This is a genomic window from Streptomyces sp. NPDC046909 (assembly GCF_040644695.1).
Taxonomy (GTDB): Bacteria; Actinomycetota; Actinomycetes; order Streptomycetales; family Streptomycetaceae; genus Streptomyces.
In genome coordinates, this window is sequence record NZ_JBEYXC010000003.1 from 395,173 (window position 1) to 450,342 (window position 55,170).

At 70.9% G+C, this 55,170-nt stretch carries 55 protein-coding genes (2 of these 55 cut by a window edge); 21 read left to right on the plus strand and 34 right to left on the minus strand.

Translation table 11 applies throughout. From position 1 onward, the window contains the following. Window positions 1–1,288 carry the 3' portion of a DEAD/DEAH box helicase gene (locus ABZ928_RS10555; RefSeq protein WP_361516785.1) on the plus strand. The gene continues 320 nt to the left of window position 1, outside the view, so 1,288 of the gene's 1,608 nt are visible here — the last part of the coding sequence; the start codon falls outside the window, past its left edge; its stop codon occupies window positions 1,286–1,288. A gap of 65 nt (window positions 1,289–1,353) precedes the next feature. Here the strand turns inward: ABZ928_RS10555 and ABZ928_RS10560 are convergent, their stop codons facing one another. Continuing rightward, a complete protein-coding gene (locus tag ABZ928_RS10560) occupies window positions 1,354–2,085 on the minus strand; it encodes a DUF4232 domain-containing protein (RefSeq protein ID WP_361516787.1) in 732 nt (243 codons plus the stop codon). A 213-nt stretch (window positions 2,086–2,298) separates the two neighbouring features. Between ABZ928_RS10560 and ABZ928_RS10565 the strand changes: the two genes are divergently transcribed. Beyond that, window positions 2,299–3,561 (plus strand): helix-turn-helix transcriptional regulator, encoded by a 1,263-nt coding sequence (locus ABZ928_RS10565; RefSeq protein WP_361516789.1) that lies wholly within the window; start codon window positions 2,299–2,301, stop codon window positions 3,559–3,561. Window positions 3,562–3,683: 122 nt separating this feature from the next. On the opposite strand, the gene ABZ928_RS10570 is transcribed toward ABZ928_RS10565, so the two are convergent. Both ABZ928_RS10570 and ABZ928_RS10575 read right to left on the minus strand, forming a co-directional pair. Then, window positions 3,684–5,012 carry a phosphatase PAP2 family protein gene (locus ABZ928_RS10570; RefSeq protein WP_361516791.1) on the minus strand — a complete coding sequence of 443 codons (1,329 nt, stop codon included), beginning with the start codon at window positions 5,010–5,012 and terminating at the stop codon, window positions 3,684–3,686. Between the two features lie 226 nt (window positions 5,013–5,238). After that, window positions 5,239–5,973: an SDR family NAD(P)-dependent oxidoreductase gene (locus tag ABZ928_RS10575; RefSeq protein WP_361516793.1), complete on the minus strand. Its 735-nt coding sequence runs from the start codon at window positions 5,971–5,973 to the stop codon at window positions 5,239–5,241. Window positions 5,974–6,164: 191 nt separating this feature from the next. On the opposite strand from ABZ928_RS10575, the gene ABZ928_RS10580 reads away from it, so the two are divergent. Both ABZ928_RS10580 and ABZ928_RS10585 read left to right on the plus strand, forming a co-directional pair. Continuing rightward, window positions 6,165–6,824, plus strand: coding sequence for a helix-turn-helix domain-containing protein (locus ABZ928_RS10580; RefSeq protein WP_361516795.1), 660 nt, complete (start codon window positions 6,165–6,167; stop codon window positions 6,822–6,824). 160 nt (window positions 6,825–6,984) lie between these two features. Then, window positions 6,985–8,964, plus strand: a complete 1,980-nt coding sequence (locus ABZ928_RS10585) for a BTAD domain-containing putative transcriptional regulator (protein WP_361516797.1) — start codon at window positions 6,985–6,987, stop codon at window positions 8,962–8,964. Between the two features lie 94 nt (window positions 8,965–9,058). On the opposite strand, the gene ABZ928_RS10590 is transcribed toward ABZ928_RS10585, so the two are convergent. The 4 genes from ABZ928_RS10590 to ABZ928_RS10605 all read right to left on the minus strand — a co-directional run bounded on the left by ABZ928_RS10590 (window position 9,059) and on the right by ABZ928_RS10605 (window position 13,501). Further along, entirely contained in the window at window positions 9,059–10,453 is a 1,395-nt protein-coding gene (locus ABZ928_RS10590) for an MFS transporter (RefSeq protein ID WP_361516799.1), read from the minus strand. A 236-nt stretch (window positions 10,454–10,689) separates the two neighbouring features. Next, on the minus strand, window positions 10,690–11,295 hold the full coding sequence (locus tag ABZ928_RS10595; RefSeq protein ID WP_361516801.1) for a TetR family transcriptional regulator: 606 nt from the start codon (window positions 11,293–11,295) through the stop codon (window positions 10,690–10,692). A 48-nt stretch (window positions 11,296–11,343) separates the two neighbouring features. Further along, on the minus strand, window positions 11,344–12,414 hold the full coding sequence (locus ABZ928_RS10600; protein WP_361516803.1) for a helix-turn-helix domain-containing protein: 1,071 nt from the start codon (window positions 12,412–12,414) through the stop codon (window positions 11,344–11,346). 151 nt (window positions 12,415–12,565) lie between these two features. Continuing rightward, window positions 12,566–13,501, minus strand: a complete 936-nt coding sequence (locus tag ABZ928_RS10605) for a ScbA/BarX family gamma-butyrolactone biosynthesis protein (RefSeq protein WP_361516805.1) — start codon at window positions 13,499–13,501, stop codon at window positions 12,566–12,568. Window positions 13,502–13,738: 237 nt separating this feature from the next. Between ABZ928_RS10605 and ABZ928_RS10610 the strand changes: the two genes are divergently transcribed. From ABZ928_RS10610 to ABZ928_RS10630, 5 genes are all read left to right on the plus strand, one after another. Beyond that, window positions 13,739–14,401 carry a ScbR family autoregulator-binding transcription factor gene (locus tag ABZ928_RS10610; RefSeq protein WP_361516807.1) on the plus strand — a complete coding sequence of 221 codons (663 nt, stop codon included), beginning with the start codon at window positions 13,739–13,741 and terminating at the stop codon, window positions 14,399–14,401. A gap of 188 nt (window positions 14,402–14,589) precedes the next feature. Then, complete coding sequence (locus ABZ928_RS10615) at window positions 14,590–15,288, plus strand: HAD family phosphatase (protein WP_361516809.1); 699 nt, start codon at window positions 14,590–14,592, stop codon at window positions 15,286–15,288. 2 nt (window positions 15,289–15,290) lie between these two features. Then, window positions 15,291–16,049 (plus strand): glucose 1-dehydrogenase, encoded by a 759-nt coding sequence (locus tag ABZ928_RS10620; RefSeq protein WP_361516811.1) that lies wholly within the window; start codon window positions 15,291–15,293, stop codon window positions 16,047–16,049. 85 nt (window positions 16,050–16,134) lie between these two features. Further along, window positions 16,135–16,740: a TetR/AcrR family transcriptional regulator gene (locus tag ABZ928_RS10625; RefSeq protein WP_361516813.1), complete on the plus strand. Its 606-nt coding sequence runs from the start codon at window positions 16,135–16,137 to the stop codon at window positions 16,738–16,740. A gap of 146 nt (window positions 16,741–16,886) precedes the next feature. Continuing rightward, window positions 16,887–18,074, plus strand: coding sequence for a transposase (locus tag ABZ928_RS10630; RefSeq protein ID WP_361516815.1), 1,188 nt, complete (start codon window positions 16,887–16,889; stop codon window positions 18,072–18,074). Between the two features lie 81 nt (window positions 18,075–18,155). Here ABZ928_RS10630 and ABZ928_RS10635 read toward each other — a convergent pair whose 3' ends face one another. The 12 genes from ABZ928_RS10635 to ABZ928_RS10690 all read right to left on the minus strand — a co-directional run bounded on the left by ABZ928_RS10635 (window position 18,156) and on the right by ABZ928_RS10690 (window position 27,238). Continuing rightward, a complete protein-coding gene (locus tag ABZ928_RS10635) occupies window positions 18,156–18,479 on the minus strand; it encodes a helix-turn-helix domain-containing protein (protein WP_361516817.1) in 324 nt (107 codons plus the stop codon). Beyond that, window positions 18,454–19,185 (minus strand): HAD-IB family hydrolase, encoded by a 732-nt coding sequence (locus tag ABZ928_RS10640; RefSeq protein WP_361516819.1) that lies wholly within the window; start codon window positions 19,183–19,185, stop codon window positions 18,454–18,456. The genes ABZ928_RS10635 and ABZ928_RS10640 overlap by 26 nt, the downstream gene beginning before the upstream one ends. A gap of 80 nt (window positions 19,186–19,265) precedes the next feature. Next, window positions 19,266–19,514, minus strand: coding sequence for an acyl carrier protein (locus ABZ928_RS10645; protein WP_361516821.1), 249 nt, complete (start codon window positions 19,512–19,514; stop codon window positions 19,266–19,268). A gap of 68 nt (window positions 19,515–19,582) precedes the next feature. Further along, on the minus strand, window positions 19,583–20,602 hold the full coding sequence (locus ABZ928_RS10650) for a beta-ketoacyl-ACP synthase III (protein ID WP_361516823.1): 1,020 nt from the start codon (window positions 20,600–20,602) through the stop codon (window positions 19,583–19,585). Window positions 20,603–20,633: 31 nt separating this feature from the next. Further along, complete coding sequence (locus ABZ928_RS10655; RefSeq protein ID WP_361516824.1) at window positions 20,634–21,647, minus strand: AvrD family protein; 1,014 nt, start codon at window positions 21,645–21,647, stop codon at window positions 20,634–20,636. Window positions 21,648–21,777: 130 nt separating this feature from the next. Beyond that, window positions 21,778–22,176 (minus strand): nuclear transport factor 2 family protein, encoded by a 399-nt coding sequence (locus ABZ928_RS10660; RefSeq protein ID WP_361516826.1) that lies wholly within the window; start codon window positions 22,174–22,176, stop codon window positions 21,778–21,780. 106 nt (window positions 22,177–22,282) lie between these two features. Continuing rightward, the gene (locus ABZ928_RS10665; RefSeq protein ID WP_361516828.1) at window positions 22,283–22,696 is read right to left on the minus strand and encodes a nuclear transport factor 2 family protein; all 414 of its coding nucleotides are present in this window, start codon (window positions 22,694–22,696) and stop codon (window positions 22,283–22,285) included. 65 nt (window positions 22,697–22,761) lie between these two features. Beyond that, window positions 22,762–23,361 carry a flavodoxin family protein gene (locus ABZ928_RS10670; RefSeq protein WP_361516830.1) on the minus strand — a complete coding sequence of 200 codons (600 nt, stop codon included), beginning with the start codon at window positions 23,359–23,361 and terminating at the stop codon, window positions 22,762–22,764. 38 nt (window positions 23,362–23,399) lie between these two features. Then, entirely contained in the window at window positions 23,400–24,830 is a 1,431-nt protein-coding gene (locus ABZ928_RS10675) for an FAD-dependent monooxygenase (RefSeq protein ID WP_361516832.1), read from the minus strand. A 57-nt stretch (window positions 24,831–24,887) separates the two neighbouring features. Then, complete coding sequence (locus ABZ928_RS10680; RefSeq protein ID WP_361516834.1) at window positions 24,888–25,823, minus strand: DMT family transporter; 936 nt, start codon at window positions 25,821–25,823, stop codon at window positions 24,888–24,890. Between the two features lie 45 nt (window positions 25,824–25,868). Continuing rightward, the gene (locus tag ABZ928_RS10685; protein ID WP_361516830.1) at window positions 25,869–26,468 is read right to left on the minus strand and encodes a flavodoxin family protein; all 600 of its coding nucleotides are present in this window, start codon (window positions 26,466–26,468) and stop codon (window positions 25,869–25,871) included. A gap of 56 nt (window positions 26,469–26,524) precedes the next feature. Next, window positions 26,525–27,238 carry an ATP-binding protein gene (locus ABZ928_RS10690; RefSeq protein WP_361516836.1) on the minus strand — a complete coding sequence of 238 codons (714 nt, stop codon included), beginning with the start codon at window positions 27,236–27,238 and terminating at the stop codon, window positions 26,525–26,527. A gap of 136 nt (window positions 27,239–27,374) precedes the next feature. Here ABZ928_RS10690 and ABZ928_RS10695 point away from each other — a divergent pair, with 136 nt between their 5' ends. Next, entirely contained in the window at window positions 27,375–27,953 is a 579-nt protein-coding gene (locus ABZ928_RS10695; RefSeq protein WP_361516838.1) for a TetR/AcrR family transcriptional regulator, read from the plus strand. Between the two features lie 230 nt (window positions 27,954–28,183). On the opposite strand, the gene ABZ928_RS10700 is transcribed toward ABZ928_RS10695, so the two are convergent. From ABZ928_RS10700 to ABZ928_RS10725, 6 genes are all read right to left on the minus strand, one after another. Then, the gene (locus ABZ928_RS10700) at window positions 28,184–28,981 is read right to left on the minus strand and encodes an SGNH/GDSL hydrolase family protein (protein WP_361516840.1); all 798 of its coding nucleotides are present in this window, start codon (window positions 28,979–28,981) and stop codon (window positions 28,184–28,186) included. 166 nt (window positions 28,982–29,147) lie between these two features. Then, entirely contained in the window at window positions 29,148–29,420 is a 273-nt protein-coding gene (locus ABZ928_RS10705) for an SCO5918 family protein (RefSeq protein ID WP_361516842.1), read from the minus strand. A 101-nt stretch (window positions 29,421–29,521) separates the two neighbouring features. Further along, window positions 29,522–29,725 (minus strand): cold-shock protein, encoded by a 204-nt coding sequence (locus ABZ928_RS10710; RefSeq protein WP_361516844.1) that lies wholly within the window; start codon window positions 29,723–29,725, stop codon window positions 29,522–29,524. Between the two features lie 226 nt (window positions 29,726–29,951). Next, the gene (locus tag ABZ928_RS10715) at window positions 29,952–30,317 is read right to left on the minus strand and encodes a MerR family transcriptional regulator (RefSeq protein ID WP_361517630.1); all 366 of its coding nucleotides are present in this window, start codon (window positions 30,315–30,317) and stop codon (window positions 29,952–29,954) included. A 192-nt stretch (window positions 30,318–30,509) separates the two neighbouring features. Further along, window positions 30,510–31,133: a phosphoribosylanthranilate isomerase gene (locus tag ABZ928_RS10720; protein ID WP_361516846.1), complete on the minus strand. Its 624-nt coding sequence runs from the start codon at window positions 31,131–31,133 to the stop codon at window positions 30,510–30,512. 128 nt (window positions 31,134–31,261) lie between these two features. After that, on the minus strand, window positions 31,262–32,839 hold the full coding sequence (locus ABZ928_RS10725; RefSeq protein ID WP_361516848.1) for a CBM35 domain-containing protein: 1,578 nt from the start codon (window positions 32,837–32,839) through the stop codon (window positions 31,262–31,264). A gap of 207 nt (window positions 32,840–33,046) precedes the next feature. On the opposite strand from ABZ928_RS10725, the gene ABZ928_RS10730 reads away from it, so the two are divergent. From ABZ928_RS10730 to ABZ928_RS10755, 6 genes are all read left to right on the plus strand, one after another. Next, window positions 33,047–33,724 (plus strand): ankyrin repeat domain-containing protein, encoded by a 678-nt coding sequence (locus ABZ928_RS10730; protein WP_361516850.1) that lies wholly within the window; start codon window positions 33,047–33,049, stop codon window positions 33,722–33,724. A gap of 277 nt (window positions 33,725–34,001) precedes the next feature. Beyond that, window positions 34,002–34,862, plus strand: a complete 861-nt coding sequence (locus ABZ928_RS10735) for an ABC transporter permease (RefSeq protein ID WP_361516852.1) — start codon at window positions 34,002–34,004, stop codon at window positions 34,860–34,862. A 68-nt stretch (window positions 34,863–34,930) separates the two neighbouring features. Next, entirely contained in the window at window positions 34,931–35,983 is a 1,053-nt protein-coding gene (locus tag ABZ928_RS10740; RefSeq protein ID WP_361516854.1) for an ABC transporter substrate-binding protein, read from the plus strand. Beyond that, window positions 35,970–36,755, plus strand: coding sequence for an ABC transporter ATP-binding protein (locus ABZ928_RS10745; RefSeq protein WP_361516856.1), 786 nt, complete (start codon window positions 35,970–35,972; stop codon window positions 36,753–36,755). The genes ABZ928_RS10740 and ABZ928_RS10745 overlap by 14 nt, the downstream gene beginning before the upstream one ends. Window positions 36,756–36,782: 27 nt before the next feature. Then, window positions 36,783–37,646 (plus strand): TauD/TfdA family dioxygenase, encoded by an 864-nt coding sequence (locus ABZ928_RS10750; RefSeq protein ID WP_361516858.1) that lies wholly within the window; start codon window positions 36,783–36,785, stop codon window positions 37,644–37,646. Window positions 37,647–37,674: 28 nt separating this feature from the next. Further along, the gene (locus ABZ928_RS10755; protein WP_361516860.1) at window positions 37,675–38,007 is read left to right on the plus strand and encodes an antibiotic biosynthesis monooxygenase; all 333 of its coding nucleotides are present in this window, start codon (window positions 37,675–37,677) and stop codon (window positions 38,005–38,007) included. Between the two features lie 61 nt (window positions 38,008–38,068). On the opposite strand, the gene ABZ928_RS10760 is transcribed toward ABZ928_RS10755, so the two are convergent. The 3 genes from ABZ928_RS10760 to ABZ928_RS10770 form a co-directional block, all read right to left on the minus strand. Then, complete coding sequence (locus ABZ928_RS10760; RefSeq protein ID WP_361516862.1) at window positions 38,069–38,698, minus strand: Uma2 family endonuclease; 630 nt, start codon at window positions 38,696–38,698, stop codon at window positions 38,069–38,071. A 124-nt stretch (window positions 38,699–38,822) separates the two neighbouring features. Next, window positions 38,823–39,941 (minus strand): substrate-binding domain-containing protein, encoded by a 1,119-nt coding sequence (locus tag ABZ928_RS10765; RefSeq protein WP_361516864.1) that lies wholly within the window; start codon window positions 39,939–39,941, stop codon window positions 38,823–38,825. Window positions 39,942–40,154: 213 nt separating this feature from the next. Further along, window positions 40,155–41,900 carry a lysyl oxidase family protein gene (locus ABZ928_RS10770; RefSeq protein WP_361516866.1) on the minus strand — a complete coding sequence of 582 codons (1,746 nt, stop codon included), beginning with the start codon at window positions 41,898–41,900 and terminating at the stop codon, window positions 40,155–40,157. Between the two features lie 268 nt (window positions 41,901–42,168). Here ABZ928_RS10770 and ABZ928_RS10775 point away from each other — a divergent pair, with 268 nt between their 5' ends. Further along, the gene (locus tag ABZ928_RS10775) at window positions 42,169–42,549 is read left to right on the plus strand and encodes a luciferase family protein (RefSeq protein WP_361516868.1); all 381 of its coding nucleotides are present in this window, start codon (window positions 42,169–42,171) and stop codon (window positions 42,547–42,549) included. 119 nt (window positions 42,550–42,668) lie between these two features. Further along, on the plus strand, window positions 42,669–43,655 hold the full coding sequence (locus tag ABZ928_RS10780; RefSeq protein ID WP_361516870.1) for a serine hydrolase: 987 nt from the start codon (window positions 42,669–42,671) through the stop codon (window positions 43,653–43,655). Here ABZ928_RS10780 and ABZ928_RS10785 read toward each other — a convergent pair. Beyond that, window positions 43,552–44,628 carry an NAD-dependent epimerase/dehydratase family protein gene (locus ABZ928_RS10785; protein ID WP_361516872.1) on the minus strand — a complete coding sequence of 359 codons (1,077 nt, stop codon included), beginning with the start codon at window positions 44,626–44,628 and terminating at the stop codon, window positions 43,552–43,554. The two genes, ABZ928_RS10780 and ABZ928_RS10785, sit on opposite strands and share 104 nt — an antisense overlap. 95 nt (window positions 44,629–44,723) lie before the next feature. Further along, entirely contained in the window at window positions 44,724–45,662 is a 939-nt protein-coding gene (locus ABZ928_RS10790) for a superoxide dismutase (RefSeq protein ID WP_361516874.1), read from the minus strand. Window positions 45,663–45,795: 133 nt separating this feature from the next. Here ABZ928_RS10790 and ABZ928_RS10795 point away from each other — a divergent pair, with 133 nt between their 5' ends. Next, entirely contained in the window at window positions 45,796–46,161 is a 366-nt protein-coding gene (locus ABZ928_RS10795; protein WP_361516876.1) for a DUF6479 family protein, read from the plus strand. A gap of 290 nt (window positions 46,162–46,451) precedes the next feature. On the opposite strand, the gene ABZ928_RS10800 is transcribed toward ABZ928_RS10795, so the two are convergent. Continuing rightward, complete coding sequence (locus ABZ928_RS10800; RefSeq protein ID WP_361516878.1) at window positions 46,452–48,728, minus strand: LuxR C-terminal-related transcriptional regulator; 2,277 nt, start codon at window positions 48,726–48,728, stop codon at window positions 46,452–46,454. A 57-nt stretch (window positions 48,729–48,785) separates the two neighbouring features. Beyond that, complete coding sequence (locus tag ABZ928_RS10805) at window positions 48,786–49,184, minus strand: hypothetical protein (RefSeq protein ID WP_361517632.1); 399 nt, start codon at window positions 49,182–49,184, stop codon at window positions 48,786–48,788. A gap of 208 nt (window positions 49,185–49,392) precedes the next feature. On the opposite strand from ABZ928_RS10805, the gene ABZ928_RS10810 reads away from it, so the two are divergent. Further along, window positions 49,393–49,890 (plus strand): hypothetical protein, encoded by a 498-nt coding sequence (locus tag ABZ928_RS10810; protein WP_361516880.1) that lies wholly within the window; start codon window positions 49,393–49,395, stop codon window positions 49,888–49,890. 23 nt (window positions 49,891–49,913) lie between these two features. Here the strand turns inward: ABZ928_RS10810 and ABZ928_RS10815 are convergent, their stop codons facing one another. Then, window positions 49,914–50,603, minus strand: coding sequence for a DUF6445 family protein (locus ABZ928_RS10815; protein WP_361516882.1), 690 nt, complete (start codon window positions 50,601–50,603; stop codon window positions 49,914–49,916). Window positions 50,604–51,037: 434 nt separating this feature from the next. On the opposite strand from ABZ928_RS10815, the gene ABZ928_RS10820 reads away from it, so the two are divergent. After that, window positions 51,038–54,580: an AAA family ATPase gene (locus tag ABZ928_RS10820; RefSeq protein WP_361516884.1), complete on the plus strand. Its 3,543-nt coding sequence runs from the start codon at window positions 51,038–51,040 to the stop codon at window positions 54,578–54,580. Between the two features lie 12 nt (window positions 54,581–54,592). Here ABZ928_RS10820 and ABZ928_RS10825 read toward each other — a convergent pair whose 3' ends face one another. Next, window positions 54,593–55,170 carry the 3' portion of a carboxypeptidase regulatory-like domain-containing protein gene (locus ABZ928_RS10825; protein ID WP_361516886.1) on the minus strand. 199 nt of this gene lie beyond the right edge of the window, so 578 of the gene's 777 nt are visible here — the last part of the coding sequence; the start codon falls outside the window, past its right edge; its stop codon occupies window positions 54,593–54,595.

Sequence of the window (55,170 nt, forward strand, 5' to 3'; positions counted from 1 at the left end):
GAACTCGCTCGCCGGACGTGACGTGCTCGGCCGCGGGCGTACGGGGTCGGGCAAGACGCTCGCCTTCGGGCTCGCCCTGCTGGCGCGTACGGCGGGACAGCGGGCCGAGCCCCGGCAGCCGCTGGCCCTCGTCCTCGTACCGACCCGGGAGCTGGCCCAGCAGGTCACCGACGCCCTCACCCCGTACGCCAAGGCACTGCGCCTGCGGCTGGCCACGGTGGTCGGCGGGCTGTCGATCGGCAAGCAGGCCGGTGCCCTGCGCGGCGGGGCCGAGGTCGTCGTGGCGACGCCCGGGCGGCTGAAGGACCTCATCGACCGCGGCGACTGCCGGCTGGACCAGGTCGCGATCACCGTCCTGGACGAGGCCGACCAGATGGCCGACATGGGCTTCATGCCGCAGGTCACCGCGCTGCTCGACCAGGTGCGCCCCGGCGGTCAGCGGCTGCTGTTCTCGGCCACCCTGGACCGCAACATCGACAAGCTGGTCCGCAACTACCTCGACGACCCGGTCGTCCACTCCGTCGACCCGTCCGCCGGTGCCGTGACCACGATGGACCACCACGTGCTGCACGTGGAGGACGACGACAAGCACGCCACCACGACCGAGATCGCCGCCCGCGACGGCCGGGTGATCATGTTCATCGACAGCAAGCACGGCGCGGACCGGCTCGCCAAGAAGCTGCTCGCCGTCGGCGTGCGCGCGGCCGCCCTGCACGGCGGCAAGTCGCAGTCCCAGCGCAACCGGGCCCTGGCCCAGTTCAAGGACGGCCACGTCACGGCCCTGGTCGCCACCAACGTCGCCGCCCGCGGCATCCACGTCGACGACCTCGACCTCGTCGTCAACGTCGACCCGCCCGTCGACCACAAGGACTACCTCCACCGCGGCGGCCGCACCGCCCGCGCCGGCGAGTCCGGCACCGTCGTCACCCTGGTCCTCCCCCACCAGCGCCGCGACATGACCCGCCTGATGTCCGAGGCCGGCATCACCCCGACGACCACCAAGGTCCGCTCGGGCGGCGACGACCTCACCCGCATCACCGGCGCGCAGGCCCCGTCGGGCGTACCCGTCGTCCTCGCCCCGCCGGTGACCGAGACCCGCCCCCAGTCCACGGGCTCCGGATCCGGGTCCGCCCGGCGCGGCCGCCGTGGCCGTCCGGGGCAGGGACAGGGGCAGAACCGGGGCCAGGGTGGTCAGAGCCGAGGGCAGGGGCAGAGCCGGGGTCAGGGCCAGGGGCAGAGCCGCCGCCGCGCGGCCGCCAGCGGCAATGGCAACGGCAACGGCCGCTGAGCGGCACCCACGAACGACGGAAGAGGCCCGGGTCGGACGACCCGGGCCTCTTCTCTGTGTCCGTCTCACCACTCCAGGGCATCCGCCATCGTCGACTGCCAGTACGAGACCTGGATCGAGTCGTCGACGTACACGCCCTTCGCCGGGAGGGACGGCTTGGCGGCGCGGGTCGCGTCCGTGTTGAAGTAGACCTCCAGGGACTTGACCGTGTGGCCGTTGGAGCCGCTGCCGTCCGCCATGGAGAGCAGGACGCTCGCGTAGCCCGACTCGCCGGGGGCCAGGGTGACCACCGCCTGCGGCTGGGAGTCCTCGAAGACCGGCGGGACGGACTGGGCCTCGCCGAAGCGGACGGCCGGGTAGTAGGCGAGGTCGCAGTTCTTCGAGCCGGTGTTGGTGACGGTGAGGAGCATGTGGTTCAGGGGGCGGGAGACCTCCGTGGCGGTCGTGCGGGTGGCGCTGACCGTGCAGGGGGTGAGGGAGGAGTCGGAGTCCGCGTCCGAGTCCGACGCCGAGTCCTTCGAACCCTTGCCCGAGGAACCCGACGTACCCGAGGAACCCGAGGAACCCGACGTCCCCGTGGAACCGCCCGTGGAGCCCGACGTGCCGCTGCCTCCGGACGTCCCGCTCGCCTTCGACGACGGCGTGGCGGACGTGTCGGGCGACTGCGTGCCCGAGGCGACCGCGGACGCTCCCTCGTCCTTGACGCCCTGCCCGTCGTTACACGCCGTCAGGGTCAGTGTGGCGGCGGTGAGCGCGGCGGCGACGAGCATGCGGCGGCGGAAGGTGCGAGTGGACATGTGAATCCCCCTGGAATGTACGGGTGTTGGCCGGGCCGCCGGTCCGGGTGCCGGAGGCGGCGTGCTTGGATGACCGAAGCTTGTGCGGTGATCCGTCCCGGCCGCCACGGTTGCCGGGGTTTCCGGGACACTGGAATGCCCGGAACGGCTCTGACCTGGGGGAATGACCTCCCCCTGGAACGCCGGTCCGGGACGCGAAGAGAGGGAGGAACGGTGGCGGGGGACGAGTTCTCGGAGCTGCTGGGGCAGTTGAAGGAGCGGTCCGGGCTCAGCTACGGGGTGCTCGGGAAGCGGCTGCACACGAGTACGTCCACGCTCCACCGGTACGTCAACGGGGACGCCGTACCGACGGACTACGCGCCCGTGGAGCGCTTCGCGCGCCTCTGCAAGGCGAGTCCGGAGGAACTGGTCGAGCTGCACCGCCGGTGGGTCCTCGCGGACGCCCGGCGGGGGCAGAAGGCGGCGGCCCCCATCACGGCCGACGACGAGTCCGAGGCCACACCCGAGATCGAGCCGCAGCCCGAACCCTCACCCGAGGCCACGCCCGCACCCGCACCCGAGGCCCCCCGCCCGCGCCGTCGTACCGTCGTGCTCGCCGGAGTCGCCGTCGCCGCCGCGCTCGTGTCGGCGGCGCTCGTGGCGAATCTCGTGCCGGGGAAGGGGACGGACGACGCGGGCGGTCAGCGAACCGTCGGGGCCGGGGCCCCGTCCGTCGGCGCGAGCCCGGGTGTCTCGAAGTCGGCCGCCTCGAAGAGCGCCTCGCCCTCCGGCTCACCGAGCGGCAGTCCTACGTCGTCCCCGTCCGCGTCCCGTAGTCGTACCGCCGGGACGGGCAAGGGTGGGAGCGCGGTCGCGGACGGGGCGACCGCGCCCGCCGTCGATGTGAATCCGTACAAGTGGGCGGACCCGTGCGGTCCGCACATCCTCATCGACCGGGAACCGGAGCAGGTGCCTCCGCCGCCGAACGAGCCGGACGCGCGGGGGTGGAACGCCGCGCTCGGCGGGGTCACCGGCGGGGAGCAGATGGTGGCGCTGACCGTGCAGGGCACCGGGAAGGCCACGGTCGTCCTTGAGGACCTGCATGTGCGGATCGTGGAGAAGAGCGCGCCGCTCACCTGGAACGACTACCGGATGCACGACGGGTGCGGCGGCGGCGTGGACACGACGGCCTTCGACGTGAACCTGGACGACGGACGGCCCCTGGTCTCCCCCAGGTCCGGTCAGCGCGGCTTCCCGTACAAGGTCACCGAGTCGGATCCCGAGGTGTTCTACATCTTCGCGGACGTCCGGTCGTACAACGTGAGCTGGTACCTGGAGCTGGAGTGGTCCAGCGGCGACCGGCACGGCATCCTGCGCCTCGACGACCACGGCAACCCGTTCCGGACCAGCGGGAACGTGGGACGGCCCGCGTACATCCACCCCAACGGGTCCTCGGCGTGGGAGCGGAACGAGTACGAGCCCGAGGTTCCCGGCTAAGCGCTCCGCTGGATGTGCGGCGACGTGTCGGCGTTCGTCTGCGGCGCCGTCGTGGCTGGTCGCGCAGTTCCCCGCGCCCCTTAGCGGCGCTGCCGTACCGCAGCCGACTTCACCGGGTCCGCTTAGACCGGCTGGGGTTGCCGCTCCGGCTGCGGTGCCGGGGCCGTCGTCGTCTCCCAGCGCGCGGTCGTCCGTATGTAGGCGTAGATCACGGAGACCATCGCCAGGACGAGCAGCGGGCCGTAGACCCAGGGGTGGCGGGCCATCTCCAGCGGCATCCAGCGGTACGACAGCAGCAGCGCGGTGAAGACCGTCGTGCCGTAGGCGACCAGCCGGAGGCCCGAGCGGTCCCAGGCGCGGTCGTACGTGCGCAGCGCCGCCTCGATGGTGAGGGTGAAGACGACGCCGGCGAGGAGGTCGGCGCCGTAGTGGTAGCCGAAGCCGAGGGTCGCGGCGAGGGTGGCGAGCAGCCAGAACGCGCCGGCCCAGCGCAGCGGGCGCGGGCCCTTGCGGGAGTGGATGAAGATCGCGACGGCCCATGCGGTGTGCAGGCTGGGCATGCAGTTGCGCGGGGTGATGCCGTCGAACGGCATGGAGTGCGGGGCGGTGACCGGCGGCACGGTGTGCGGCCAGAGGTCGGCCGCCGCCCACTGCCCGGTGTAGTGGGTCTCGGCCCAGATCGCGACGCCCGACCAGTGCTCGGTGCCGGTGCCGTAGGCGAAGATCGGGCCGACGACGGGGAAGATCATGTAGATGCCGGGGCCGAGGAGGCCGATCACCAGGAAGGTGCGCACCAGGTGGTGGCGCGGGAAGCGGCGGTCGGCCGCGACGTTGCGCAGCTGGTAGAGCGCCACGAGGACGGCGGCGACGGCGAGGTTGCCGTAGACGAAGTCGAGGAAGTTGAAGCCGACCTTGCCGGAGGCCTCGACGGCCCGGCCCACCAGCCACGACGGGTCGCCCAGGGCGCGGTCGGCGGTGGCCACGTACTGGTCGAGCACCGTCGGGCGGGTCTTGGCGGTGAGGAGCAGCCAGGTGTCCCCGGTCTTGCGGCCCGCCACCAGCAGCAGGCCGAAGCCGGCGCCCTTCAGCAGGAGGGCGCGTTCGGCGCCGGTGCGGCGGGTGAGGGCAAGCACCGCGCAGCCGAGGATCACCCACAGCGCGCCGTTGCCGAAGGGGTGCCCCTCGGTCACCTCGATGCCGGCCGCCCAGCGGACGAGCGCGAAGGCCACGTCGATGCCTATGGCGGCGGCGAGGGCGAAAAGCCTCTGCCGCCATGTGAGCACGACCATGGTCAATGCCAGGGCGGCGTACAGCATTCCGCCCGATTTGGGCGGGAATATCAGCTCTCGCAGCTGGCAGGTGAGCGGCCCCTGGACACCGTAATGGCGCGCGGAGATCTCCAGGACGACCAGGAACCCGAGGAGGACCAGGCCCGCCGCGGCCCACAGCATCACCTGTGGCCGTCTTTCCTCTATTCGTATTCGCGAAAACGCCCGCGCTGATATAGATCGCAATTATTCGCCCGATTTATTGGGTTTTAGTTGGGATTTCTGGCTATCGCGCTTGATGGGGGGAGTTCACCGCGAGTTCGAACATGTTAGCGGAGTGACGCACAGGTTTCGCCTATGGTTCAGACGGGATCCGCACGGGAGTGGTTGCCTCGCCGGCCAGGTTCGCTCAGGCCGTCTGCTCGACCCGGTCACGCCTGGTGTACATGTCCCAGTAGTGGTCCGCGAGGACATCGGGATCGACGACCTCCACCTCCAGACCACCGGGCAGTTCCAGCTTCCCGGCGGGCACGCCGTCGCCCGGTACGCCGAGGGCCTCGGCCCCCTCGCTGCGGGCGATCATCCTGCCGATGGTGAGGGTGCCCGCGTAGACGCCGGTGCCGTCCAGCTCAGCGTGCAGGGTGTGGACGTAGTTGCGGGCGCCCGCCATCGCCGGGCCGGGGCCGCTCATCTGCGGGTAGGGGTGGGCCGCCGAGGCGCCGTTGGTCAGCAGCAGGGCGCCGTCGCCGCGCTCGGTCAGCTCGGGCAGCACGGTACGGAACACCTCGACCGGGGTCAGCAGGAGCAGCCGGGTCAGCTTCTCCAGGGTGGCCGCGTCCAGCCGGGTCGCCGGGGTGAAGGCCACATCGGTCCCGATCGGGCCGTACTCCACGACGTCGATCCGGCCGAAGCGGGCGCGGATGGCGCCGATCAGGGCGGGGACCTGGGCGGGGTCGGACAGGTCGGCGGGGAAGGCGGCGGCCTCCACGCCCCGCTCCGCCAGCTCGCCGACGAGCTTCTCCAGGCGGTCGGTGCGGCGGGCGACCAGGGCGACCCGGAAGCCCTCGCGGCCGAAGCGGTGGGCGAGGGAGACGCCGAGGCCGGTACCGGCGCCGAGGACTGCGATGACTTTGGATTCGGACATGGGGGTTCCTGTCGAGAGATCGGACATGGGGGTTCCTGTCGGGAGAGGGGAGTTATCTTGACCCTTGGGTCAACTTCCTGTCCGACCGTAACACGTAAGTTGACCCTGGGGTCAAGATGTAGCGCTCGAAGGGTGCGACCATGGGGAGCCGGTCGGAGAGCCGGGAGGAAAGGGAAAGGGAGGAACGCCGGATGCGGGCCGACGCACAGCGCAACGCGGAGAAGCTGCGGGCAGCCGCCGCCGAGTTGTTCCGCGAACGCGGCCTCCAGGCGCCCCTGAAGGAGATCGCCCGCCGGGCCGGGGTGAGCCACGGCACGCTTTACAACCTCTTCGGCAGCCGCGAGGCACTCATCGACGAGGTGGTCACCGACATCGCGGCGGCCAACCTCCGCGACACCGCCGAGCGGGCCCTTGCGTACGAGGACCCGTGGGACGGCTTCGCGTACTACGTCGAGCGGCTCTGCGAACTCCAGGCCACCGACCCGGCGATCGGTGACGTGGTCTCCGGCCGCTACCCCAACGCCACCCGCCTGATGACCGTCTGCGAGCACTCCTTCGGCTACACCGTGCGCGTCATCGAGCGCGCCCGGCAGGACGGCTCCCTGCGCCCCGACTTCACCCCCGAGGACCTCCTGCTCGTCCTCGGCACCAACGCCCTGCTCGCCCGCGCCGCCGCCGGCCTCGCTCCCGACGTCTGGCGCCGGGGCGTCGCCTTCGCCCTGGACGGACTGCGCACGGCCGCCGCCCGTCCACTGCCCGCCGGTCCGCTGACACCGGAGCAGATGTACGAGGTGATGGGCAACCTCAACGCCGGAGCGGCACGCGGCGGGACCGACCCGACGGCACCCTGACGCCAACGGGCGGCGGCCGGAGGACGCCAACGGGCGGCGGCCGGAGGACAGTTCACGGCGCCCTCCAGGAGTCCGGTCGATTGTGACCATTTGATGACCGTCGAAAACGCTTTCGCCTTCATCGCATAGCCTGCATCCGCGTCAGGAGGAGGCCCGCCCGTTGGACACACGTCATGCACACGCGATGCGGTTCGGCGTGCTCGGCCCTGTCGAGGTACTCGATGGCAACGTTGCCGTCGACCTGGGACCCCGGCAGCGCCGGCTGCTGCTCGTACGGCTGCTCATCGAGGACGGGCGCCCCGTCTCGCAGGACACGCTGCTGCGCGACCTGTGGCCGACGGACCGGCCGACGGGCGCCGCGTCCTCGGTGCGCGCGCATGTCAGCCGACTGCGCGCGGTCCTCGATCCGGTACGGCAGGGCCGCTCCACGGTGCTGGTCAGCGAACCGGCCGGATACGCCCTGAAGGTGCCGGCCGAGGCCCGGGACACCGCCCTGTTCGAGGAGTCGGTGGGCCGGGCCAGGGAGGCGCTGCGCGTGCGCCAGCTCCCGGTCGCCCGGCGGGAGATCGACGCGGCGCTCGGGCTGTGGCGCGGCGCGCCCCTCGCCGAGGCCGGTGAGCACGCCTTCGCCGACCGCGAGCGGGCCCGGCTGCACGGCGCCCTCCAGGACGCCAAGGAACTCCGCGCCACGATCCTCGTCCAGCAGGGCGAGACGGAACAGGCCGTCGCCGTCGCCGAGAGCCTCGTACTGGAGGATCCGCACCGGGAGACGTCCTGGGCGCTGCTGATGCGGGCGCTGTACGCGGCGGGGCGGCCGGTCGAGGCGCTGCGGCAGTACGAGCGGTTCCGCGACATGCTCGCCACGGAGCTGGGCCTGGACCCCAGCCCGCAGCTGCGGGATCTGCACACCGCGATCCTCCGGCACGACGTGGTCGTCCTGGGCACCCCTTCGTCCGGTACGACGCTCTCGGCCGGCCCCGACTTCACGTCCGCCCACGTCCCGCCCGGGCAGGGGCCGTTCGTGGGCCGGGGCGAGGAGACCGCGCAGCTCGCCGCGCTATTGGCGGCCGCGGCCGGCGGGCGGCCCCGGTGGGCCGTGGTCCACGGGGAGCAGGGGTCGGGCAAGACCCGGCTGCTCGACGAGCTGTCGGCGCGGGCGGCGGCGGCCGGGTTCACGGTCGCCCGGACCCGGGCCGGGCAGGCACTCAGCGGGAACCGTGGCATCTCCCAGACCTGTCCGACGGTCCAGCTCCTGGACGCGCTGCGGCAGGACGGGCAGGACTCGGCCGAGGACGAGGTCGCGCAGAAGGACCCGCTCGGCACCGTCGTCCGCGAGCTCACCCAGGCGCCCACCCTGTGTGTCATCGACGACCTCGACCAGGCGCCCCAGGGTTTCCACCGCCTCCTGAGACGGCTCTCGCAGGTGGTCCGCGAGGCCCCGGTCGTCTTCGTCTGCACCCTGCGCAACCCCGACGCCCCGGTGTCCAGCAAGCTGCTCGCGGAACTGGCCCCGCTCGGCGCGACCTGGCTGACGCTGAACCCTCTCACCGTCGACGACGTGGCCGAACTCCTCACGGCGCACGGCGAGTCGGGCACCCGCGAGGAGGCATCAGCACTGCACCGGCGCTCCGAAGGGCACCCCTTCACCCTCGCCGAGCTCCTCAAGCTCCCGCCCCAGCAGCGCACTTCACGGATACCGGCCGCGGTGCGGGGCATCCTGCACGCCCGTCTCCTCGAACTGCCGGAGGAGACCCGGACGTTGCTGACGTACGCCGCCGCCGACGGCGCCTGGCTGGACGTCGGGCTCCTCGCCGCCGTCCAGGGTCTCGCCCCCGACGAGCTGCTACCGCTGATCGACGCCGCCGTCACCGCCCGCCTCCTGGTCTGGGACGCGGACCCCGAGGCCGGCGGCACCGGCCGCTACCGCCTGCCCGAACTCCCCCGCGACGTCGTCCTCAGCACCCAGACCCCGTCCGCCCGCCAGCTCCGCCACGCCGCCCTCGCCCGCGAACTGGCCACCCGCCCGGACACCGACCCCGACCGGCTGACCCGCCATCTGCGGGAGGCGGGGCCGACGTCGCCGGCGGCGGGGCCGACGTCCCTGGCTGCTGCGGGACAGCCGCACCTGGGCAGGGCGTGACGGGGGGACCCCCACCCCCGTCACGCCCGATCTGCTTCCGCACGATCTGCTTCCGGCCGCATTACCCACTTCCGGCCGCCCTGCTTCCGGCGAGCTACTTCCGGCCCGCCCGCGGCAACAGGAACCCCGTGGCCGCGGCGGTCGTCAGCAGCAGCACCGCGCTGACGGCGAAGCTCGTGTCGAAGCCCCGCTGGAAGTGCGCCGAGTCCGCGATCAGCGCCCCGAACGCCCCCACCGCGACACAACTGCCCACCTGGCGGGCGGTGTTGAGCACGGCCGCCGCCGTCCCCGCCCGCTCGGCGTCGATGTTCTCGAGAATCGCCGCCGTCAGCGAGGGCACCGCGAGCCCGCCGCCCAGCCCGATCGGCACGAGCAGCAGCACCGGGACCAGATACGGCGTGGCCGACGTGACCGTCAGCATCAGCACCGCCCCCGTGGCCATGACCAGCTGCCCGGCCGCCATCGGCACCCATGCGCCCCGGCGGGCGGCCAGCTTCACGCCCGCCATGTTGACGACCGAGATCAGCGCGCACATCGGGATGAACATCGCGCCGGTACTGACCGGGGAGGCGCCGCGCACCTGCTGGAAGTACATGCCGAGGACGAAGATGGCGCCGTAGAACACCGCGTTGACGGTGAACCCGGCCGCGAGGCAGACGAGGACCGTGCGGTTCCGGAAGACGCTCAGCGGCACCATCGGCTGCTCGCGCCGCGCCTGGGTCCGCACGAACACCGCCGTCGCCCCGGCCGCCAGCGCCAGCGTGCCCAGCACGTCCGCGCTCCCCCAGCCCGCGCGTCCGCCCTCGATCACGGCGTACGTCAGTCCCGCGAGGGAGACCACCACCGAGAGCTGGCCGACGAGGTCGACCGGAGCCGCGCGGCGCGCCGAGGGGGCGATCCGGGTCAGCAGGGCGAGGCCGAGCGCGCCCACGGGGAGGTTCAGGTAGAACACCGCGCGCCAGCTCAGCCCGCTCGTGAGCAGGCCGCCGACGACCGGTCCCACGGCGACCGCGACCGACCCTGCGGCCGTCCAGATCGCGATCGCCCGGGCCCGCTTGCCGGGGTCGGTGTACGTCTGCCGTATCAGCGCGAGCGAGGCCGGGACCATCAGCGCCGCCGCACCGCCCTGCACCATGCGCGCGCCGATCAGGGTGCCCAGGTTCGGGGCGACTCCGCAGGCCACGGAGGCGACGGTGAAGGCGGCGAGGCCCCAGGCGTAGGCGCGGCCGGCGCCGATCCGGTCGGAGAAGGTTCCGGCCGACAGCATGAACGCGGCGAACATCAGGGTGTAGCCGTCGACGATCCACTGAAGGTCGGCCATGGTGCCGCCGAGGCTGTGGGAGATCGCCGGGAGCGCCACGTTGACGACCGAGCCGTCGAGGGAGATGACGAAGAAGGCGAGCAGGGCGGCGGCGAGGACGGTGGTGGGCGCGGCTGCCGGTTCGAGCGGGGGCCGGGCGGTCCGGGCGAGCAGGGTCGGGGTGGCCATGGGAACTCTCCTTGGAGCAGGCCTGGTTGAGGCGGGGATGGTGAGAAGGTAGCCGCCCTTGAAGCCAGATGCAACCATCTAGTTGGTTTTTCAATGCGGGGTGCAGACATCGAGAAGTGGACCGCAGACATCGAGAAGTGGACCGCAGGCATCGAAGAGGGGAGCCCGGTCGAAGCCGAACTCCCCTGGGTCTCACGCCGATTACGGCCGCTTACGGCGCTTGTGCTGACGGCCGCTCAGGCGGCCCGTCCCTCCAGCGCGCTGTCGATCACCGCGTCCCCGTGCGCCACGACGCTGGCCCGCAGCAGCGCCCAGCCCGACTCCGCCTCCCCGCCCGGCCCCAGCATCAGCCGGCGCTGCTGCGGCACGATGAACGGCCAGGACGCGACGCCGATCAGGGAGATGAGGATCCGGGCCGCGGCGCCGGCGTCCTCGACACCGAGGGCGAGGCCGAGGGCGTCCGTCTTGTGGACGTAGTACGCCTCGCGCTCCTTCTCGTCCGGGATCGGCTGCTCCCGGTAGTGCAGTCCCTCCCACGCGAGCAGCCGTACGAGGTCGGACTGCCGGTGGTAGTCGAAGACCTCGCCGACGTAGCTGCGCAGCCCCTCCTCCGTGACGGGGATGGGCACGGCCTCGGACATATGGGCGTAGACCTTGTTCATCACGGCGGCGAACAGGGCTTCCTTGTTGCCGAAGTAGGCGTAGATCCGCTGCTTGTTGACGCCGGAGCGCTCCGCGATACGGTCCACGCGCGCCCCCGCGAGCCCGTACTCGGAGAACTCCGCCTGGGCGGCCTCCAGCAGCTTGGCGCGGGTCTGCTGTGCCTTGGGTGTCTCAGCCACGGCATGAGCGTAGTCGAGCGGGGCCGAAGAGAAAACCAACTGGATAGTTCATCCATGTGGGGCGGCCGGGGTGTCCGGAGCATCCGGGGTGTCTGGGGTGTCCGGACCACCCCCGGGGCCCGAGGCGCTCGCGAACGTATCGCGGTAGCTGTTCGGGGGGACGCCGACATGGCGCTTGAACAGGGCCCGTAGATTCGCCGGGGTGCCCAGCCCCGACGCCCGGGCGATGTCCTTGAGGGGCGCGTCGGACGCCTCCAGCAGTTCGCGGGCGCGGTCGATGCGGGCGTTTGTGAGCCACTGGAGGGGCGGCAGCCCGGTCTCGTCGTGGAAGCGGCGGACCAGGGTGCGGCGGGAGAGGCGGGCCCGGCCGGCCAGTCGGTCGACGGTCAGCGGTTCGTCGAGGTGACGGCGGGCCCAGACGAGCAGTTCGTCGAGGGTGCCGGTGGGGCGGGGCGGGGTGGACCGGCACGGCTGGCCGGACCTGCGCGATGGGTCGGACCGGCGCGACGGGTCGGACCGGTCGATGTAGGGGGCCTGGCCGCCGAGGCGGTGCGGCGCCGCGACGAGCACGCGGGCGCGTTGGTTGGCGGCCGCGGCGCCGGCGTCGACGCGGATGACGTGCAGACAGAGGTCTATCCCGGCGGCCCCGCCCGCCGAGGTGAGCACCTCGCCCTCGTCGACGTAGAGCAGGTCGGGTTCGACCGTCACGGCCGGGTGGGCGCGGGCGAGTTCGGCGGTGCGCTGCCAGTGGGTGGTGGCGCGCCGGCCGTCGAGGAGTCCGGCGGCGGCCAGCACGAAGGCGCCCGTACAGATGGAGACCACGCGGGCACCGCGGGCACCGGCAGCGGCGAGCGCGGCACGCACCGCCGACGACGGCGGATCCGGCCGTTTGTGCCCGGGCACGACGATCGTGTCGGCGTGGGCGAGTACGTCCAGTCCGTGCTCGACGAGCAGCGCGGGCCCACCCTCGACCCGCACCGGCCCCGGCGCCTCCGCACACACCGTCACCGCGTACGGCCCGCCCTCCCAGTCACCGAACACATGCAACGGAATACCGAAGTCCAGCGCCTGAACCCCGGGCAGAGCCAGCACGGCCACCCGATGCGGTCGCGGAGTCACGGGGGTGCCGCCTTCCTGTCGGTACGGGGGCTGCGCACGGGCGGGGCCGGTGCCGGGCCCGCCCCACGCGCGTGCCGGCACTGGCCTGTCCACGCGCGCGTGCCGTCGACACCCCGTCGGTCCACCGCCCCACCACCCCGTCGCCCCGCCGTCAGCAGGCCGCCGTCTCCAGCAGCGTGATGACGCCCGAGAACAGGCATACGTCGTTCTGGACGAGGGAGACGATCGCGCGGGTCGTGCCGCGGCCGGGTGAGTCCAGGAGGCTGGCGTGGACCCAGCAGGGGGCGTCGAACTCGGCGTAGCGGGCGAAGACGGCGTCCATGCCGATGACCGTGGTGGTCCGGGGATGGGCGACCGCCTGCGCGGCCTGGCGGGCGGCCTCCAGGACGAGCATGCCCGGCACATGGTCGACCGGGTGGTCGAAGAGCACGGGGTGCCCGAGGTCGACGCGGAGCCGGCTGCGGCCCGGGGTGTCGGAGGCGGAGAGGACCACGTCGTCGGGGTGGTCGCGGCCGACCCGGGCGGGAGCCACGGGCGGCTCCACGGGGAGCGCGCGGCCGGTGGCCCGGGCGATGTCGGCGTAGGGGCCGCGCAGCCGGTTGTAGAGGGCCGGCGCGTGGTTGGCGAAGCGGGTCTGGGCGGAGCCCACCCGTACGCCGTCGCGCACGAGGTCGACCTCCATGGTGACCGAGGCGAGCCGGCCGGCCCGGCGTACGACATCCGGGCAGGCGACGTGGAGTTCGACGGCCGAGTCGCACGCGCCGACGGCCAGGGCGGCGGGCGTGAGGGAGAAGCTCAGGCTGCTCCAGGACTGGCGGTGGCCGAACGGCACACCGTAGGCGGCGTGGCTGAGCAGCGGTACGGCCTGGCGGACCGACTCGGCGAGCAGCAGCGGGTCGTGCAGACCGTGCCGGGAGCTGTAGAAGCCGTGCTCCTTCGGCCAGTTGGCGAGGATGTGGTACCTGTCGGGTGCCGTCTCCTGCCACTCCGTGAGCAGGACCTCGGATGCGTCCACCTTGTGGACGTAGTCGCGGGTGACCGGTATGCCGACGCTGACGTCCGGCACGAGCTGAGTGGTAGTGAACATGCACGCTCCCCCTGGCATAGGCCTGTTCCGGCCCTCACGATCACATAAACATAAAGATTGTTCGGTTCTGTATGGTCAGATACGAGTAAAGAGATCTTCAATAGGGACTCAAGGCGGAGCGGAGGTTCAGGGAAGGCCCGCCGGTTCTTTCGTGGAGATACAGGGACAGTCGGGGAGCAAAGGGGCGGCTCGCGGTTCCGGCTGTAACGTAATGGATATTCTTTTTTGGGAGCCGAGATGAGACAGCTGAAGCAGCAGCGCGCCGTGGAGACCCGGGAGGCCATCCTCCAGGCCGCCGCCGTGGCGTTCGACGAATCCGGATACGCCGGGGCCAGCATCAACCGCATCCTGGAACGCTCCGGCGCGACCACCGGCGCCCTCTACTTCCACTTCGGTTCCAAGGAAGCCCTCGCCCGCGCCGTCATGCAGGCCCAGCCGCAGACCATCGTCCCACTGCTGACCTCCGAGGGGCTCCAGCGGCTGGTGGACATCACCATGATCTGGTCCCACCTCCTCCAGACGGACGTCCTGCTGCGGGCCGGCGTACGCCTCACCACGGAACAGAGCACCTTCGGCATGGAGGGCGCCGCGACCCCGTACCAGGAGTGGGCGGGGATCATGGAGGAATGCCTGGTCGCCGCCGTGGAACGGGGTGAGCTCCAGGCCGGGGTGGACCCGAAGGAACTCGCCGAGCTCGTGGTCGAGACCTGCACCGGCATGCAGCTGTTCTCCGCCGCCGCGACCGGGCGCGCCGACCTTCCCCAACGGGCCGTCCGCATGTGGAAGTTGCTGCTCCCCGGCATCGCGGTCCCCGCCCTCGCCTTCCGCATCACGATCGATCCGGAGCGCGGAAGGGCCACCGGCTATGGCAGTCTTCCGGATGCAAGTTCGACCACATGACCGGGCCGCCACCGCGCGGGGCCCGGTGATCCTGTGATCCGCACGATCCTGTGATCCGCACGGTCAGGGACTGCCTTCGACGTCTGCCGGCGCAATGAAGCCCAGGCAGCTCCCTGCACGCCCGCCGTGGCGCGCGAGGCCGCTCGACGGTGCTCCCCGACGGCGCGAAACCGTACCTGGAGGGGAACATGGAACGGGGATTCGGCAAGCTGCGGCTGGCCGCGCTCAACATCGACGGGGTGCTGCTCAACGACACCTTCAGCCCGGTCATCCACCACTTCGTCGTCAGCCGGGGCGGCACGTACACGGCCGAGACCGAGCGCGCCATCTTCTCGCAGCCCCAGCACATCGCGGGGCTCGGCATGGCGGCGGCCACCGGCTCCACCATGACCGGCGAAGAGGCCCTGGCCGCCTACTTCGAGGAGCGCGACCGCCATGTCGCCCGGCACCCCGTCGAGGTGGCGGACGGCGCGGTCGAACTCCTGCACCGCCTGCGCGGACTGGGCCTGCGCACGGTCTGCTACGGCGGGCTGTCCAAGGACCACTTCGACCGGTTCCTCGGCGACCACGCCGACCTGTTCGACGGGCCCGGGTACGTGTGCACCAACGACATCCGGCCCGGGATCCACGAGATCACCACGCAGGTCTTCGGCCTCAAGCACGACCAGGCCGTCTTCGTGGACGACGTGGCCCGGGTCGCCGAGACCGCCCGGACCCTCGGCACCCCCTTCATCGGACTCCCCAGCCCCTTCGAGCACGGATTCCAGCGGCAGTTGATGGCCGAGGCCGGAGTGCGCCACCTGATCGGCAGGCTCGCCGACATCGACGAGGGCCTGCTGCGCCGCCTCGACGCCGAGGCCGAGGCCGGCACGGTCTGGGAGCGGTGACCATGCTGAACGGACGAGTCGCCATGATCACCGGGGCGTCCAGCGGCATCGGTGCCGCCGCCGCCCGGTTCTTCGCCGCGGAGGGCGCCGCGGTCGTCCTGATGGCCCGGCGCGCCGAGCCGCTCGAAGCGCTGACCGAGGAGATACGTTCCCTCGGCGGCCGGGCCCTGGCCGTACCCGGCGATGTGGCGCGGGCCGAGGACGTCGCCCGCGCGGTCGAGAGCGCGGTCGACACCTTCGGCCACCTGGACGCCGCCTTCAACAACGCCGGTTACGCCACCGCCGGTCTGCCGCTGCACGAGATCGACGCGGCGACGTACGAGCAGACCATCGACGTCAATCTGCGTGGCGTGTGGAACTGCCTCCAGCAGCAGATCCCGGCCATGCTCGCCGCCGGCCGGGGCGGGGCCGTGGTCAACACCTCCAGTGTCGCGGGCACCGCGGCGACGGGGGCGTCGGCGGCGTACGTGGCCGCCAAGCACGCGGTCATCGGCCTGACCAAGGCCGCCGCCGCGGACTACGGGTCCCGGGGCATCCGCGTCAACGCCCTGGTGGTGGGCGCGACCCGCACCGAGATGATGGAGCAAGTCCTGCGTCAGGCGCCGGAGTTGGAGGACACGTTCGCGGCGGCCGCGATCCAGAAGCGGCTGGCCGACCCCGTGGAGGTGGCCCGCACGGCCGCGTGGCTCATCAGCGACCAGGCGTCCTTCGTGACCGGGGCGGCCGTGCCGGTCGACGGGGGCGCGACGGCTACACACTGAACGACGGCTCCCCGTCCCGGCCCGCCCATGATAAGAAAGAGAACGATCTCTTTGAAAAAGGGTGGCGGCGGGAAGGGGAGCGGCGGTGCAGGTCAGGGCGGCACGCACCCGGGAGATCCTCATCCGGGGCGCTGCCGAGTGCATGGACACCGAGGGCTACCGGGGAGCCACCCTCACAGCCATCTCCAAGCTGTGCAACGTCTCCATCGGCGCCCTGACCTTCCACTTCCCCGACAAGACCAGCCTGGCCGCGGCGGTGGTCCGGGCCGGCGCCGCCACCGCCCGCACGGCGCTGGAGGCGACCCCGGCGCCTGATCAGGGGCCGGAGCCGGACGATCCCGACTCCGCCCTGCGGGCCGTGGGAGCCCTGCTGCACGCCCTCACGGAGCTGATCGAGCGGGACGTCGTCGTCCGGGTGGCCGCCCTGCTGGCGCGCGAACGGGCGGACATCGCCGCCGACTGGCACGAGGCGTGGCTGCCGCGCCTGGTCGAGCTGGCCGAACGCGCCGACGCCCGCGGCGAACTCGCCCCCGGCGCCGAACCCCGGCTGGTGGCGGGCCTGGTGGGCTGGCTGCTGGCGGCGGCGGAGGCGTACCCGCGTACGGCCTCGGGGCGGCATACCGACTTCCGGGGCGAGGTCGCCCGCGCGTGGCCGCTGATCGAGCGGGGCATCGCCAGGAGCGCGGTGTAGCACTCGCCGATTTTGCACAGCCTTTCCACAGGGGCCATCAAGCCGTGGCCGTTTCAGCCCCCAAAAACAAAACGAGTATTCTATATTTTTCCCTTGAGGAGAGCTCAGGCCACAAGCCAGGGGCGCCAGAGAGACGGGGGAGCTGTATGTACACCATGGTCGAACCGAGGCCCGTGTCCCGGATACCGAGAGCCAGGGACCGGCACCGGGACGCCGAGCTGCGCCGGCACCGGGAGCAGCTCCTGGGCACGCTCTTCACCTCGCTCAGCCGACGGGACCAGCGGGTGCGCGGCGAGCACTATCTGCGCGGTCTGCTGCTCGCCGACGGGCGCAAGTCGGTCCGCAACATCGCGCTCTCGCTCGGCCGCCCGGACGAGGAACAGCGACTGCACCACTTCATCTCCGGCTCGACCTGGGACTGGGCCCCCATCCGGGCCGCGCACGCCGGGTTCCTCGACCAGGTGAGCCCGCCGCGGGCGTGGGTGCTGCACGCGGTGACCATCCCCAAGGACGGCGAGCACACGGTGGGCGTGGACCGCTTCCCCGACCCACGGGACGGGCGGAGCGTCAACGGGCAGCGGGCGTTCGGCGCCTGGTACGCCTCCACGGCCTTCAGCGCGCCCGTCAACTGGAAGCTGTTCATGCCCCGGCACTGGATCGACGACGAGACGCTGCGCGGACGTGCCGACGTCCCGGCGACCGTCGGCTACGAGCCGATGGGGCAGTGCGCGGCGGACGTGGTGCTGGAGGCGGCGCGGCAGTTCTCCGTCCCGCCGCGGCCCGTGCTCATGGATCTGCGGACGGATCCCGACTGGTGCTCCGCGCGGCGGCTCGCCGACGCGGGGCTGCCGGTGGTGGCGCGGATCTCCGCGAACACGCCGCTCGTGGTGGCGGATGCGGTGCCGGCGTCGTCCGACGGGCGGGCGGTGTCGTCGGCGTCGGTGTCGGCTCTGAGCATCCTCGACTCGGCCAAGTCCTTGCGACGCGCCGTCGATTGGGCCGACCCGGGGGGTTCGGGGAGCGTGCACACGTCGTGGGTGGCGGCGGTTCGGGTGCGCCGTGGGGCGCGTCAGCTCACCCTGCTGGGCGAGTGGCGTCCGGGGCAGGAGACGCCTGCGCAGATCTGGGTGTCGGATCTTGCGGATGCCGGTCCGGCGGAGCTTCTGAAGTTGACCAAGCTCACGCGGAAGGTGGCTCTGGACAGCAGTCTCGGGGCCGATCGGACGGGGGCGCGGGACTTTGTGGGGCGCTCGTTCTGTGGGTGGCATCGGCACATGACGTTGGCTTCCGCCGCGCATACGTTGCGGTTGTTGGCGTTGCGTGGGGGGTCTTGAGGGTTCGTCGGCGGGTGCTGCGCCGTTGTGGCTGGTCGCGCCCACGCGGCGGAGCCGCATATTCGATACGGCCCCGCGCCCCTATCGGGGCGCTGCCGTCACCCTCGTCGTCACTTGTACCGCCTCCAATAGCAGCGGAAAACGCGCCTCTATCTCCTCCCTCCTCAGCGAGATGACCCTCGCCGTGCCCCGGACCTCTGTTCTCACCAAGCCCGCCTCCCTCAGGACCTTCAAGTGGTGGGAGAGGGTCGACTTCGCGATCGGGTAGGTGAACAGGCCCGCTATGCGCGGGCCCTCGGTGTGCATCGTGCGGGCGATGTCCCTGCGGATGGGGTCGCTCAGGGCGTGCAGTACCCGGTCCAGGGAGATGTCCTGCGGGTCAGGGTGAAACGGTGGGGTGCGCATGCCGACCTCCTTGTCGACTGAGCGGGAGCTCCGGCGGCTCGGGGGCGCCGGGCAGTACGGTCCAGCGGTGCAGGCGGGCGTGCCGGTCGAGCCGGGGGTCGCCCGCGACCGCGACGGGAGTGCCGACGGCGTTCAGGATCGGCAGGTCGGACAGATGGTCGCCGTACGCGGTGCAGTCGGTGAGGTGTGCGCCGTGGGCCGCGGCGGTCTGCCGGGCCGCGTCGGCCTTCGCCGGGCCGATCATCGGTGCCCTCAGGAGCTTCCCGGTGTAGCGGCCGTCGGTGATCTCGGGCTCGGTGGCGCGTACGTCGACCACGCCGAGGTGGCAGGCGAGAGGCCGGAGTACGGCGGGGAAGGACCCGGAGACGAGGACGACGGTGTCTCCGTCGGAGCGGTGGCGGTGCAGGGCGTCGACGGCGCTGGGGTTGAGGAAGCCGCCCTGGGCCAGCTCCTGGGCGAACCAGGACCGGGCCAGCTCGGTCACGTCCGCGGCGTCGGCGTCGCGGAAGTTGGCGAAGTAGGCGCGGTTGGTCTCCTCGCGGGGCACACCGATGGCGGTCATGGCCTTCAGCCGCTGGCGCCGCTGCTCGTACACCTGGGGGTCGTGCCCGAGGGCCGCGAGGTAGTGGCGCAGGAAGCGGAAGAGCGTGGTGCCGGTGGTGAGGGTGCCGTCCACGTCGAAGAACGCCAGGCGTCGGGGGCTCATGGTCTGTCTCTCCTGTGCGGTGCGCCGACGTCCGGGCCCCGCGCCGCGGTCGGCGGCGCGGGGCCCGGAGGACGGTCGGGTCAGGCCTGGACGCCCTTGGACTTCAGCAGTTCGGCGGTGGCGGCTATGGTGCCGGCCTCCTTGAGCTCGTGGTCCTCTATGTCGACGTCGAAGCGGCGGGAGAGCGCGACCGCGAACTCGACCAGGACGAGGGAGTCGAACTCCAGGGTCTCGAAGTCGGTGTGGATGTCGGTGTTCTCCGGGACCTCGTAGTCGGTGAGCAGGATGTCGATCAGGATGTCGGCCAGCGGCATGGTTGAGGTGCTCATGACAGTGACTGCCTTTCGGGTGTGAGGGGTACGTGCGTGAGCTGCGGTGGAGCAGGTGGCGCGGTGCGTCAGACGGGGACGATGTCCGGCCAGGTGAGGGCGGCGGCGCCCCAGGTGAGACCGCCGCCGAAGGCGGTCAGCAGGACGCGGGCGCCCGGGGTGAGCGAGCCGCTCGTCGCGGCGTCGGCGAGGGCGAGCGGGATCGAGGCCGCGGAGGTGTTGCCGACCCGGTCGAGGTTGATGACCGCGCGGTCCGCCGGGATGCCGAGCCCCTTGGCCACGGCGTTGAGGATCCGCACATTGGCCTGGTGGCCCACGAGCCGGTCCACGTCGTCGGCGGCCCAGCCCAGCCGGTCCAGCACGGTCTGCGAGGACTCGGTCATCCGGTTGACGGCCTGGGTGAAGACCTGCTTGCCCTGCATGGTGAAGTAGCGGTCGTCGGCGTCCGGTTCCGGTGTGGTGGCGCGCTGCCGGGAACCGCCGGCCGGGATGGTGATGAGGTCGCGCCCGCTGCCGTCGGAGCCCAGGTCGATGTCGAGCAGCAGCCCGGCCTGGTGGTCGTCGGCCGCCGCGGACAGGACGACCGCTCCGGCGCCGTCGCCGAAGATGACGTTGGTGGTGCGGTCGGCCGGGTTGAGGATCGTGGAGTAGGTCTCGGCGGCGATGACCAGGGCCCGCCGCGCCTGCCCCGAGGCGATGTGCGCCGAGGCGGCCGCGAGGGCGTAGAGGAAACCGGAGCAGACGGCCGCGATGTCGTAGGCGGCGACCGGGCCGAGCCCGAGCCGGGCCGCGACGTCGGGGCAGGTGGCCGGGCAGGGGTTGTCCGGTGTGGTGGTGGCCAGGACGACGAGGTCGACCGCGCCGGGCCCGGCCTCCAGGCCGGCCGACTTCAGGGCCCGGTGGCCGGCCTCGACGGCGAGATCGCCGGTGGCGACGCCGGGCCCGGCCCAGTGCCGGCTGCGGATGCCGGTCCGGGAGGTGATCCATTCGTCGGTGGTGTCGAGGCGTTCGCAGAGGGCCTCGTTGGTGATGCGCTGCGGGGGCAGATAGCTGCCCAGCCCGACCAGCGCGACAGGTGTCGTGTGCACAGGGATCGCTTTCTGGCGGTCGGCAGCGGGATCAGGGCAGCAGATGTACGACGTTGCAGGTCAGCTCGGTGCCGCCGAGCGCGGCGGTGATCCTGGCGGTACGCCAGGTGCCCTCGGCCGTGGGAAGCAGGTTGGCGCGGTCCAGCGTGACGCGGAAGCGGGCGCCGGGCACCGCATCGGCGCCAGGCACCGCATCGGCGCCGGTCACCGTCTTGGCACCGGACGTGAACCGGGTGCTGCGCATCCACAGGGTGTTGGAGTCCGCGCGGGTCAGCCCGTCGAGTTCGTAGAGCAGCACCTGCCCGAGCTGGAGGGCGCAGACGAACAGGTCGATCGCCGTGGGCCCGTGTCCGGCCGGCGCCTCGGGGGCGTCGACGAGGGTGAGGCGGGCGTCCGCCGTGCCCGCGGCCACGTCCGCGACGACGTCCCGCAGGTACTGGGCGCGGTCGCGGTGGGAGACACCGAACGCCGCCGTGTTCCAGGGGCCGTCGAGTTCGCCGGCCGTGGCGTAGGAGCCGGGCGCGTCCTGCGGTCCGTCCGTCGCCGGGTGCTCGGCCTCGACCTGGAGGGTCATGGAGCCGATCGTGCAGTCCAGGGTGGTGACGGACCGTCCGGGGGCGTCCGGGGCGGCGCTGGTCGAGCGGTGCCGGGCCGTCACCTCGAAGCGCTCCAGGCCCTCTTCGTCGGGCGTGGGACCGGCCTTGATGCGCAGGTCACGGACGCGGAAGAAGGCGTCGGCCGGGAGCCGGTGGGTGTGCGCGGCGTACAGGCCGGTGAGCCGGGCGGCGAGCAGCATCCCGTCGAGGGTCGACAGATGCGGCCGCTGCTGGGTCTCGCCCTTCTGTGACCAGGTGTCGGGCAGATGGATGCCCGCGGTCGCGCGCACCTCACCGGGCGTCCCGGCGGTGCCGGGGGTGATGGTGATGTCGGTCAGCGAGTACGTGACCCGCTTGAAGCCCTCTCCGAAGAACCGGGTGTGCCGGTCCCCCAGAACGTCGTCGACGCTGTCGAGCCGGAGCTCTTGGACTAGGCCGTTGGCCTGCATGTCGGTGATCCTCCCCCATCAGGATTCGGTTGCATGCCCCGCCCCGGCGCGGTGGGCCGGGGCGGAGCGGAGCGGCGGGGGCGCGGGAATCGCTCGTGACGAGCCCGGGCGCCCCCGCCCTCGGCATGACTCAGTGGTCGCCGAGCTGGGCCTGCGCGGCGAAGGCACCCTTGTGGAAGTAGAGCCGCGCCTCGGCGATCAGGCCCTCCTCGTTCAGACGGAAGACGCTGATGCCGGACCAGTTCACGGGGTTGCCCTCGGCGGTCACCACGGCGCCGCGCCAGGAGACGGCGGTCTCGCCGCCGCTGGTGTACGCCTCGATGGGCGTGATGCCGATGAACCGCTCGAACAGCGGGATCACCTTGCGGAACCGGGCGAGGATCTCCTCACGGCCGCGCATCGGCTCGGTGCCGACCGGGTCGTGGAAGAGCGCGTCCTCGGCGAAGCCCGCACCCCAGAGCTCGGCGTCGGCGGCCAGCGAGCCCTCGTAGAACTGGTGGACGGCCTTGGGCATGGCGGGGAAGGACATGGGTGTCTCTTTCTTCTTGTAACTGGTGTGGAGGGAAAGAAAGGTGGAGGGAAAGAAGGGTGGTCCGGGAGGGCCAGGCCCTGATCAGGCGGTGATCATGCGGTGATCAGGCCGTGAACGCCTCGTGGATCGCGTAGCTGTCCTCGTACATGTGGTAGCGGACGATGCGGCCGTCGGTGACGGTGAAGTGCAGCGCGTACCGGTTGGTGAACTTCTTCTTGGTGGCGATCACTTCGAAGACGCAGTTGGCGATGACCACGGCGTCCTGGTCCTGGGTGACGCGGGTGGTGATCTCGAACGACTCGGGGCCGCTGAGGAGTTGCGGGAAGAGGCCGTAGAACTCGGCGATCTCGTCCTTGGTGGACCGGGAGCCGGCCCACGGGACGTTCGGGGAGCCGCCGACGTGGAAGTCGACGGTGTCGGCGAAGACCCCGAGCAGGGCTTCGGAGTCCCCGGCGCCGAAGGCGGCGAAGAAGGCGTCGACGGTCTCGTCGGTGGTGCGGGTGGCGGTGGTGGTCACGGTGGTTCCAACTCTCCTGTGGGGGTGGCTTCTACGGTGGTCGGATCTGTGGACCCGGTGTCGGGTCAGGCGGTGATACCGAGGGCCTCGCGGCCGGCGAGGACGACGGCGGTGTGCCGGGCGACCTGCTCACCGAGGTGCTCGGCGGTCGCGACGTCGGCCTTGGAGACCTCGGAGGGCGGCAGGTCGGCGGGGGTACTGGCGGCGGCCCCGTTGAAGTAACCCAGCCGGTTGAGGTCGTTCTCCGACTCGGTGCTGGTGTGCCAGCCCGGGTGCAGGCCCAGGTTGATCCAGTGCATCTGGTGCTGAGCCGCGAGGGTGGCGAAGTAGGCCAGCGTGGAATGCTTGTCACCGGCCTTGCACGCGGCGTTCGTGAAACCGGCGCCCAGCTTGTTCTTCCACGCCGCCGTGGCCCACCGCTTGGACGTCGACTCCGCGAAGACATGGAACTTGCCCGCCGCGCTGCCCATGTAGGTCGGCGAGCCGAACACGATCGCGTCCGCGTCGTCCAGCAGCTGCCACTGCTCGTCGGTGATGGTGTCGACCCGGACCAGGCTCACCTCGGCACCGGCGGAGACGGCACCGCGCTCCACAGCCTGCGCGAACACATCGGTGTGACCGAAACCCGAGTAGTAGGCGATGACGACGGACGGCTTCTTCGACATGACAGAAAACTCCAGAACCAGGGGGAAAGGATGGGGGGTTACGCCTGCACGACCTGGGCGACGCGGCGGTCCGGGCGGACGATCAGTCCACGGGCGCCGTCCGGCACGGTGATCCGTCCGTGCGCGGGGCGCGGAACCCGGTGGACGTACCGCACGGGCGGCACCGACGGCTCCAGCGTGAGCGTCTCGGGGGCCGCGTCCTCGAACAGGACCAGCGTCGAACCGTCGGTGCGGTCGCTCGGCGGCAGGAACGGGGTGGTGGTGTGCGCGCCGGTCCGCAGGGCGGTGGGAACGCGTGCTCCAGCGGTCAGTTCGTAGTGGTCGCCGCTACGGTTCCCGGCGTCCGGGTACAACTGGCTCCAGGAGAGGGCCAGTTCGTCCAGCTCCCGCTGAAGGGCCGGCCGGGTCGTGTCGTCCGCGGCCTTGAGCTGTTCGATGAACGGGGCGACGAATGTCGTCTTCACGACCTGGGCCGCGTAGGAACGACGTTCCTCATCATATCCCGAAAGCGCCCCGGAATTACCAGTGTTGAGCGCGAGAAGAATACGCCAGGACAGTGCGACGGCATCACTGATACCGAGATTGAGCCCCTGCCCACCGGCAGGAGTATTCAAATGCGCGGCGTCTCCCGCCAGCACGACATTCCCGGCCACCAGACGCTCCGCGATCCGCAGATCCACGGAATAGTGGCTGGTGCGCACGGCCTCGGCGAGCCGCAGCCGGCTGCCGAACCCCAGGCCCTCGATGGCCTCGGCGACCGAGCTCCAGGGCACGTCGGCGCCCCGCTCCAGCGAGAGCCCGGCCACCGCGGGACCGGCGACGAGCACCTGGTCACCGGGGATCGGCATCATGGTGACCATGCCGGTGTCCCCGACGTAGATACCGACCTCGTCCCGGCCGACGAGTTCCTGCGGCACGCCCTCGACGAGCAGATAACTCGACGTGAGACTGCGCCCGTTCATCGGAATGCCCAGCGATTCCCGCACCGCGCTGCGCGGTCCGTCACTGCCGACCAGATAGGAACAGTGAATGTCCTCGTGGCTGTCGAGGCGGACCGATATTCCGCCGTCGGTCACCTCGTGCGAAACATAGCTGACGCCGCGTTCGATATGCGCGCCGTATTCGAGGGCGTATTTCTCCAGCAGGCCCTCCAGTATCGGCTGCGGCATGTTCCGGTAGCCGTCCACGTAGGTGTCCATGCCGGTCATCTCCGCGGAGTACGTGCCCGCCCCGCCGAGGTGGAACGTGAACCTCTCCAGCGGGATGCTGCGCGCCAGCACATCGTCCAACAGCCCGAAGGCATCGAGGAGTTCAAGGGTCGGCGCGTGCAGCACGACCGCCTTGGGACGGTCGCCGCGGGTCAGTCTGCGCTCCGCGACGAACACACTCACCCCGGCCCGCGACAGCAGTCCCGCCAGGACCAGCCCGGTCGGGCCGCCCCCGATGACGGCGACGTCGTAGTTCTTCATCAGTTCTCCCGTGTCCAGGAACCAGCCGGCCGCGTCCAGGCCCCAGGGCCTGACCCCTTACGAGGACGGGGCGACCTGCTTGCTGTCGTCGGCGGCGACCGGGGCCTGCTGCGGCTGCGGCTCCGGCTTGGTGAAGAAGCGGCCCAGCAGCTTGGGGTTGGCGACCAGGAGGATCGCCGTGCACACCAGGACTCCGCCGACGGCCTGGAACGCGGTGAGCTTCTCGCCGACCGCCACCCAGCCGAGGATGGCCGCGGTGACCGGGTTCATCAGCGGGAGCGGCGCCGACTGGGAGACCGGCAGGCGCTGGACGCCGGACAGGAAGAGGGCGAAGCCGAGGGCGCCGACCACGAACGCGGCCCAGGCCAGACCGGCCAGCTGCTTGCCGGTGAAGCTCGGCGGAGCACCCTCCATGAGCAGCGACAGCGGCAGCAGGACGACCGCCGCGCCGAGCAGGGTCCAGCCCGCCGTGGTGAGGGTGTTCACGCCTTCGGGACGGCCCCACTTGCGCGCCAGGACACTGCCGACGCCCATGCTGGAGGCACTGCCGATACCGGCCAGGACGCCGATCGCGTCAAGGGAGGCCGAACTGCGCAGGACGAGCAGCGCGACGCCGGTGACGCCGATCAGACAGGCGATGTAGTGGTGCGGCCGGATCTTCTCCTTGAGCACCACCGACGCCACGGCGATGGCCACCAGGCTGGACGTCGAGTTCAGGGTGGCCGCGACACCGCCGGGCAGCCGCTGGGCGGAGATCAGCAGGAACAGCGTGAACATGCCCATGTTCAGGGTGCCGAGCACGAGCGACTTCCACCACCAGTCGCCGCGGGGCAGCCCGGGACGGATCGCCAGCAGCACGAGCCCGGCGGGCAGCACCCGCAGGAAGCTGTCCCAGTAGGGGGTGGGCGGCAGATAGTGACCGGCGACGTAGAAGAGGGTGCCGCCGATGGCCGGACCAAGTGCGGTCCGGACGAGGAGTACTGAGTTCTTCATGGGGAGGGGCTCCGGGGGTGGTGGGGGGGGTGGCGCTCGGGCCGGTCAGGCGGTGATGCCGAGGGCCTCGCGGCCGGCGAGGACGACGGCGGTGTGCCGGGCGACCTGCTCACCGAGGTGCTCGGCGGTGGCGACGTCGGCCTTGGAGACCTCGGAGGGCGGCAGGTCTGCGGGGGTACTGGCGGCGGCCCCGTTGAAGTAACCCAGCCGGTTGAGGTCGTTCTCCGACTCGGTGCTGGTGTGCCAGCCCGGGTGCAGGCCCAGGTTGATCCAGTGCATCTGGTGCTGAGCCGCGAGGGTGGCGAAGTAGGCCAGCGTGGAGTGCTTGTCGCCCGCCTTGCACGCGGCGTTCGTGAAACCGGCGCCCAGCTTGTTCTTCCACGCCGCCGTGGCCCACCGCTTGGACGTCGACTCCGCGAACACATGGAACTTGCCCGCCGCGCTGCCCATATAGGTCGGCGAACCGAACACGATCGCGTCCGCGTCGTCCAGCAACTGCCACTGCTCGTCGGTGATCGTGTCCACCCGGACCAGGCTCACCTCAGCACCGGCGGAGACGGCACCGCGCTCCACAGCCTGTGCGAACACATCGGTGTGACCGAAGCCCGAGTAGTAGGCGATGACGACGGACGGCTTCTTCGACATGACAGAAAACTCCAGAACCAGAAGGGGAGGCAGAGCCAGAAGGGGATGAGGGGGGTTCAGGCGGCGACCGGGGCGACGCGCTCGGTCTCCAGGCGGAAGTCCTGGGCGTCGTAGTCCTGGCGGGAGAGCTCCAGAGCCTCGTCCATGCTCATCACGGGCTTGAGGTCGAACAGTTCGCAGATCTGCGTCAGGCGCTCGGGCATGGTGCCGCGGACGATGTGGTACGGGATCTCCAGCTCGTCCAGCGTCTGGAGGAGCATCTTGTCGATCGTGCCGCGGAAGCCCTCGTTCATCGGGCGGTGGCCGTCGGCGGCGATCGGGAGCTCGTGCTCCAGGTGGACGTAGGCGTCGTAGGTGTTCTTCACATGCGCCTTGAGCGCGATGGCGTACTGGTCGACGACCTTCGCGAAGAACTCCATCTCCGCCTCCGTCACGAGCGCGCGGCCGCCCTCGTTGCCGGCGGTGGCGTTCGGGTTCATCCCGTGCATGACGCGGCCGGCGCCGTACAGCCATTCCTGGAGCGAGGAGCCGTCGGAGATGAAGTGGTCGCCGAGTACGGCCTCCGCGGCGGCCCGGCCGGTGTGCCGGCGCAGCATCAGCTGGAGGAACTCCGCCGGGGTGACCTCCGAGAGCGCCTTGCCGGGCACCGCCTCGGGGAGGATCTCGCGGATGGTGCGGGCCAGGGTGCGCGGGACACCGGTGTAGCGGGACAGCGCCATGACGGTCGAGGTCTTGCCGGCCGAGTACGTACCTGAGATTGCGATCTTCACGCGCCTGAGGGCCTTTCGGGTGGGAACTGCTGAGCGGACGGGACTGCTCCATCCAACCTGTTGGTTGGAGATCGTTGCATGTGCATCAAATGCTGTCAACCAACCGGTTGGCTGGTCACGGGGATAGAGTGGTCACATGGCTGGGAACACGGAAACGACCAAGCGCCGACTCCTGGACTCCGCCCGCGTGGAGTTCAGCAGCTACGGCATCGCCGGAGCGCGGGTGAACCGCATCGCGGAGCGCGCAGGCGTCAACAAGGAACGCATCTACGGGCACTTCGAGAGCAAGGAAGGCCTGTTCAGGGCCGTCATCGCCGAGGCGATGAGCGAACTCGTCCGAGAGGTGCGCCCGGGCGAGGGGTCAGTGGGCGACTACGTCGGCCGCATCTTCGACTACCACCGCAACGACCCCACCTTGCTGCGCCTGCTCGTCTTCGAGGGACTCCAGGACGGACATCTCGGCACCGCCGACGTCTCCGGCCGGGCCCCCTGGTACGCGCAGGCCGCCAAGTCGCTGACGGCCGCCGCCGGTGGTTCCGAGAAGGACAGCGGACTTCTGCTGCTGACCCTCATCGGACTGGGCGCCTGGCCGATGGTGATGCCTCAGCTCAGCCGGCTCTGCCTGGAGGCGAGCGGCGAGGAGACGGACCTGTCGGCGCTGAGGGACTTCATCGTCACCTTCGCCGAGCAGGCCACCGGCGGCCTGCGGACATGAACCCCATATCCCCCCATAGGACTCGTAGTTCGAACTTCTACGAACACGATCGACCGTAGTGAGGGCCCCCCGTTCCGGCAAGCGAACACCGCCCTACCTGACGGACTTCCGCGAGGTCACTCCCGCGGGCCCGTCGCGGCCACCCGGGAAGCACTGCCCGTTGAAGTCCGCTGAAAGAACTGTGAGCCGCCTACGGACGACCGTAGGCGGCTCTGCTCAGCGGCGGGAGGTTAGCTCCAGGCGCCGTCCAGCTCCCCGTAGTAGCCGGCGATGTAGCCCGCGAGGGTCGGGTGGAAGACCTCGGTGCCGGAGGACAGGTTGTTGATCCACGGGTCGGAACCGCACGCCCCGTGGCCCTGGAACGCGTCGCGCACGTCGATGAAGGTCACCGACTCCTTGTCGGCCGCGGCCTTGGTGCCCTCGGCGAGGGCGTCGGCGAAGTCGTTCATGTAGCCGCGCTTGGCGGAGCCGAGGTCGATCACCGGGCAGGTACCGGTCGCGGACAGCGCCTGCGGGTAGCCGAGGACGGCGATCTCGGCGTGCGGGGCACGGGCCTTGATGTCCCGGTAGAGCGCGGCGAGTTCGTCGGCCATCTGGTGCGTCGCGTAGTACGACATCCAGTCCGTGGCCGTCTTGCAGTAGGCGTCGTCCTTGGTGAGACACGCCTGGACCACCGACGAGAACTGGGCGTCGTTGCCGCCGACGGTGAGGGTGACAGCGTCGGTGTCGGTGCTCAGCGCGGACAGCTGGTTCGCCCGTACGTCGGCCATGGTCGCGCCGCTGCACGAGACGTCCGTCAGCTGGTACTCGTCGTGCACACCGGCCCAGAGCGCCGGATAGCCGAGCTGGCTGCGCTTGCAGTCACCGCTGGCGCTGTCGTAGTGGCCGGCGCCGACCCCGGACGCGTAGGAGTCCCCCAGCGCCACGTACCGCACCTCGGTCGCCGCCTGCGCGGGGGTGCCCGCCGTGGCCGCGAGGGCGCCGAATGCCAGGACCGCGCTGGTGACGACCGACTTCAATCTACGCATGGGTTCCTTCTGCTTCTGGCTCGCTGAGTGCTGCTCGGGCTGAGGATCGGTGGATCGTAACTCGGCCCTGCGATCAGCGAACTCCCATGCGTTGTCCGGGAATTGCCGGTCTGTTGTCGCCACCTCGGGGGGCGAGTGATCGCCCCCTGGAGCTCTCAGCCCGTGGTCAGAAGCCCCACTCGCTCGTAGGGGACGGCTGCTGCGGCGGAGCAGCATGACACGTGAAGCCGAGGCGGGTCAGCGCCCTGCTCACCTCGGCGGCGGTGAAGTCACGGGGATCCTGGCCCGTGATGATCCGGCCGACCTGCTTGACCGGGAACAGCTGGTCACCGATGACGACACAGGCGGCCGTGACGGGTTCGGGCTGGACGCCCGCCATCGCTGCCTCGACCTCGGGCTTGAAAAAATCGAAGGGGAAACGGGCGATCACACAGCGCATGGTGCCTCACGATTCTTCGGTGTCCGGATACGAGAAAGGACCCGCACCCCGAGGTGCGGGCCCTTAATGCCGTATACGTGTACGGAATTCCTGCGCCGAGGTCAGGCGGGAACGATGTTCTCCGCCTGCGGGCCCTTCTGGCCCTGCACGACGTCGAAGTTCACCTTCTGGCCTTCCTGCAGCTCACGGAAGCCCTGGGTGGCGATGTTCGAGTAGTGGGCGAAGACGTCGGGGCCGCCGCCGTCCTGCGCGATGAAACCGAAGCCCTTTTCCGCGTTGAACCACTTCACGGTACCGGTGGCCATGTCAATTCTCCTGAGGCAGTGCTGGAGGCCCGCACCTCGCGGGCTCCCTCATCGCTGCGATGATCACCTGCCCGGGAATCCCGAAAAACGGCAACCACAACTGCAATTCACGTCCAGCGTAGCACGACGAGAAACGACCGGTGGATGAATGAAAAGCGTCGAAAATACATGAGGGACGGTCAGGGAAATTCATGACCGGGCCCGCCGGATATCTACCTCGGCGGCATCAGGATTTCGTTCTGCCCCGCGGCTCCTCATTGACCCGCGGCTCCCCTTCGACCCGTAGCTCGGCGTTGACCCGCAGGGCCTCCGCCAGCTGGTCCTCCAGGCCGATGATCCGGCAGGCCGCCTCGATCGGCGTGCCCTGGTCGACCATCTCGCGGGCCCGGAGGGCGAGCCGCAGCTGGTGGCGGGAGTAGCGGCGGTGACCACCCTCGGAGCGCGTCGGCGTGATCAGCCCCGCCTCGCCGAGGGCCCGCAGGAACCCGGGCGTCGCACCGATCACCTCGGCGGCACGGCCCATCGTGTACGCCGGGTGATGATCGTCGTCGAGCCGGTCGGCGGCGGGGTGCTGCCGGTCCTGCGCGGGCATGTGCGCCTTCCCGCGGACCACAGAAGTCATGGTCCGCACAGGGGAGCGGATTCCCCGTGACAGAACTGTAGTCGCCTCCGGTGAAATCCTCCGCTCGCGGTGACAGATGCACAGGTCACGGAAGCGGTTGAGGGACGCGCGCAGTGTTGACGTACTGGCGATTGACGTACGACCGGTTGACGCACGGACCGCTCAGGCCCCCGTACGAGCCGCCTTGACGAAGGCCGTGATCAGGGCCGGGTCCTTCACCCCTCGACTGTGTTCCACCCCACTGGAGACATCGACGCCCCAGGGGCGGGTGACGGCGACCGCGTCCCGCACATTGTCGGGAGTCAGACCACCCGCGAGCAGCCACTTCTCCCCCGGCGCCGCCAGCGGCTTGCTGGACCAGTCCCAGGCGATCCCGGAGCCCGGGATGGGGGCGTCCAGGAGCAGGATGTCCTCGCCGTACTCGCCGACGCGGGGCACCGTGTCGTTGAACGCGGCGGCGCGGATCAGGGTCCAGTCGCCGGTGGCCAGGTCGTCGTAGTAGGCGCGGTCCTCGGGGCCGTGCAGCTGGACGGCGCGGATGCCGGACTCGGTGGCGGTGGCGCGTACGAAGTCCAGGGAGTCCTTGCGGTAGACGCCCACCGTCAGGACGTGCTCGGGCACCCGGCGGATCAACCGGGCGGCCGTGGCGGCGTCGACGCGGCGCGGGCTCTCGGTGAAGACGAAACCGATGGCGTCGGCACCGGCCTCGATGGCCGTGTCGACGTCCCGCTCGGTCTTCAGACCGCAGATCTTGATGAACAGGCTTTCGCTGGATTTCTCGCTCACAGGATCCAGACTGCCGTATCGCACGCGGAAGGCCCGGATCGGGGACCCGGGCCTCACCTACGGAACGCGGTGTTACGTGGCGTTACGTGGTGCTGGAGCGTGACGCAGAGGGTGGCCTAGTACGTGACCTAGAGCGTGACCTTGGTGCCGCCGATCGTCACGACCAGGGTGCCGTCGGAGGCGAAGGACCAGGCCAGGGCGCCGGAGTAGGCGGAGCAGCGGGAGCCGTCGGTGCCGGACCAGAACTGGTTGGAGCTGTCGGCGTCACCGACGTACCGGTCGCTGGACCCGCTGTCGCACGACGTGTTGTTGCGGAACACCGAGGTGCCGCCGTCGAAGTTGAAGTTGCGTTCGGTGTTGGCGATGGACAGGTTGTTGGAGATCGTCATCGTGCCCGGGTTGCTGTTCCACGTGAAACCGTGCTTGCCGTTCTCGAAGGCGATCGAGCGGCGCACGACGTGGTTGACGGCGATGTCGTCGCCGCCGAGCTTGTAGCCGTTGCGGTCCCCGCTGCCGGCCTGGGAGCCGTCGCTGAGGGTGCCATTGTCGTAGGAGAGGGAGTCCTCGATGGTGACCGGGCCGATCGCGCCGGTGTCGGTCTTGGTGTAGAGGTCCCAGCCGTCGTCGATGTTGTTGTGCGAGACGGCGTACCGGAACACATTCCCGCTGCCGGTGGTCAGCTTGGCGGCGAACCCGTCCGCGTCCTCGCCGTCCGAGTCGGCGTTGTCGTGCGACTCGGCGCTGAGGATCAGGTTGTTGGCGGGCCAGTCGCTGCTCGGCGTGGAGGAGGCGATACGGCCGAGCTGGAGACCGGTGTCGCGGTTGTAGCGGGTGACGGTCCGCTCGATGACGTTGTTGCTGCCGCCGACGTAGATGCCGTTGTCACCGGCGCGCTCGACCGTCAGACCGTAGATCCGCCAGTAGTTGGCGTTCAGCTGAATGCCCCGGTTGGACGAACTCTCGCTCTGCGCCGAGAAGTTGAGCACCGGCTTCTCGCTCCCGTAGGCGGACAGCAGGGTGCGCGCACTCGACGTCCCGTTGCTGCCGGCCGGGATGGTCACGGTGGAGGAGTAGGTGTACGTCCCTCCGCGCAGGTAGATCGTGCCACCTGAGCCGACCTTGCTGATCGCCGAGGTCAGGGTGGTCGGGGCGTCGATGGTCCCGGCCGCGCTGTCGGTGCCGCTGGGCGAGACGTAGAGCGCGCCGCTCGCGGGGGGTGTGGTGGTGCCCTCGGGGGGTGTTACGTCGAGGTAGTCGACGTTGGGCAGGCCGTTGGCGGTGGTCGGGTTCAGCTGAATGGTGTTGCTGCCCGAGGCGACCGGCACGGTGAGCGTCTTGGTCGTCCAGCCGGTCCAGGTGCTGGTGCCTTCGAAGGAGGCGGTGCTGACCGTCGTACCGTTCACGATGATGTTCGCCGTTCGTGCGGTTGTCGTCCCGTTGGCGAACCGGACGGCCACGGTCGCGGTGCCCGCGGCGGGGGCCGACACGGTCACCTGGGCGTAGGCGCCGACGGCGTTGGTGGCGTTGCAGTAGCCGCTGCCGGAGTAACCGCTCCACTCGGTCTCGACGGCGCCCGTGCAGACGGCGGGTGAGGTCTCGGCCTCGTAGCGGGTGGTGGCGGCCTGTGCGGCGGTACCGGACAGGGCGACGAGCGTGCCGCCGAGCAGGGCGGCACAGGCTATGACGGGTCTCAGTCTCAGGTGCATGGGGGATCTCCATCTCCAGGACGGTGCGGGTCGTGCCAGAGGTGCGGAGCGGCGAGCTGTTCGACGAGGCGCTGGAAAGCGCTTTCCGTGGGAAGCTAGGGGTGTCGGTCCGAAGACGTCAATAGTCGCGTACTTGATTTCTGTTCATACATGCGAACACTCGACTGGCTTACCGAGCCCGCGCCCGTGATCCGTAGACTCGGCGGCATGGCCGAGGAGAGCAGCGCGCACTGGGACGGCGTCGTCCGCCGGTCCGCCATCAAGGAGGCGTGGGCCGCGGAACGGGACCGGATGTCCGACGCCGCGCACCGCGGGGACTGGCCGACCGTGTTCGCGGTCCTCGACAAGCAGCCCGAGTGGGTCAACTCGGGCCGCCTGGAAGGCCGTAGCGGATACGGCCCCCTGCACCAGGCCGCCTGGCACGGCACCGACGTCGAGACGGTCGGCCGGCTACTGGCACGCGGCGCGTGGCGCACCCTGCGCTCGGCGGACGGAACCCGCGCGGTGGACATCGCGGTGCAACGCGGCCACCAGCACCTCACACCCCTGCTGTCACCGGCCTACCGCCACCCACTCCCGCAGGACGTCCTCGACCGACTGCGCGCCCACCTCCACCGCCTCATCCACCACCGCTCGGGCGGCGCCGCGGGCCGGGAGGACCTCGCGACCAAGCACGCCCTGCGCCTCCCCGACCCGGTGGTACTGACCGAACTCGACGTCCCTCGCCTCTGGTTCCCCGTACCGGGCATGTACGGCGGCTTCCACATCAAGCTCCAGGGGGAGGAGTTGAGCGTGGACAGCTGGGTGCGAGTGGTCGGGGGGTCGGAGCGGACAGACCTGGTGACGGTGGACGGGGTTCAGCTGCACGAGGGGCACATGCTCTGACCGCGGCGCCGGTCCAGCACGTAAGACACCTCTTTTTGGCGCGCTGCCGCTGCTGTACAACTTGGCGCATGATTCTCAAGCCGCTCGTGCGACGCCTGGTCATCGACCTGTGCCGACGCCCGGCTTCGTGTTGTCGCTGATCGCGGCTTGTTCTCGCTGATCGCGGTCTGCTCCGCTCTCTGACCCCGCTTCCCTGACGGGTCTCTCCCCCCTTCTCGGGTGCGGTCACATCCGCGTACCCGACCGCTCACCCCTCGGCGCCCGTTGGAGGTCGCCCATGTCCACGACGTCTCGGCTGCAAAAGGCCGAACCGACCCCCGCGTCCCTCAATTCGCCTCCCAAGGCCCGCGCTTGGGCCCGCGCCCGGCACATCGCCCTCCCCTTCGGTTCGCTTCTCCTCTTCCTCGCCCTGTGGCAGTTGCTCGCCGCGGGCGGGACGTGGAGCGAGACGCTGGTGCCGCCGCCGGCCAAGGTGTGGGACGCCTTCGTCGACGTGTCCACCACGCACGACGGCGTACGCGGCTACAACGGCACGACCCTCATCGAGCATCTCGGCATCAGCCTGCGCCGGATCGCGCTCGGCGCCGCTATCGGCATCCTCGCGGGGGTGGTGTTCGGGGTGCTGATGGGGACCGCCGGGTGGTTCCGGTCGCTGTTCGAGCCGTGGATCACCTTCCTGCGGACACTGCCGCCGCTGGCGTACTTCTCGCTGCTCATCATCTGGCTCGGCATCAATGAGGAGCCGAAGATCACGCTGCTCGCCGTGGCCGCCTTCCCTCCGGTCGCGGTGTCGACCACGGCGGCCGTCGCCGCCGTACCGCAGAGCCTCGTCGAGGCCGCGCGGGCGCTGGGCGGGTCGCGGTGGGACGTGGTGAAGGACGTCGTCCTGCCGTCCGCGCTGCCGGAGACCCTCACCGGCGTACGGCTGGCCGTGGGGGTGGCGTACTCCTCGCTCGTCGCCGCCGAACTGGTCAACGGGCTGCCCGGGATCGGCGGGATGGTCAAGGACGCCGCGAACTACAACAACACCCCGGTGGTGCTTGTCGGGATCATCGCCATCGGGATCTCCGGGCTCGTCATCGACGGGTTGCTGCTGCGGCTGGAACGGGCCGTCGTCCCGTGGCGCGGTCGCGCATAAGCACCCGGTCCCGCACCGACAGGCGTGCGACACCACCCTCAACTCCCCCGCACAGAAACGGCCCTGCCATGTCCCGTCCCTCCCCCGGTCCCTCCCGCCGCCTCGTCCTCGCCGGCGCCCTCGCCACCGCCACCGCCGCTCTCACCGGCTGCTCCTCGGACAGCGAGGCGGCCTCCTCCGGTGGGTCCAAGACGCTCCGGATCGGCTACTTCGCCTTCCCCAGCGGCGACTTGATCGTCAAGCAGAGAAAGCTGCTGGAGAAGGCGCTGCCGGACCACAAGATCTCCTGGATCAAGTTCGACTCGGGCGCCGGCGTCAACCAGGCCTTCATCGGCAAGTCCCTCGACATCGCGGCCCTCGGTTCGAGCCCGTTCGCCCGTGGTGTGTCGGGGAGTTCGCCGATCCCGTACAAGGTGGCGTTCATCCTGGACGTGGCCGGTGAGAACGAGGCCCTCGTCGCCCGCGAGGAGACCGGCATCACCGACGTCGCCGGTCTCAAGGGCAGGACCATCGCCACGCCCTTCGCCTCCACCTCGCACTACAGCCTCCTCGCCGCGCTGGAGGAGGCCGGACTGAAGGCGTCCGACGTCAAGCTGATCGACCTCCAGCCGCAGCCGATCCTCGCCGCCTGGGAACGGGGTGACATCGATGCCGCGTACGTCTGGCTGCCCACGCTCGACGAACTCCGCAAGACCGGCACGCAGTTGACCAGCAGCAAGGAGATCGGCGCGGCGGGCAAGCCGACGCTGGACCTCGCGGTCGTGTCGGACGAGCTGATCTCCCGCGACCCCAAGGCCATCGACACCTGGCGCTCGGTCCAGGCGGAGGCCCTGCGGCTGCTGAAGTCCGACCCCGACGGTGCCGTCAAGGACGTCTCCGCCGAACTCGGCATCAGCGCCGCCGACGCCAAGGCCCAGCTGGCACAGGGCGTGTTCCTCACCCCGGACGAGGTCGCCTCCGCCGCGTGGCTGGGCACCGACGGCAGCCCCGGCAAGCTGCTCACCTACGTCACCGACACCGCGAAGTTCCTCGCCGGCCAGAAGCAGATCGACGCGGCGCCGAGCGAGGCGACGGTCAGCAAGGCCTTCTATCTGAAGGGACTGCCCGATGTCCTCAACTGACGCCATACAGAAGGCGACTTCGCTCGACGGCTCGGTGCGCATCGAGAACGTCGTCCATCGGTACGGTCCCGTCACCGCCGTCGGTCCCGTCGATCTCACCGTCCCCGCGGGCGAGTTCCTCGTACTCGTCGGCGCGTCGGGCTGCGGCAAGAGCACGCTGCTGCGGCTGATCGGCGGGTTCGAGGAGCCGACGGAGGGTGCGGTGCGGGTGTCCGGCAAAGCGCCGAAGCCGGGCTCGTCGGCCGGCGTGGTGTTCCAGTCACCGCGGCTGTTCCCATGGCGCACGGTGCGGGGGAACATCGACCTGGCGCTGCGGTACGCGGGCGTGGAGCGCTCCCAATGGGCCGCCAGGCGAGCCGAGTTGCTCGCCCGCGTGGGCCTGGAGGGCACGGAGAAGCGGCGCGTGTGGGAGATCTCCGGCGGGCAACAGCAACGGGTCGCCATCGCCCGCGCCCTCGCCGCCGAGAACCCGCTCTTCCTCCTCGACGAGCCGTTCGCGGCGCTCGACGCGCTGACCAGGGAGCGGCTCCAGGAGGACGTACGGCAGGTCACCGGCCGTACGACGGTCTTCGTCACGCACTCCGCCGAGGAGGCGGTCTTCCTCGGCTCCCGGATCGTCGTCCTCAGCAAGGCCCCCGGAACCGTCGCCCTCGACCTGCCCATCGACCTCCCCCGGGACGGGATCGACGCCGACGAGCTGCGTGAGTCACGGGAGTTCGCGGAGCTGCGGGCCGAGGTGTCCCACGCGGTCAAGTCGGCCGCCGCGTCCTGAACGCCGCATCGAGGAAAGGAAGTTGAGATGACGGTCACCACCCCTCCCCAGCTTCGGCTCACGCCGCTCGGCCCGAACTTCGGCGCCGAGATCGACGGCATCGACCTCGCCCGTCTCACCGACGAGGAGGTGCGGTCGCTGAGGGAGACGCTCGTGGCGTACAAGGTGCTGTTCGTCCGGGGCCAGGACGGCTTGGACGACGCGGCGCAGATCGAGTTCGGCCGACGCCTCGGCGAGGTCACCGCGGGGCACCCGGTGCACGACTCCGGGGACGTGGCGCCCGAGGTGTACGCGCTGGACAGCCAGGACGGCGGGTTCTCGGACGTGTGGCACACGGACGTGACGTTCGTCCGCCGCCCGCCCGCGATCTCGATCCTCCGCGCGGTCGTGCTGCCCCCGAACGGCGGGGACACGACCTGGGCGGACAGCCAGCTGGCCTACGACTCGCTGTCGCCGGGTCTGCGCGCGTACGTCGACACGCTCACCGCCGTCCACGACGGCAACCGTGAGTTCGGCTACTACCTGGCCCAGCGCCGCCAGGGGCGCGGCAACGTCTGGGACGGCGAGGTGGTGACCCAGCTGGTCCCGGTGGAACACCCGGTGGTGCGGGTCCACCCCGAGAGCGGACGGAAGGGCCTGTTCGTGAACCCGGGCTTCACGTCCCACATCGCGGGCGTCTCGGAGTACGAGAGCCGGGGGCTGCTGGACATCCTGTACGCCCACCTGACGAAGCCGGAGCATCTGGTCCGGCACCGGTGGCGGGCCGGTGACGTGGCCCTCTGGGACAACCGCAGCACCGCGCACTACGCCAACCGCGACTACGGCGGCCGGCACCGCGTGATGCACCGCATCACCCTGCGCGGCGACGAGCCCGTGGGCCCCGGGGCCTGACTCCGGGCACCCGGCGCACAATGGGGACATGAGCATCGTAAAGATCAACGTACTCACGGTCCCGGCGGAACAGCGCGAGGAACTGGAGAAGCGGTTCGCCGCTCGTGCCGGTGCGGTGGAGGGCTCGGACGGCTTCGAGTGGTTCGAGCTCCTCCGCCCCGTCGAGGGCACAGACACCTACCTCGTGTACACGCGCTGGCGCTCGGAGGAGGACTTCGAGAAGTGGCGGTCGAACATGGGCGCCACGCACGGCCAGGGCGCGGGCGGCGGCGCCGGCGGCGGGGCGCAGCGGCCCGCGGCGACCGGGGCGACGCTGTGGTCGTTCGAGGTGGTGCAGTCGGCGGGGCCGAAGGAGGCCTGATCGGTCGAAGGAGGTCTGAACAGTCCTGAGCCGTCTTCGTTGCGCGGCGGTGGCAGGCCCGTCAGGTCTCCAAGAAGGGCGCCGTGTCCAACACGGGATACGGCGCCGGGAGCGGCAGCGGTTCGCCGAGGTCGACCTTGATGTCGGTGTCGTAGTACGCCTCGGTGGGGTCGTCGCCGGGGAGGATCGGGTTCGTGTAGCAGTGGGCCGTCTTGGAGTGGCGGTCGATGAGGACGTGGACGGGGACTCCGGCGGCGGCGTAGGCGCGGAACTTGGGGCCGGTGTCCGTCCAGTGGTTGGTCGAGGTGACCTCGCCGACCAGGGCGAGGAGGTCGATGGGGTACCAGCCCGGGTGACTCTCGTAGTGCGACTCGTCGGCCGCGGTCGGCTTGCGGCGCTTGACGTAGAAGTCCGGGGCGAGCAGGGCCAGCGTTGCGGCGGTCGGGGCGGCGAAACGGTAACCGTTCCCCGTGCCCACGTGTGCCACCTCGGCCGTACGGAGCTGGAAGAGCACGCTCATGACGGTGTCACTGTGCCGGAAGTCCGGGGGCGAGAGCGGTACATGGGCCGCCCCGTCGAAGTACTCCGGGCGGACCGGCATCGGTGACACCTGCGCGTACCGGCCGAGCATCACGACGGGCTCCGTCCGCGCCAGGAGGTCCGGTTCGGCTCCTTGATCGGCGTTCCTCATGGCGGGAGCTTGATGCTTGCTCTCCCCCAACCGCCCGGAACCTGCCCGCACTTCACTCCAACGAGCAAGCTGAACCGTTCCGCCGTCCCGCGAAACTCCCCGCCGTTCTCCGCCGCTCCCCTCCCTACTCCAACCCCATCCCCGCGCATTCCGCCGCATACGCCGACGTACAGATCTCCTTCACCTTGTAGACCCCGTCCTTGATCACCGTGTCCTCGATGTTGTCCTTCGTCAGGGCGACGACCGGGACCAGCATCGACGGGATGTCCTTCTGGGTCGGGCTGTCGACCGTGTCCGCGGCGAGGGAGTCGAAGAGGATGTCCTGGTCCTGGACCTTGGCGACGGCCATTTCCGCGGCGTTGTTGGCTTCTTCCAGGAAGGACTTGTAGACGGTCATGTACTGCTCGCCGGAGATGATCCGCTGGACCGCGGCGAGGTCGGCGTCCTGGCCGGTGACCGGGGGGAGCGTGGTGGCGCCGGCCGCCTTCATGGCGTCGATCGCGGCGCCTGCCATGCCGTCGTTGGCGGAGTAGACGGCGGCGATGTCCTTGAGGCCGACGGCTTCGATCGCCTTCTTCATGTCGGCGCCCGCCGTCTCGGGCTTCCACTCGTCCACGTCGTACGACTTGGCGACGACGACGTGGTTCTGGAGGACGCTGAGGGCGCCCTCCTTGAAGCGGGCCGTGTTGGGGTCGGCGGGGGAACCGTTGAGCATGACGATCTTGCTGGTGGCGGACTTGTCCCCGAGGGCGCCGAGGAGGGCGCGGCCCTGGACCTCGCCGACGAGTTCGTTGTCGTGGGATATGTACGCGTCGATCGGGCCCTCGGCCAGGCGGTCGTACGCGATGACCGGGATGCCCGCGTCCTTCGCCTTCTGCACGGCCGGTGCGATCGTCTTGGCGTTGACCGCGTCGACCAGGACGACGTCCACCTTGGCGGCGATCATCTGCTCGAACTGCCGGCTCTGCTTGTCCGCGCTCGCCAGGGCGTTGGCGTAACGGACCTCGCCCTTGCCGTCGGTGAGTTCGGCGACCCGCGCCTTGATGAGGGGGTAGTCGAACTTCTCGAAGCGCTTGGTCTCCTTGTCGGGCAGGAGCAGGCCCACCGTGATGTCGTCGCCCTTCTTGGGGCTCGCGGAGCTGTCGCTGCCGCTGACGGCGTCGACGACACCGCAGGAGGTGAGCAGGAGGGCCGAGGCGGCGGCGAGGAGGGCGGTTCTGTGGGGGGTGGTGCGAAGGATCACTTACTTGCCTTCCGAGCAGTGGAGCGGCGGAGCGCTCCGAGCGTCTCGCGCCAAAACCGCTCACAGGAGACCCGTACCGAATCTCCCCCACCCACCACGCCTTGTTTCACATTCGTCCGTGTCCCCGGAGCCCGTCGCGGGCTCCGGGGACGACTTGCTTACACGACTTGCCTACACGACTGACTTACTCCTACTGCTTACTTACTCGTACTGCTACGGCGCATTGACCAGGTCCAGCGGCGGTACCGTCACCGTCCGCTTGTTGGGCTCGCCGCCCAGGACGACCTTGCGGAGGGCGACGTTGTTGTTGAGGTTGGTCTCCTGGAGGCGCTTGGAGGGGTTGGCGATGACCTGGATGTAGTAGGTGCCGTTGGGGAGGTCCGTGATGTCGAAGGACTGGCCCGGGCGGTACTGGGTGTAGGTGTCGCCGGAGCCGACGTCGAGGACCTCACGGACCGAGATGGAGTTCTGCTGGCCGCAGGCGGTCGAGAGATCGGTGTTGTACGGCTTCCAGTTGGCGTTCTTGACCGTGTAGTCGATGGCGTCGGTGTTGGCGAGGCAGAAGGCCTCCTTGCCGCTCTTGACGATCTCGTGCTGGTCGGCGGCGAGCAGCCGGTAGCTGGCGAAGTCGGTGAAGTGCCAGTGCTCGTGGCCGATGCGCGGGTCCCACTCCATGGTGCCGGTGGGGGTGTAGCCGACCTGCTTGCCGTGGGCGTCGTAGAAGTACTGATAGGCGTCCATCAAGTCGGCGCCCGGCTTGCGGAAGCCGTCGACCACGAGGGGGGCCGGGCCCGCGTTCCAGACGTTGGCGCTGAAGGCGAGGTACTCCTTGCCGGGTGCGTCGCCGTCCTCGCCGTCGGTGATGGCGATGTCCCACGCCGGGAGCGAACGCAGGTCGGGCTTCGGGACGTTGGCGGGGACGCCCGCCCTGCCCGTCGGCCGCTTGCTGTTCGGCTTCAGCGCGGGCGCGATGCGGGAGCCGTCGGTGTGGCCGCGGCCGTCGCCGAGGTGGTGGGCGAGACCGCGGTCCTCCAGGGCGTGCGAGAGGGCGCCGGGGGTGGGCTCGTCGGCGCCGCGCGGGCCGTAGTGGTGTGCCATGCCGGGCATCGCCGCGTCGTGGGACATGCCCTGCATGCCCTCCATCCCCTGCATGCCCTGCATGCCCTGCATGCCCTGCATGCCCTCGTGCTGGGCCGTCAGGCCCTGGCCGCCGCCCTCACCGCCACCGCCGCCACCGCCGTCGGAGATCTGGCGGACCTTCACCTTCACCGTCGGCTGGTTGTTCGGGATGGAGAAGAAGTCGCGGTACTTCTTGGCGACCGACACCTTCGCCGTGTAGTCACCGGCCGGAAGGTCGACCGGCTTGTCGTAGTCGACCGTGGAGGAGTTGGCCGCCCAGCCCTTCTCCACGCCCCACACCGAGCCGAGGGTGAAGGGGTTGGTCGGGCAGCTCTCCGGATAGTGGGAGGTCGCCGGGGCGTCCGGGCGGAGGCGGCCCGAGGCGTTGTTCGGGCAGAAGTTGCCCTTGCTCTTGGCGACCTCCTTGCCCTGCGCGTCCTTGACGGTCACCTCCAGGAACCCGGGCAGCCCGGAGAAGTCCTTCACCAGCCCGGCGGGCAACGGCTTCGACTGCGTTCTGGTGCCGTCGCGCAGGATCTGCCGCGCGACGACCGGGTCCTTGTACGACTTCCGCGTCACCTTGAACTCCAAGGGCGCGTTGTCGACGGTCAGATACGTCCCGAGGTCCAGGTAGACCCCGGGTTCCCCCTCGTACCGGTCGAGCGTCACGGAGTTCGACGCGGCGATCAACTTGAGCTTCGGCTTACCCGGTGTGGCGGCCTGCGCGGCCCCCGCGCCGGGTGCGGCACCGGCGCCGGTGACGACGACGGTGAGCGCGGCTCCGGCGGCGAGCGCGGTGCGCCTGAGCCGGGTCCTGCTGCGGTGTTGCTGCTTGGTCATCGGTTCCTCGTCTGCGAACGCCCTGGTCAGGGGCATCGGACTGGACAACCCACGAACGAACGACCGGCCAGGAGGAGACGGCACGGACGCACCCCACGCGTCCCGGTCGCACCTGTGAGCACCCTGTGAGAGCTGTAAAGAGGGTGTCGAGGTTGCCTGTTGAGAAGGAAATCAACCGTTCGAGCGGCGTACGCCCGCGTACCTCACGCGCCGGTTACTTTTCCCTCAACCTCTGGTTGCGCGGGGGTGAGCAGGCGACTATGGGCGTATGACTCTCGCCGAGCGCGCCTTCGAGCGCCTCCAAGTCTGGCCCGATCTCCGCACGGCACAGCCGAGTTGCGGCGCCGGGTCGGCCCTGCGTTCCGTCCACGGCGAGATCGTGCACTTCCACTCGGACCGGGATGTGGATCTGCATCTGACGGGTCACGCGATCGAACGGTTCGCCCGGGATCTCCAGGGGTCGACCGCGATCCGTCTCGTCCCCGGCTCCCGCTGGGTCACCGTGCATCTGGACTGCGACACGGACGTGGACCTGTTGATGAGCCTGGTCAGCATGGCGCTCAAGGCGTATCAGGGGCAGCAGATCGAATCGGCCGCTACGTGCAATTTCCGCCGGGTGACCGTGGTACCGAGGGACGTGCCGGCGTAAGAATCCGTACGTCCCTCGTCACCTCTCATCACCCCTCGTCACCTGTTCGGCCCTCACGCGTTTCCCCCTCCCCCCGTGTCATGTGAGGTGAGGTGAGGGAACGGAAAGGGGCTCTGCGGATGACGGCTCACCGGATACGCGCGTTCTGCACGGCACTCGCCCTGAGCCTGCTGGTCCCACTCCTCGCCGCGACCTCCCCCGCCGCCGTGCCCGCCGCACCCGCCGTCACCTGCTCCTCCCGCCAGGCCGACCTCGCCCAACGGCTCCGCACGCACATCGCCACCGCCCTCTCGGGCCGTTCCGGGACCATCGCTGTCGGGCTGCACGACCGTACGACCAAAACCACCTGCACCCTGCGCGCGGGGAACTCCTTCGACTCGGCGAGTGTCGTGAAGGTGATCGTGCTGGCCACGATGCTCTGGGACGCCGAGGACGCCGGGCGGACGCTCACCAAGTCGGAGAAGTCCCTCGCCACCGCGATGATCACGAGGTCGAGCAACAGCGCCACGGACACGCTCTGGGGGCGCCTGGGGTCGGCGAAGGTACGGGGGTTCCTCGACGCCGCGCGGATGACGTGGACCGAGCCGAACCCGTACGGCTACTGGGGGCTCACCCAGGTCAACGTCCGTGACGAGTTGAGGCTGCTCGACCTGCTCACCGGCAAGAACTCCGTGCTGGGGGCGGCCTCACGGGCGTACATCCTTGGGCTGATGGCGAAGGTGATCCCCTCGCAGCGCTGGGGGGTCTCCGCAGGCGCGCCCAAGACGGCGACCGTGCACCTGAAGAACGGCTGGCTGCCGCGCTCCTCCTACGCCTGGCGCGTCCACAGCGTCGGTGCCTTCCGGGGTGGCGGCCACGACTACACGCTCGCCGTGCTGAGCCACGGCAACTCGACGATGACGTACGGCGTGAACACCGTTCAGCGGGTCGCGCGAGCCGTTCACGCCGACCTCGCCCCGGCCGACCGGGACCGCTACGCCCCGCCCGCCGAGCCGGACGAGGTCATTCCGCCGGTGCCGGGGCCGGGGTCGGTTCAGGGGCCGGTTCCGGGGTCCGCCAGGCCCGGTAGTGGTCGAGGACCGTCTCCTCGATGGGGCGGTAGGTGAGGCCCAACTCCCGGATGCTGCGCGCGTTGTCGACCTCGAAGCGGATGCCGAGGTGTTTGCGGATGTAGTCCTGGGTGAGGCCGAAGGCGGGGCCGAGGAGGCGAACCGGCCAGTGGGGCAGGCGGGTTCGGGGGAGGCGGAGGTCGCGGGGGTAGTGGGTGCGGAGGATGCGGGCCATGTCGTGGAAGGACGTCATGGTCGCGGCGGCGAGGATGTAGCGGCCGTGCGCCTCCTCCTTCTCCGCCGCCGCGATGTGCGCGTCGGCCACGTCCCGCACGTCGACCGTGGTGAAGCTGAAGTCCGGGGCGCCGTAGAAGAAGTAGCCCTTGAAGAGCTCCTCCAGGAGGAAGAGGCTGCCGGACTCGGAGGCGGGGGTGAGGGACGGGCCGAGGATCAGTCCGGGGTTGAGCGAGACCATCCGCCAGCGGTCCTGCGCGTTCGCCGCGTCCCAGGCCGCCTGTTCGGCGACCGTCTTGGCGTAGTGGTACGGGTTGTTCTCCACCGTGCTGGTGGTGTTGACGTACTCCTCGGAGAGGATCCGGTCCTTCATCGCCAGTACGTCGATGTAGTCGCCGAAGATCGCGCCGACGGTGGAGGTGAGGACGAGGCGGCGGACGGCCGGGGTGCGGTCGATGGTGCCCAGGACGTTGCGGGTGCCGAGCAGGGCGGGCTCGACCATGTCCTTCCGGCCGTCCTTGATCTTCTCCGGCATGAGGAACGGGGAGGCGACGTGGAAGACGGTCCCGCAGCCCTTCGCGGCCTCGTCGAAGGAGCCCTCGGCGAGCAGGTCCGCCTCGAACAGGTCGAGCCGGGAGGGGTGTTGGGCCCGGAGCGCCAGCAGGGGCTCGGTCTTCGCCGTGTTCGCCGTGCTGCGGACGGTCGTACGGACCTGGTAGCCGCGTTCGAGGAGCCGTTTCACCAGATGGCTGCCCACGAACCCGCTGCCGCCGGTCACCAGAACCGGGGTCCTCACCTCATCGCCCACTTCGCCCACTTCGCCCACCCGCGCTCCTAGACCAGCTCAGTATCCGTAGCAGCTCAGTATCCGACCACGAGCACCACCGGTCATCAGAGGGGGACGGCGACCGCGTTGTACGTCGTCTCCGGTGTCGGGGGCGTCGTGAAGCGGGCGTTGACCAGGTAGAGCCGATCCCCGAAACGCGCCGCCGTGGTGGGGACGTCGAAGCGCGGGTCGGTGATCGTGGCGCTCAGGGTCGCGGTGGTGGCCCCGGCGTCCAGGTCCCAGACGCTCACCTTGTTGAGGCGGTTCTGGACGACGTACAGCGTGCGACCGATGCGCCACAGACCGTCGCCATTGACGACATCCGGCTGCCCCACCAGCGTGATCTTCCTGGCCGCCCCGGTCTTCGGGCTGACGTTGTAGAGCTCGCCGGGGGTGGACTTGACGACGATCAGGCCGCGGCCGTCCGGGGTGCCGACGATCCCGTTGGCGTTGTTGACGTCGGGGAGCTGCACCCAGTCGCCGGTGAGGGGGAGGGTGCGGACGGCGCCGTCGCGGCCGCGGGGGACGCTGTAGAGCTGGGCGGCGCGGGAGTCGGTGAACCAGGCGCGGTCGCCGAGCAGGGTGACGTCGTTGATGAAGTGACCGGTGGCCTCGGAGAGTTGGAAGGTGCGGACGATGTCACCCGTGCGGGAGTCGTGGACGCGGGCGACCCCCGTGTTGCCCGCGACGTAGAGCAGTCCGTCGCGGTCGGTCTTCAGGCCGACGGCTATCTGGCCGGTGGCTCCGGCGTAGAGGATCGTGCCCGCGCCGGTGCGCAGGTCGACGCGGTAGATGCCGCCGTTGGCGCGGGAGCCGAAGTAGGCGTACGGCTTGGCGCCGATCGCGATGCCCTCGGGGAGCCAGCCGTCGGGCAGCGGGAACTCGGTGGGCCAGTCGGCCGCGGCCTGGGCGGCGGCGGGAGCGGCCGTCACCGCGAGCGCGGCCAGTGCGGCGGCGCCGCCCAGGACGGCTCTGCGGCTCGGGCGGGGGTGACCGTGGATCATGGGGGAACCTCCGTGAAATCCAACTCCGTTTACTGTTCCTTTAGTTGGCAACGGCACGGCGGATACCCGAGTTCCCGCATTCCTGACTCCCGCTTTAGGCGCCTTTCTGGGTGATTTCGGCGATAATTGCAATATGAGTACGGCAGCGTTTGTAGTAGCGGCCGCGGGGAGCGATGTGCTCAACGTGATCGCCGCTTTCGTCGGTGGCGCGGTCATCGCCGGTGCACTGATCTGGGCCGTACAGTTCGGCATGCGGGTCATGGACCGGGAAGTCGTCCGGCCCCGCCCGGATGAGCAGCCCAGCCTTCCCAGCACCGGTGCGGTCCACGAGATCAGGGAGATGCGGGAGCCGGACGAGATCCCGCTCGACGAGCGGGAGCGGCTCATGCCGTATCAGCTCCATCACTCAGGCAGTAAACGAGGCGAGGACCAGCACCGCAGGCGCTGGCTGCCGGGGTCCAGCGGATCCTTCGGCAGCGGCGGCCTGGGGCACGTATGACGGAGTGACGACCGGCGTGTGACGACCGGCGTATGACGTCGGCCGGGGCTGCCCCGCCGACCAGGGGCAGCCCCTCTTTACCGGTGCCGTCCGGAGGACGCGCGGCGTCGGGCGCTCAGCCATGACTTGCCATGACAGGCCGTGACAGCTGCGGTGTGCTGTCCGCGTCCGGCACGCACGTCCTCCGGGCGGCGATTCCAGGCTGCCCGGACGCGGGGGCCGGGGCGGGCGGGTTGCGCGAAGAGTCGTAGGAAGATCCGTATACCTACTCCGCGCGCCCACCTACCTACTCACGGCCCCGCCACCGCCGGGATCTCCGTGCGCGAGGTGATGCCGAGCTTCGCCAGGATGTGCTCGACGTGCGCGTCCACGGTCCGCTTGGAGATGACCAGGCGTTCGGCGATCTCCCGGTTCGACAGCCCCTGCGCGACCAGCGCGGCGACCTCCCGCTCGCGCCGGGTCAGGGCGTCCGCGGGCGACCTGGGCGCGGGCGGACGGGCCTCGCTGACGGGCACGTCGACGTCGGCGCGTACGGCGTCCAGGACCTCCGTCGCCGACAGCCGGGCGCCCGCGTCCCGCCACCGTTCGTACTCCCCGGCGCCCAGCGCCGACCGGACCGCCTTCTGCACGGCCTGCTGCTCCTCCAGGAGCCGGGGCAGCATCGACACCGGGTCGCCGGCCAGCCGCCGCGCCTGCTCCCCGTACCCGAGCAGCCAGGCCGCCCGGACATGGCGGCCGGTGCGGGCCGCGTCCCAGGCCAGCGCCATGCAGGCCAGTCCCACGACCAGCACCTCACCGATCTCGGCGGCCGCCTCCAGACCCCGCCGCAGCTGGGTGACGCTCTCCTCGGGCCGCCCGGCGAGCGCGAGCACGACGCCCTGCGCGGTGAGGGTGGCCCCGTACAGCTGGCGGTCGCCGGTGCCCTCCAGGAAGCCGAGCCCCTCCTCGGCGAGCCGCAGCGCGCCCTCCGTGTCGCCGAGCACGCCCAGCAGCAGCGCGCCCTCGTAGTGGACGACACCGATGGTCATGAGGTCGCCGGAGGCGATGATCCGCTGCCGGCACTCCTCGAACGCCACCAGCGCCTCCGGGTCCCCGCCGAGCGCGGACAGGGCGGCGATATAGGTTCCCGCGAGGGTCACCACGAAGTCCTCGCCGGTGCTCCGGGCCGCCTCCACGGCCTGCGGGAACCGTTCCAGAGCGGTCTCCAGGTCCCCCGACCAGACCCCCATCGCCCCGGTCATGAGCAGCCCCCACGCCCGTTCGCCCCGGTCGGGCGGGGTGCGGTCGAGGGCCTTGTCGACCCAGTAGCGGCCCTCGGAGAGCGCCCCGAGCGCCCGCCAGTACCCGCCGAGCCGGGCCGCCATCCACACCGCCTCCGCCGCCCGGTCCCCGGCCCCGCACCCGTACTCCAGCGCGGCCCGCACATCCGCCACGTCCTCCCGCAGCGTGCGGTACAGCTCGACCTGGGCCGGAGTGGCGAACTCGTCCCAGAAACGCCCCACGAGCCGCTCGTAGAAGTCGAAGTGCCGCTGCCGTACGGCGTCCCCGCCCCCGCCCCCGTTCCCGCCCTCCGCCAGCCGCTCGCCGCCGTACTCCCGGATGGTGTCCAGCAGCCGGTACCGCTCCCCGTCCTCCCCGATCCTGCGTACGACGGACTTGTCCACGAGCCCGATCAGCGCCTCCACGACCTGCTCGGCCGGAAGCGCGTCCCCGCCCGCGCACACCTGCTCCGCCGCCGCCAGCCGGAAGGACCCCGCGAAGACGGACAGCCGCGCCCACAGCGTCCGTTCCTGCGGTGTGCACAGGTCGTACGACCAGTCGATGGCGGTACGGAGGGTCTGGTGGCGGGTCAGCGACGTACGCCGGCCGCCGTTGAGGACCTCGAAGCGGCGGTCGAGACGGGCGACGAGTTCGGCGAGCGGGACCGCGCGCAGACGTACGGCGGCGAGTTCCAGGGCGAGGGGGATGCCGTCGAGGCGTTCGACGAGGGCGCGGGTCCGCTCGCGGTCGGCGGGCACCGGGGTCACCGCGGCGGCGCGCTGCACGAACAGGTCGACGGCGTCCTCGTGGGGCAGCGGGGCGATCGGTACACAGTGCTCGCCGGGCACGTCGAGGGGCTGCCGGCTGGTGGCCAGGACGCTCAGGCCCGCCGCCTCGCGCAGCAGGATGTCGCAGAGCATCGCGCAGCCGTCGACGAGGTGTTCGCAGGTGTCGAGGAGCACGAGCGTGCGCCGGTCCCGCAGATGCTCGACGACGGCGTCCAGCGCCGACATCCCCGGCTGCTCGGGCAGTTCGAGCACTCCGGCGAGGGTCGCGGGGATCAACTCCGGGTCGTGCAGCGCCGACAGCTCGACGAGGCGTACGCCGTCGGCGAACCGGTCCGCCATTCCGCCGGCCGCTCTCAGCGCCGTACGGCTCTTGCCGACACCGCCCGGACCGACGAGCGTGACCAGTCTCGACCGGTCCAACGCGTCGTCGATCAGGGCGAGTTCGTCGGTACGGCCGACGAAGCTGGTGAGGTCCACGGGGAGTTGTCCGCCGCGACGTTGCCCGAAGCCGAAGGTCACCCGACAAAGGGTAGTCAGTCGAGTGCGCAGCGTGAATGGCGCACGGGGATACCGGCGCTACGAAGCCCTGGGCCGGGCCGTGTCCGGAGCCGTCGCCAGTGCCCAGATCATGAAGAAGTCGACGCCGATCATGATCACGGACCAGACGGGTTGGTACGGCAGGAACAGGAAGTGCAGCACCATGGCCGCCGAGGCCAGGAAGATACCGGTCATCCGGGCCCACCAGGCACCCTTGAGGACGCCGTAGCCGACGCCCACCAGGACCGCGCCCAGGGCGAGCATGATCCAGCCCCAGCCGGTGAGGCTGATCTTGTAGACGTAGTCCCCGATCCGGTCGTAGACGTCGTCCGCGGCGAGCGCGGAGATGCCCTGGAGGATCGCCAGGACACCGTTGACCAGCATCAGGACACCGGCGAACACCATCCCGCCGGTCACGAATCCGCTGCCGGCCGGCATGTCCGCCGGGGTGGGCGGCGCGGCCTGCTGATGGTCCTTGTCCCAGACGGGCGGCGTCGCATGCGGCTGCTGCGTCATGGCCGTACCCCGCTTCCTTTGTCGGTGGTGCTTCGACCATCGGGGCGGGCGCGGGCGGCCACCACGGGGACGGGGCCGAACGGGTGACGGCCGGGGTGCGGGCACGGGCGGGACGGGTTTGGGTGGGGGTATGACTCGCTATCCGACGCGCCGGCGCGCGCTCGCGACCGTCGCGCTGGCCTCGCTCACCTCGTTGACCCTGCTCACCGGCTGCTCCGACGACGACACGCCCTCGTCGGTGGCGAGCAAGGCCGCTTCCCTCGCCTCCCAGGGTGCGTCCCTCGCGTCCCAGGGCGCGGACGTGTTCGCGTCGGCGACGGCCGAGGTCGGTGACAAGTTCGACGACATCAAGGGCGGTGTCGACGTCAAGGACGACGTGAAGCTCGGCACGCCCACCACGTCCGGAGGGCGCGCCGAGGTCGAGGTGACCGCCGCCAACACGGCCGACTCGCAGAAGTCGTTCCTGGTGCAGGTCAACTTCACGGACGGCGACGGCACCTTCGTCGACGCGGTCGCGGTCACCGTCTCCGACGTGGCGGCGGGCGGATCGGGGAAGGCGACGGCACGCAGCAACCGCGACCTGTCGGGTGACGTGAAAGCGAAGGTCGGCCGGGCGGTCCGCTACTGACGTCCGGAACCCGCCCCCCGGGGTCAGGCCATCCAGAAGAAGACGGCCGTCATCCGCTTCTCCTCCAGCGTCGTACCGGAGTAACCGGTCGCGCTGTGCACGAGGTTGGCGCTGTAGAGCAGCAGCCGGTTGTACTTGTGCGGGACGCGGACGTCCTCCTCGAAGTGGTCGGCCGGGACGAACCGGGTGCCGAGGGCCTCGACGAGGTTGTTGTGCGGGGCCTGGACGATGTTGCCGCCGAGCCGGCCGCCGGGCAGGGACTGCCGGTAGAAGGCGGTGCCGCAGTCCTTGGGGACGTCGGGGTTGAGGTAGAGGACGGCGGCGTAACGGCACAGTGCGCGGGAGTCGGTGTGCGGGCGGGGTTCGCTCTCGCCCGCGCCGACGACCTGGACGCAGTTGTGGTTGAGGGTGCCGCCGCCGGGGGCCTGCTGGACCCAGAGTTCCTTGGCGCCGGTCGCCTGCTTCACCAGCCGCTCCACGCGGGCGAGCTCGGCGGGCTCCAGACCCGGCATGGTGCGCAGGCCCGGCCAGGTCTCCGAGGTGTACGGATACCCCTGCACCCAGTCGTCCTTGGCGAGACACCGTTCCCGTACGGCGTCGACGTCGGGGAGGACGTCGTCGATGACCCAGTAGTCGCGGCCCTTGGTGGGCTTGCGGTAGGGGAGCACGGGGAGGGTGGTGACAGGGGGGCGGGCGGGGGGCTGTGGGGGCATGGGCAGAATCTAGGACCGGGCCGTCTCACGACTCTCCCGCAAAGCGGTCTGGAAACTCCCGCGAAATGGTCAACCTTCCGCCAATGACCGCACGGAATACGGGATATCGCGAGCGCATTCGTCCGCATTCCGAACCCCAAGGCTCAGTAATTCGCCAGTAACGCTCACTGCCTATGGTCCTCCCCACGGCCCTGTTCCGACACATTGGCCACGAGCAGGGCCGAGTCATTGCCCCTCGGGACGGGAGCCGCCGTATCCCTCCTGTGGGGGGTAGGGATACACGCCGGGAGCCCCGTGAGGCCGATGAGGATGATCGACGGGGGAGCATCGCGGGGCCTCCGGTCGTCCGTACACGCGAAAGCGCATGTACGGACATTTTCTTTGTCCGGTCATATTCCGGTGCAAACAGGTATTCGGGCTAGAGTGCGGCCCTCATGAGCAGCGAAAACACAGGACCGGCGGACGGTGCCGTGCGCCGGTCGGCGCCGCCCGTCCTGCGGCTGTACCTGCTCGGCGGCTTCCGCGCGGAGCGCACCGACGGAGCCCCCGTCGCCGACCGCTGGCCGCGCCCCAGCTCCCGCCGCCTCGTCGAACTGCTCGCCGTCTCCCCGGGCCGGGTCCGGCACCGCGAGGAGATCATCGAGATGTGCTGGCCCGACACGGCCGGCACCCCCGCCGCCCTCGGCAGCCTCCGCGTCGCCCTGCACGCCGCCCGCCGCGCCCTCCAACCCGAGCTGACCCCCCGTACCCCCTCCGCCTACCTGCTGAGCGAGGGCGCCCTGCTCCGGCTGGCCCCCGACACGGTGTGGATCGACGCCGACCGGGCCGAGACCCTCGCCGAACGCGCCCTGCGCACCAAGACCACCGCCGACCTGGCCACCGCCCTGGACACCTTCACCGGCGAACTCCTCCCCGAGCACCGCTACACCCCCTGGGTGGAGGCCCGCCGCGAGCGCCTGGACGCCCTGCGCGAATCGGTCCGCCTCACCCTCGCCGAGGCCTACCTCACCGACGGCGAACCGGAACGCGCCGCCGCCACCGCCCGCCGCGTCCTCGCCGAGAGCACGGCCGAGGAACGCGCCCACCGCGTCCTCATCGCCGCCTACCTCCGCCAGGGCATGCGCCGCCGCGCCCTCGCCCAGTACCACCAGTGCCGCCGCGCCCTGGACGCCGAGTGGGGCATCCGCCCGGGCCCGGAGACGGAGGCCCTGCACAGGGCGGTCCTGGGCGCGTCCGAGCCCCCTTCGGCGCCCGCGACCCCCGTGCGCCCCGTGACCCCCGCGCCCTCCGTGCCCTCCGTGCCCTCCCTGCCTCCCGTACGACGTCCCGCTCCCGTCGTCCCGACGCAGCCGCCCGCCGCCGTCGTCCACACCCTCGCCGCCGCGCCCTTCGTCGGACGGCGGGCCGAACTGGAACGGCTCCTCGACCCCGCCCGCCCCGCGCTGTCCGTGGTCGGCGGCGAGGCGGGCATCGGCAAGACCCGGCTGGCCGCGGAAACGGCACAGCGGGCGGCGGCCCAGGGCGCGGCGGTGCTGTGGGGCGCGGCCCACGACACGGCGGAGCAGGCGCCGTACGGCCTGTTCGTGGAGGCCCTGGAGGGCTGGCTGGCGGGCCGCCCGGCGGCGGAGCGGGCCCGGGTCGGCGCGGAGTACCCGGAGCTGGCGGCCCTGCTGCCCTCCCTGGGCCAGATCGGCCCGGTCCCCGGCCGCGGCGGCGGCCCGGAGTACGAACGCGAACGGATCCACTCCGCCGTCTCCGCCCTCCTCGCCACGGCGGCGACCCCGGCGGGCGCCCTGCTGGTCCTGGACGACGTCCACGCCGCCGACACGGCGTCCCTGCATCTGCTGAGCCGCCTGGCCCGCCGCACCCAGGCGTCCCCGACGGTGCGCTTCCTGGCGACGTACCGCCCCGAGGACCTCCCGGAGACCGACCCGCGCCGCACCCTCCTGGACACCCTGGTCCGCCAGGGCGCGGCCGGACGCCTGCGCCTCCCGCGCCTGGACCGCACGGACTGCCTGACGCTGGCGGCGGACGCGATGAGCGGGAACCGGGAGTCGGCGGCCCCGGAGCCGGCGGCCCTGGAACGCGTCTGGGAGCTCTCCCTCGGCCACCCCCTGTTCGCCCTGGAACTCGCCAAGGCGACGACCGGCGTGTCCGTGACGACCGTGTTCAGCGCGTCGGAGGGCATCCGCCTCCTGGTCGCCGACCGCCTCTCCCGCCTGAGCCCGGCCGCCCGCCGGGTGGTCGAGGTGGTCGCGATGGCGTGCGGCGGGGTCGCCGCCCTGTCGGAGGTGGAGGAGATCGCGGGCCCCGAGTCCCTCGTCGACGGCATCGACGCCGCGCTCGCCGCGGCGGTACTGGAGGAGCGGACCGTGCCGGCGGACGGCAGAACGGTGGCCGGCCTGGGCTTTCGCCATCCACTGATCCGACTGGTGTGCCGGGAGCGGCTGTCGGCCGCTCGGCGCCGTCAACTGCACGCCGCTTACGCCGAGTTGCTCCTGCGCAGCCGCCCCGGCGCGGTGGACGCGGTCGCCGCGCACCTGACCGGCGCCGAGGACCCACGGGCCGCCGACCATCTCCACCGGGCGGCCCGCCGCGCGGCTGCCGTGGGCGCCGACGACACCGCCGACCACTACTACGGCGCCCTGACCACTCGCCTCGACGCCGTCGCCATGGAGGCCGCCCGCATCCGCCTCGACCACGCCGCCGTACTCCGCCGCATGGCCCGCCACGGGGACGCGGCGCGCGTACTGCGGGAGGCGCTGGTGGACCTGCGGAGGCATGGCGGGGCGGCTGAACAGGTGCGGGCAGCGGCGCAGTTGGCGGAGGTGCTGGCGAAGACGGGTGAGACGGAGGAGGGATTCCGGCTGCTGGACGCACACCGCCCGAGTGAGGACGCGTGCTCAGGAACGGTCGCGGCGCACTGGATGGCGAGGGGTGTGCTGTGTTTCGTGACGGGGGACTACGAGGGCTCGTTGGTGGCGGCGCGCAAGGCTGAGCGATGCGCGGGGAACTCTTCCATCGGCGGCGGCGATGACGCCCTTAGGGGCGCGGGGAACTGCGCGACCAGCCACAACGCACCCGCACCCGCACCCGCACCCGGCCACGAAACCCGCACCCACCCCCACGCCCTCCGAGCCCGAGCCCTGGCTCAGCAGTCCACATCCCTCGCCCTCACCGGCCGCCTGCCGGAGGCCCGAGAAGCCGCAGACGCCGCCCTCCCCCACGCCGAGGCCCACGGCGACCCCCGCCTCCTCGCCGCAGTCCTCTCCATCCTCCGCGAACACGCCAGACGAGCAGGCCACTTGAGGGAGGCGATGGCCACAGGACACCGTGCCCTGGAACTGGCCGACCGCTGCGGCGACCCGGAAGCGGCGGCATTCGAGCGAGCCAACCTCGCCGAAGTCCACATCCTGCTGGGCGAGTTCGAAGAAGCCGCACACCTCGCCTCCCTCGCCGTGGACGAGGCCCAGGCGCACGCCGGCTGGTGCCTCCCGTACGCCCTCGCCGCCCTCGCCAGAGTCCAGCTGCGCGGCGGCCCCCGCCCCGCCCTCCCCGGCCCCCGGGAACTGCTGACCCGAGCCGCGGACTGTCTGTCCCGCCGCCCCGACCACCAGGCGGAGTACGAGATCCGCACCGCTCAGGCGGAGTTGGCCCTCAGAGACGTCCGCCCGGACCGCGCCCTCGCCCTGCTCTCCACGGTCTCCGGCACCGGCGTCCCCGTCCTCGCCGCATGGGCCCACCTCACGGCAGGCGACCCCGAACGCGCCGTACAGGTCGCGGAGGGGGAGGCCGTACGCGCCGCCGGCAGCGGCGAGGCGGTCACCGAGTGCGAGGCCCGTACCGCCCAGGCGGCCGCCCTCGCGGTACTGGGCCGCACGACGGAGGCGGCGGAGTGCGCGACACAGGTACGGGAACTGGCGACGGCGCTGCCCTACCCGACGGTGCTACGACGAGTGGCGCACGCGAACCCGTAGACCACGGTCACGTCACCGCGAGGCAGAGGCCGGGGTAGAGGCAGCCCCGACGGTGATGTTGATCTGCTCGCTCACCGCACTGACCCCGTTGAACGAGGCCGTCGCCTGCAAGCGTCCCGCCCCGGACGGCAGCGCGGCGTCAGGCACGCAGGACCACGTTCCGTCCGCCCCGGCGGTGTCCGTACACACCTCGGCCCCCAGCTCCGGCCCCTGCCCCGTCACCCCCTCGTCCTCCGCGTCCTCGTGCCGCACGGTCACCTGCGCCCCCGGATACGCGGTCCCCGCCATCTCCGGCCGCGCGACGAGCGGTACGCCCGACTCGGGCCGCGTCAGTGTCGGTTCGGGCAGACCGACGGTCACCGTGCAGACGCCACGGTCCTTGCGGGTGCCGCGCGCGTCCGTGAGCCGCATCGCACAGCCGGCCAGCCGTGTCCCGGGCACCGCGTCGGCGGCCACGGCGAGGACGAAGGGGTACGTGTCGCGCCAGGGGCTGGTGTTCGCCGGGCCCGTGTAGGTGTACGTCGCGCTGTCGCCGTCCGTGTCGACGGTGCCGCGGTAGCCGGGGGCGTCGAGGGGGATGGCGGTGACCC

Coding starts and splice junctions, on each gene's coding strand:
- ABZ928_RS10705 (WP_361516842.1), bottom strand. CDS start 29,420: ATGCGCTGTGTGATCGCCCGTTTCCCCTTCGATTTTTTCAAGCCCGAG.
- ABZ928_RS10670 (WP_361516830.1), bottom strand. CDS start 23,361: ATGTCGAAGAAGCCGTCCGTCGTCATCGCCTACTACTCGGGTTTCGGT.
- ABZ928_RS10695 (WP_361516838.1), top strand. CDS start 27,375: ATGGCTGGGAACACGGAAACGACCAAGCGCCGACTCCTGGACTCCGCC.
- ABZ928_RS10605 (WP_361516805.1), bottom strand. CDS start 13,501: ATGTTCACTACCACTCAGCTCGTGCCGGACGTCAGCGTCGGCATACCG.
- ABZ928_RS10620 (WP_361516811.1), top strand. CDS start 15,291: ATGCTGAACGGACGAGTCGCCATGATCACCGGGGCGTCCAGCGGCATC.
- ABZ928_RS10730 (WP_361516850.1), top strand. CDS start 33,047: ATGGCCGAGGAGAGCAGCGCGCACTGGGACGGCGTCGTCCGCCGGTCC.
- ABZ928_RS10575 (WP_361516793.1), bottom strand. CDS start 5,973: ATGTCCGAATCCAAAGTCATCGCAGTCCTCGGCGCCGGTACCGGCCTC.
- ABZ928_RS10680 (WP_361516834.1), bottom strand. CDS start 25,823: ATGAAGAACTCAGTACTCCTCGTCCGGACCGCACTTGGTCCGGCCATC.
- ABZ928_RS10560 (WP_361516787.1), bottom strand. CDS start 2,085: ATGTCCACTCGCACCTTCCGCCGCCGCATGCTCGTCGCCGCCGCGCTC.
- ABZ928_RS10790 (WP_361516874.1), bottom strand. CDS start 45,662: ATGATCCACGGTCACCCCCGCCCGAGCCGCAGAGCCGTCCTGGGCGGC.
- ABZ928_RS10700 (WP_361516840.1), bottom strand. CDS start 28,981: ATGCGTAGATTGAAGTCGGTCGTCACCAGCGCGGTCCTGGCATTCGGC.
- ABZ928_RS10660 (WP_361516826.1), bottom strand. CDS start 22,176: ATGTCCTTCCCCGCCATGCCCAAGGCCGTCCACCAGTTCTACGAGGGC.
- ABZ928_RS10630 (WP_361516815.1), top strand. CDS start 16,887: ATGTACACCATGGTCGAACCGAGGCCCGTGTCCCGGATACCGAGAGCC.
- ABZ928_RS10615 (WP_361516809.1), top strand. CDS start 14,590: ATGGAACGGGGATTCGGCAAGCTGCGGCTGGCCGCGCTCAACATCGAC.
- ABZ928_RS10755 (WP_361516860.1), top strand. CDS start 37,675: ATGAGCATCGTAAAGATCAACGTACTCACGGTCCCGGCGGAACAGCGC.
- ABZ928_RS10740 (WP_361516854.1), top strand. CDS start 34,931: ATGTCCCGTCCCTCCCCCGGTCCCTCCCGCCGCCTCGTCCTCGCCGGC.
- ABZ928_RS10735 (WP_361516852.1), top strand. CDS start 34,002: ATGTCCACGACGTCTCGGCTGCAAAAGGCCGAACCGACCCCCGCGTCC.
- ABZ928_RS10715 (WP_361517630.1), bottom strand. CDS start 30,317: ATGCCCGCGCAGGACCGGCAGCACCCCGCCGCCGACCGGCTCGACGAC.
- ABZ928_RS10675 (WP_361516832.1), bottom strand. CDS start 24,830: ATGAAGAACTACGACGTCGCCGTCATCGGGGGCGGCCCGACCGGGCTG.
- ABZ928_RS10570 (WP_361516791.1), bottom strand. CDS start 5,012: ATGCTGTGGGCCGCGGCGGGCCTGGTCCTCCTCGGGTTCCTGGTCGTC.
- ABZ928_RS10805 (WP_361517632.1), bottom strand. CDS start 49,184: ATGCCGGCCGGCAGCGGATTCGTGACCGGCGGGATGGTGTTCGCCGGT.
- ABZ928_RS10770 (WP_361516866.1), bottom strand. CDS start 41,900: ATGACCAAGCAGCAACACCGCAGCAGGACCCGGCTCAGGCGCACCGCG.
- ABZ928_RS10580 (WP_361516795.1), top strand. CDS start 6,165: ATGCGGGCCGACGCACAGCGCAACGCGGAGAAGCTGCGGGCAGCCGCC.
- ABZ928_RS10640 (WP_361516819.1), bottom strand. CDS start 19,185: ATGAGCCCCCGACGCCTGGCGTTCTTCGACGTGGACGGCACCCTCACC.
- ABZ928_RS10750 (WP_361516858.1), top strand. CDS start 36,783: ATGACGGTCACCACCCCTCCCCAGCTTCGGCTCACGCCGCTCGGCCCG.
- ABZ928_RS10685 (WP_361516830.1), bottom strand. CDS start 26,468: ATGTCGAAGAAGCCGTCCGTCGTCATCGCCTACTACTCGGGCTTCGGT.
- ABZ928_RS10780 (WP_361516870.1), top strand. CDS start 42,669: ATGACGGCTCACCGGATACGCGCGTTCTGCACGGCACTCGCCCTGAGC.
- ABZ928_RS10815 (WP_361516882.1), bottom strand. CDS start 50,603: ATGCCCCCACAGCCCCCCGCCCGCCCCCCTGTCACCACCCTCCCCGTG.
- ABZ928_RS10725 (WP_361516848.1), bottom strand. CDS start 32,839: ATGCACCTGAGACTGAGACCCGTCATAGCCTGTGCCGCCCTGCTCGGC.
- ABZ928_RS10710 (WP_361516844.1), bottom strand. CDS start 29,725: ATGGCCACCGGTACCGTGAAGTGGTTCAACGCGGAAAAGGGCTTCGGT.
- ABZ928_RS10655 (WP_361516824.1), bottom strand. CDS start 21,647: ATGCAGGCCAACGGCCTAGTCCAAGAGCTCCGGCTCGACAGCGTCGAC.
- ABZ928_RS10820 (WP_361516884.1), top strand. CDS start 51,038: ATGAGCAGCGAAAACACAGGACCGGCGGACGGTGCCGTGCGCCGGTCG.
- ABZ928_RS10635 (WP_361516817.1), bottom strand. CDS start 18,479: ATGCGCACCCCACCGTTTCACCCTGACCCGCAGGACATCTCCCTGGAC.
- ABZ928_RS10810 (WP_361516880.1), top strand. CDS start 49,393: ATGACTCGCTATCCGACGCGCCGGCGCGCGCTCGCGACCGTCGCGCTG.
- ABZ928_RS10760 (WP_361516862.1), bottom strand. CDS start 38,698: ATGAGGAACGCCGATCAAGGAGCCGAACCGGACCTCCTGGCGCGGACG.
- ABZ928_RS10795 (WP_361516876.1), top strand. CDS start 45,796: ATGAGTACGGCAGCGTTTGTAGTAGCGGCCGCGGGGAGCGATGTGCTC.
- ABZ928_RS10775 (WP_361516868.1), top strand. CDS start 42,169: ATGACTCTCGCCGAGCGCGCCTTCGAGCGCCTCCAAGTCTGGCCCGAT.
- ABZ928_RS10745 (WP_361516856.1), top strand. CDS start 35,970: ATGTCCTCAACTGACGCCATACAGAAGGCGACTTCGCTCGACGGCTCG.
- ABZ928_RS10610 (WP_361516807.1), top strand. CDS start 13,739: ATGAGACAGCTGAAGCAGCAGCGCGCCGTGGAGACCCGGGAGGCCATC.
- ABZ928_RS10645 (WP_361516821.1), bottom strand. CDS start 19,514: ATGAGCACCTCAACCATGCCGCTGGCCGACATCCTGATCGACATCCTG.
- ABZ928_RS10590 (WP_361516799.1), bottom strand. CDS start 10,453: ATGGCCACCCCGACCCTGCTCGCCCGGACCGCCCGGCCCCCGCTCGAA.